Genomic DNA, 57,671 nt, shown 5'->3' with positions numbered 1-57,671 from the left:
ACGAAACACTTTACAGATTTGATAAATTGCACCACTACCACTTGCTAATAAGCGTTTCATCGGGAATTCTGGTGAAGTCTGTAAATATTGAGTATTTAATTTACCGTGAATATGACGTTGTACTTGTACTGATGCTAAATGAACATCAGTCACAGCGGCTTGAGATAAAATCGGTGTTTCAACCTCTAATACATTTCTCTCAGCAAAAAACTGGCGAATTTTTGTGTACATCTCGGCACGTGCTTTTAATGCATCAAGTGAACACGTCGGTTGATAAGCTTTCATATTCTGACTCATGCTTTTGGTCCACCGTGTGCCGCCCATTCACGGCGTAACGGATAATTCTTTCGAAGTACATCAAACGCATTCTGCTCAACTTTGCCGTTCAGAATACATGCTCTTAGCTGCTGATCATCTTCAGCTATGTCATAAATATCTGTGAGATGTTGTTTAAGTGCTTCTTTTAAATCTTGCTGTTGGAAATACTGCTCGACACTCGGTAATTGGCTTTCGAATTTTTTAGTTGCTTGATAATCGAATTTATGACAAAAAGCCTCATAGATCATTTGTGTACCACGTGCTTTGCCTTCTAAACTATAACCAGCAATATGCGGTGTTGCCAAAGCCAACACGTCTAATAAATCTTGTGGAATTTCTGGTTCAAACTCAAATACATCTAATACAACTTGGCGCTTTGTCTTTTCAATATTTGCCATCAATGCAGATTGTTGAATCACCGACCCACGTGCGCTATTAATCACAATCGTTGAATCTTTCATTGCAGCAAAAGTTGCTTCATTGAATAAATGCAGTGTTGGATGATCACCAGTTGACGTTAACGGCACATGAATCGATATGGCATCTGCACGTGCTAATAAGGCATCAAGCGATACATTTTCAATAGCATCAAGCTGAACAAAAGGATCATAACCGATCACTGTCCAACCGAGAAGTTGTGCCATGCTTGCTAATCGTTTACCTACATTTCCCAACCCAACAATCGCTAAAGTAAACGCATTATTTTTATCTAATAATTCAATGTCTAAATGTAATAAGGCAGTAATAACATATTCGGCTACCGCTTGCGCATTACAGCCTGCCGCATTACTCCATGCAATATTTTGTTGTTCTAAAGCTTGAATATCGAGATGGTCTGTACCAATCGTTGCACTGCCCACAAACTGAATTGCAGTCTGATCGATTAAAGCATGATTAACTTTAGTGACAGATCGAACCAAAAGTGCATCCGCATCTTGAACATCGGCATGAGTCAAGGTACGCCCTGCGCGATGCTGTATTTCTGCATATTCCGCAAAGAAATAATCGGTAAAAGCCAAATTTTCATCTGCGATGATCTTCATGCAGCACATCCCATCAATTGATCTAGGCTTATTATCCTTAGCATCAGACAAATTGACAAATCAAATCTGAATGTTGCGGTTAAAATGGCGAGAAACATTACAACTTTGATGTAATCATGCGACTTATTGCCAATCCTCAGTAGGGATTTTACTTTTATAATAGAATGATACTCTCTCTTATAGTTCTGTTATGACGCCTTACTCTCCCTATAAAGGCAAAAATGGTATCAAGCGTATTTTTAATGCAACGGGTTATTCTCTCGCTGGATTTAAAGCCGCATTCAGCCATGAAGCCGCTTTTAGACAAATTTTATTACTCAATCTTGTTTTAATTCCAAGCAGTTTTTTTGTACATGTTTCTGCACTTGAACAAGCACTAATGGTGGCGGTTTGTCTATTGGCAATTATTGTTGAACTATTTAACTCTGCAATTGAAGCTGTTGTCGATCGTATTTCCTTAGAAAAACATCAGCTTTCTAAAAATGCTAAAGATATGGGCAGTGCCGCTCAATTTGTTTCACTTGCAATTATTTTTTCCACATGGATGATTATTTTACTTAAATAACGATTTAAAGAAGAAACAATAAATTTTGTTTCTTCTTTTTTATGCCAAATTTTTAAAAACCAAATCCAATTCCAAGTATTGGCCCTTGCTGTACAGTATCCCATTTAAAACTGCCATTTTTATAATCTTGTGATACATAACGGTATCCAAATCTGAAATTTACTGGAGCTGATAATATTTTTTGGCGATAACCTAAATATGCTTGTGCAATTTGAGTTTGCTCTGTGCCATAAGTATATTGCGCTGCTAAATTCCAAGGTGAATTACTGTTATATCTCATACGAGTACCACCAAAATATTCTAACCAATTTTTTTCTACTGAAATTTGCCTTCCTAATGCGGCTAAATTTCCTTCTAAATCCGTATAATTAAGCCCTAATGTGGGTTCTATAATTAATCCATTTCCTTCAGGAAATTGTTCATAAGCTCTGTAATAGACACCTAAATTACTGAGATTAACTTTAGTTGATACCGCAAGCGGAACCGATAGCACTGCTTTATTTTCTTTAGTTTTCACATACTGAATATCAGAGAAAATACCCCATTTACCTTTATTAATCTCGATATGTCCCATAACCGCCTCATCCAAAGCTTCTAGCGTATCTTTGAATGGTTGGTCTACTGGATAGTTCAAACCTTGATAACCAATAGTTCCATCAATATCCGCGGCAAATCCATAAATGTTTAAAAATACTTTTGTTTCCCCTGCAAATGAATCTTTGATATTTTCAGCATAGGTTTGAAAGCTCAAGCAACTACAGCTCAAAATTAGCCAATATGATTTATACATACATTCCTCCAATAATTTCTGTTCTATTAAATTTCTAATTTTATAAATATCAATAAGTTTATTAATAACCTGTTAATTTGACTTTTACTATTCTACAAACGTAAAAAAATCCCTGCTAATGCAGGGATTTTTTTGATCTAGAAAGAAGATGTAATTACATCATTCCGCCCATACCACCCATACCGCCCATATCTGGACCAGCTGGTTTATCTTCTGGAATGTCAGTAATCATACATTCAGTGGTTAACATTAAACCAGCAACTGAAGCTGCGTGTTCAAGTGCAGAACGCGTTACTTTAGCAGGGTCAAGAATACCCATTTCTAACATGTCGCCATATTCGCCAGTTGCAGCGTTGTAACCAAAGTTACCTTCACCTGCTTTTACAGCATTGATGACAACTGATGGCTCATCACCAGCATTTGAAACGATTTGACGAAGTGGAGCTTCGATCGCACGACGCAAAATGTTAATACCCGCAGTTTGATCTTCGTTAGCACCTTTTAAGTTATCTAACACATTTACTGCGCGTACAAGTGCAACACCACCACCTGCTACAACACCTTCTTCAACTGCTGCGCGAGTTGCATGAAGAGCATCGTCTACACGGTCTTTCTTCTCTTTCATTTCAACTTCAGTTGCTGCACCAATTTTGATGACTGCAACACCGCCCGCTAATTTAGCAACACGTTCTTGAAGTTTTTCTTTGTCATATTCAGACGTTGATTCTTCAATTTGTGCACGGATCTGTTGAACACGTTCAGAGATTTGCTCTGCATTACCAGCACCATCAACAATCACTGTGTTTTCTTTAGAAACTGTGATTTTATGCGCTGTACCTAAATCTTGAAGAGAAGCTTGCTCTAAAGACATACCCACTTCTTCAGAGATTACAGTCGCGCCAGTCAAGATCGCGATGTCTTGAAGCATAGCTTTACGACGATCACCAAAACCAGGTGCTTTAACCGCACATACTTTAATAATACCGCGCATGTTGTTGACAACAAGTGTCGCAAGCGCTTCGCCTTCAACATCTTCAGCGATGATAAGAAGTGGTTTACCAGTTTTAGCAACAGCTTCTAATACTGTAATCAATTCACGAATATTGCTGATTTTTTTATCAACAAGAAGAATGAATGGGTTTTCAAGTTCAGCAGTTAGCGTATCTTGCTTGTTCGCGAAATATGGAGAGATATAACCACGGTCGAACTGCATACCTTCTACAACATCTAATGCGTCTTCAAAGCCAGAACCTTCTTCTACAGTGATAACACCTTCTTTACCTACTTTTTCCATTGCTTGCGCAATTAATTTACCAACAGTTGTATCTGAGTTTGCAGAGATCGAACCGACTTGTTCAATCGCTTTAAAGTCATCAGCAGGTTTAGAATTAGCACGGATATTTTCAACTACAGTTCTAACTGCAATGTCGATACCACGTTTTAAATCCATTGGGTTCATACCTGCAGTTACAGATTTGATCCCTTCATTTAAAATTGCTTGAGCAAGTACAGTTGCAGTTGTAGTACCGTCACCCGCGATGTCATTGGTTTTAGAAGAAACTTCACGTACAAGTTGAGCACCCATGTTTTCAAACTTGTCTTTTAAAGAAATTTCTTTCGCCACTGTTACACCATCTTTAGTGATGTGCGGCGCACCGAAAGAACGGTCGATTACAACGTTACGACCTTTAGGACCTAAAGTTACTTTTACAGCGTCTGCAAGTACGTTTACGCCTGCAATCATTTTTGAGCGAGCTGAATCACCAAATTTTACGTCTTTAGCTGACATGTTTAACTCCGAATCTTTTTAAATACTGTATCTGATAATTTTTGAGTTATGTCTCGATTAGCCTTCTAACACAGCTAAAATATCTGACTCTTTCATGATTAAAAGTTCTTCACCGTTTACTTTAACGGTAGTACCTGAATAAGTACCAAATAATACTTTATCACCTACTTTTACGTCTAAAGCACGAACGCCGTTGTCAGTAATCTGACCATTACCTACTGCGATCACTTCACCTTGCGATGGTTTTTCAGCAGCAGAACCTGGAAGTAAAATACCACCAGCCGTTTTAGTTTCTTCTTCTACGCGACGAATCACAACACGATCATGTAATGGACGAATGTTACTCATATTTAACTCCATCAGACTTAGTCTTTTTTGATTAATTTGCATTGCTAATCAGTAGCAATGAACAAAAAATTTGATATGCCACTTTTGTGGGGTTAAAAAAAAAGGCTTCAAGGGTAAGGAGCAAAAAAATTCTATTTTTTTGCTCCTTTTTTAGACTAAAGAATCAAAGGTCAAACTATTTATCTGTATTCTCAGACTTAACAAATGTTTTTTGGTCTTCATCAAACCAATAATGTTCAATAGAACCATCTTTCAAAATCACATTAAAACTATTTGAAAATCCGAAACGTAATCGGTTAGAGATTGCCGTGCCTGCATGAATATCTAAAATTGGGTGATCAAAGCCTAGCTGAAAAATTTGATTTAAATCATGCACAGCAACTTTATGTAAATGCCCATGTAATAAACCAAACAACCCTGTTTCGCCCCAACGCTCTAAAGCGATTTTAGCAAGCACTGGACAATCTTTATCTCCATGATCATTTGGAAAAGTATAAAAAGGCTGATGAAATACAACTAATTTAGTTTTATTAGACGGCGCTTGTTTTAATTTTTCATAGGTTTCATGAATTTGTTCTAAGGAAATATGCCCGCGAGTATGATATCTCCTGCGAATGCTATTCATGCCAACGACATAAAAATTTTCTGTTTCTAATGTCGTTTCCAAACGTCCAAAGAATGCTTGGTAACGTACAAATGGCGAAAAAAAACGATTCCATACATGATAAAGCGGAATGTCATGATTACCCGGCACAACCAAGTAAGGAATAGATAAAGAGTCTAAAAATTGCCGACATGCATAAAACTGCATAAAACGAGCACGTTGAGTTAAATCCCCACTGATAATAATTGCTTCAGGGCGATGGAGTTTACAAAATGCTTGAATTGCCTGAATGCAATCTTGACGTTCAGTTCCAAAGTGTAAATCAGATAGGTGTAGTAACATGAGGTACCATCACTTTTAAAGCTGATTTTTTAACGGCAAATTTTAATGGTGGCTGCAACTCAATTAACTCACCATCCACAGCAACTGTTAATTTTTTCTTTTTACAATCCACTTGAATCTGTTCTGCACAAAATGAATATACATCAGAAGCCTGATCTATTTTTCCTTGAATTAATTTCCATAGCATTTTCATCAAACTAAGACGATCGCTTTTTGCAACAACCACCCCTGCAAGTTTACCATTGGCCGCACATTCAGCAATTCTAAGCTTCATATCGCAGAGTTGTAGTTGATTGTTGCCGAAAAAAATTAAAGGTGTAGCAACTGGATATTTCTGACCATCAACATTTACAGACAGTTTTAAAGACTTATGTTCACGAAGCAACACATCTAAACCTGACGTATAAGCATGCAATGGGAACCGTCCAAAACGTTGGTTATATAGTTCACGTTTCTTAATGAATAAAGGATATAACCCTAAACTAGCATTATTTAGATAAATATGGTCATTAATGGTCGCCACATGTACATGACGATAAGCACCAGTTGCAATTACTTCAGCCGCTTGAAATATATCAATTGGTATGTCCAAAACACGAGCAACATAATTAAATGTTCCCAAAGGTATAATGCCCATTGGAATATCAGTGTGCATTAATTTTTTAGCGACTGCATTGAGCGTACCATCACCGCCAGCTGCTACAACAACACCTCTAGATTGAGCATCTTGATGTCTAATAAGGACTGTATCCATCATCTCATCAAAACTAACATTTTGATTTAATTCAAAAACCTGAATTTCAAATCCATATTTTGTCCAAAAAGTCATCAGTTTTTCATAAACTTCATCTTGTTGTGCCGCATGAAATCCTGATTTTTGATTATAAATAATAGACAGCGGTTGCAAACCATTCAGCATTAGGATCAACCTAAACAACAATATTCTTGGTATTTTTGTTTACAAAACCAACAAATAAAAGCTTGTTTATGTAAATTTTGGATAATCATTATTCAATTTATCAATAATTATTCTCAAGAAAATATAATTTATCAAACCATTGTTTTTAATTAAGATTTTTAATAAAAATAACACATATAAAAAAAACATATACACTTAAACCACCATCTCAACTAACGTAAAAACAATGACTTAATATCAAATATACATTTTTTCATTAATAATGAATAACATACTATAGTCTTATTTTTTTCACGATTTTATGCTTTAATACAGCCACTTTTTTTACTCCATCTATTTTCATTGTCATCCAATGAATAGAACTGTACGTCGTACACACTTTAAAAAGGCATCACCATGACCCAAGTGAACGCACCAGAATTCGTTCGTCACCCTAAGCTTATTGCATGGGTGGAAGAAATTGCAAAATTAACCAAACCAGCAAAAATCGAATGGTGTGACGGAAGCGAAGAAGAATATCAACGTCTTATGGACTTGATGATCGCTAACGGCACCATGCAAAAACTTAACCAAGAAAAACATCCTGGTTCTTATCTTGCAAATTCTGATCCTTCTGACGTTGCTCGTGTTGAAGACCGTACGTATATCTGCTCGCAAAATGAAGAAGATGCTGGCGCAACAAACAATTGGGTTGCTCCTGCAGAAATGCGCGAAAAATTAAATGGATTATTTGACGGTGCGATGGAAGGCCGTACCATGTATGTGGTTCCCTTCTCGATGGGTCCTTTAGGAAGCCACATTGCTCACATCGGTATCGAGTTAACAGATTCACCTTACGTTGCCGTTAGCATGACTAAAATGGCACGTATGGGTAAAGCAGTTTATGACGTGTTAGGTACAGATGGTGAGTTTATCCCATGCGTACACACTGTTGCTGCTCCGTTAAAAGATGGTCAAAAAGATGTTGCTTGGCCATGTAACAACGAAAAATATATCGTTCACTATCCAGAAACTCGTGAAATCTGGTCTTATGGTTCTGGTTACGGCGGTAATGCTTTACTTGGTAAAAAGTGCCTAGCATTACGTATTGCTTCTGCAATGGGTCGTGAGCAAGGCTGGTTAGCTGAACACATGCTTATTTTAGGCGTGACCAATCCGCAAGGTGAAAAACACTACATCGCAGCTGCATTTCCTTCTGCTTGTGGTAAAACCAACTTTGCAATGTTGATTCCACCAGCTGGCTATGAAGGCTGGAAGATTGAGACTGTAGGTGACGATATTGCTTGGATCAAACCAGGTGAAGATGGTCGCTTATATGCAATCAACCCAGAAGCTGGTTTCTTCGGTGTTGCACCTGGTACAAATACCAAAACCAACCCGAACTGTATCGCAACGATGCATAAAGATGTTATCTATACCAACGTTGCAGTGACTAAAGACGGCGAAGTATGGTGGGAAGGTCTAACTAAAGAAGTTCCAGCTGACTTGATCACTTGGAAAGGCCAACCATACGTCGAAGGCGAAAAAGCAGCGCATCCAAACTCGCGCTTTACTGTTTCTGCGGGTCAATGCCCTTCGATTGATGCCGACTGGGAAAATCCAGCGGGTGTACCAATCTCTGCATTTATCTTCGGCGGTCGTCGTGCAGACACAGTGCCTTTAGTCTCTGAAGCATTTGACTGGGTTGATGGCGTTTATAAAGCTGCAACCATGGGTTCTGAAACAACTGCTGCGGCTGTTGGTCAACAAGGTATCGTTCGTCGCGACCCATTCGCAATGCTTCCATTTGCTGGTTATAACATGGCTGATTACTTCGGTCACTGGTTACAACTAGGTAAAGAGGTTGGTGCGAAAGCTGAAGCTGCTGGTAACAAATTACCAAAAATCTTCAACGTAAACTGGTTCCGTCGTGATGCTGAAGGCAACTTCGTATGGCCTGGTTTTGGTCAAAACATGCGTGTTCTTGAATGGATCATTGATCGTTGTGAAGGCCGTGCTGAAGCGACTGAAACACCAATCGGTTATGTTCCAACTTACGAACAGTTAAATTGGAATGGTATTGATTTCTCTAAAGAGCAATTCAACACTGTTACAGCTCAAGACAAAGATCAATGGATCAAAGAACTTGAAAGCCACACTGAGTTATTCACTAAACTTGGTGCTCGCTTACCTCAAGCACTTAAAGATCGTCAAAATGAATTATTAGCAGCTGTTAAATCTGCTTAATTTCTTTCACATCCCTCTTTAAATAGGGATTCAGAGAGAATAAAAAGGTCGCTTAGGCGGCCTTTTTATTTAGCGGATTCAATAACGATGTGCTGCACATTTATCAGTAGTTACTAGAGCAATTGTGCTGTAAAACTCAACAACTGAACCAGCGAAACACCACAAACCATCAACGTAGTGACATGCTAGAAAATCGAAGATTTTGGTTTCATCACGACTAGAGATATCTTAAACAATACACTTATTCAATCTTATAACTCATATGCTTATAACGGATATGCCGCCTAACTAAATCAAGTAATTTAGGCTAATGAACTGATATTTTATTATCCTTGTTATTTTTATTATTTGTTGATAGTTTTAAGGTCAAATAAATCAATTATTTTTATTTCATTTTAATAAATCAGGTGTCTTATGCAGCAAGTTTTAGCATCTAATGTGTCACTTCTGCCGCATAGGAATAGTTAGGCAACAGGACTCCAGCTTCGTGCACGCAAAACCAAAAGACTATCGACCACCCCAAAGTAGAGATGAACTTGAACGACGATATGCCGCCGGAGAGAGAAAGTTCCCGGATACTGAACTGAGCGACACCGATCTGTCTGGCATCAGGCTAGATGACGCCGACTTTGAGAAGCATTCGTGGTTCTTCAACGCCAACCTTTCGGGTGCAAGCTTACGAGGTACGAGCTTTCGCGAGTGCAACGTCAAATGCGCTGACTTTTCAAATGCCGATCTGAGTGGAGCCAGCTTTGAACTCGCCGCGATCGAATCGATAAAAACAGATGGTGCTGTACTAAAAGAGGTCAAAGTTAAAGGCGCAACGTTTTATGGCTGTGAACTCACCGCAGATGACGAATTGCCGTCATGGAAGTGGTAAATCAAGGCCCGCTTGTTCTCATCCGCTGTTCCTTCTTGCACCAACCTAATTGGTCGTTCAACAGGGACATCATGCTTCGCATCGCCCCCCGTTAACTTGGGCGTTTTCACTATTGGTTGAAAACTATAAATTCGACTTTAGGGATTATGATGAAAGATATAGCAGTGTTGAAAGTTCATTTGTAGATAAAAAAAATGCTGCACAAAAAATCAAGATTTTGATCTTCTGTATGAAATAAATAGAGAGGAGAGAAAGTTTACAGACCCTCAGAAAAACCTAAAATCTCTAGCACAGTTCCTAAATAAGCTTATGCTTGTAAAGCTTGTTGCACGAATAGAAAACATGGTTGTAAATTTATTTTAGTACTTAACTAAAATTCTTCAGCACTCAGAATATAAGAAGGAATACTTTTCCGAGGAAGTTAATTTCTCAGATAGTTTTGAAGCTGCTAGTAAAATTAATGAAATGACAACATTCACATCCTCACTACACCTCCATTACTACTTAACCTGAGTTCATCGAACTCAGGTTATTTAGATAAAGGTTTTTTAAAGACAAGGTTTGATACTGCTATACGATTTTTTCAAGCAGCAACCGTGCTATCTGGTTTATTTGCTAAATACACATCTAAGCTTTCGATTTCGCTTGGCGCAAAATTAAGACCTAGCTTTGAACGTCTCCATAAAATATCTTGGCTGCTCATTACCCACTCAAAGCGGCATAAATATTCTACTTCTTTAGCATACAAACCTTGCCCAAAATACTGACCCAACTGCTCAACCGAAGTTGTCTCACCCAAGATATTCCAAATACGTGAACCATAAGCAGATGCCCAACGTTTTGCCAAAGCCTCAGATGCATCGGTGATTTGGGCACGAATCTCATTCGCCAACTGTTCAGTTGTTACCATGTTTTCACCACCGGGTAATGCCTCTGTTGCTGTCCAACTGCCTTTCATTTCAGGGAAGAACGCTTTTAACTGCTGCATTGCAGATTCTGCCAACTTACGATAAGTCGTTAATTTTCCGCCAAACACAGACAGTAACGGCGCTTGATCGTCAGCATCTTGTGATAACGATAAAGTATAGTCACGGGTAATTGCTGATGGATTATCCGACTCATCATCACACAATGGACGTACACCTGCAAAAGTCCAAACAATATCGCTCTGCGTTAATTGGTTTTTGAAGTGTGCATTACTGACTTCAATCAAATAATCAATCTCTTCCTGCGTAATTTTCACTTGTGCAGGATCACCTTGATATTCGCGATCCGTGGTTCCAATCATGGTGTACTGATCCAAATATGGAATCGCGAATACAATACGACGATCATCATTCTGCATGATAAATGCTTTATCACCTTCGTAAAGCTTCGGCACAATGATATGACTACCTTGAATCAACCGTATGCCATATGGTGATTTAAGCTGTAAATCTTGCTTAATGAATTGCGCAACCCAAGGACCTGCGGCATTGACTAAAGCTTTGGCTTTAATCTGAAATTGACCTTTTTCATTTTCTAGATCAACAATCCAATACTGCCCTTCACGTTGTGCAGATAGGCAACGGGTATGCGTCATAATATCAGCACCTTTTTCACGCGCATGCATTGCATTTAATACAACTAAACGAGAGTCATCCACTGCACAGTCTGAATATTCAAAACCACGCGTAATCGCAGAATTTAACGGACTATCTTCTTTAAAATGAACGTTATTGGAACCTAATAATTTTTCACGTTTGCCCAAATGGTCATAAAAGAATAATCCTGTACGAATCAACCACGCTGGGCGTAAGTGCGGACGATGCGGCATGATAAAACGCATTGGTCGAATAATGTGTGGTGCTTTCGCCAACAATACTTCACGCTCAGCCAATGCTTCACGTACCAAACGAAATTCTTTATGTTCAAGATAGCGCAAACCACCGTGAATCAACTTACTGCTTGCAGAAGATGTATGACTCGCTAAATCATCTTTTTCACACAAGAATACAGATAAACCACGACCTGAAGCATCTGCCGCGATACCTACGCCGTTGATACCACCGCCAATGACAGCAAGGTCATAAATTTTTTCATTTGATTGAGGAGAAGTTTGCATAGAGCACCGCAAATTTTCAATAATGTTCATTATTGAAAATTAAAACATAATAAATGAAAATAAACAATTAAAAAATGATCAATAAAATGCCAAATAATAGGCATTATTAGAAAATTGAAAATATGTTTTTAAACACACTTAACAGAAATAAAGACAAGGAATAGAGCTGATTTAATAGAATTTTTAGAATGATGAGAAATATTTCTTGAGCCAATCAAATTAACTCAAGAAATTTAAAGATTTTTCGAAAATGAATATTTATTTTGCAATAATCAAACCAACATCTAGGTCTCGAATGGTTTTCATAAATTCATCACTGGGTTGCTGATCAGTAAAAATACAATCCACTTGTTTCAACGAACCTAAACGAATCATCGCATTACGACCAAACTTACTACAGTCAGCAGCGAGAAATACTTGTCTAGCACTAGAAATGATTTCTTGAGACACACAAACTTCTTGAAAATCAAAATCTAGCAAGGTGCCATCTTCTTCAATCCCACTAATCCCCATCAAGGCGTAATCAGCTTTAAATTGCTTAAAGAAATCCGCAGTTGCCTGACCAATCACACCACCATCTGGACGAACACGCCCACTGGCAATTAATACTTCAAAGTCTTCTTTAGTACTGAGGATTTTCGCAACATTAAGATTATTGGTAATAATTTTTAAACCAGTATGATTCAGCAATGCATGTGCAATTGCTTCGGTTGTCGTACCAATATTAATAAATAAAGAAGCATGATCAGGAACAGCCGCTGCCACAGCAGCAGCAATTGTTCTTTTTTCTTCCAACATATAGCCAACGCGCATCGTATATTCAGTGTTTTCAACTGTGGAATCATGCGCTGCACCGCCATGATAGCGACGTAATAACCCATCATCAGCAAGCTGATTAATATCACGGCGAATCGTTTGCGGTGTAACATCAAAATATTGAGCAAGTTCTTCAATACTAATATAGCCACGCTCTCTTACCAATTCGAGGGTTTTTTGTTGGCGTAGTATCAAGCTCATGCTCATTTATCCTATGTTATGTTAGACCATACTAATTTGACGTATTTTAACTCAATCTTCGGCCCAATCACGAGTACGTCCGACAGCTTTTAGCCAACCTTTGTAAAGTTTTTCAGTCTCAGACTGACTGCACTCTGGCGTAAAGGTATGTTCAATAGTCATTCGACTTTTCAACTCATTTAAATCAGACCAGAAACCAACCGCTAAGCCAGCAAGAAATGCAGCTCCCATACCTGTGGTTTCCTTCATAGCAGGACGTTCCACTGAAGTACCCAAAATATCAGCTTGAAATTGCATTAAGAAATTATTGGCAGTTACACCGCCGTCAACACGTAAGGTACGTAATTTCTCACCTGAATCTTGCTGCATTGCATCCAAAACATCACGCGTTTGGTAAGCAATCGATTCAAGTGTTGCGCGAATGATATGTTCGATACTTACGCCACGTGTAATGCCGAGAATCGCGCCACGCGCTGTTGGATCCCAATAAGGTGCACCCAATCCCGTAAATGCAGGAACGACATAAACACCATTACTGTCTTTTACTTTCGTTGCATAGTATTCAGAATCATGAGAATCATTGATCGCTTTCAGTTCGTCTCGCAACCATTGCACACAGGAACCGCCATTAAATACAGCCCCTTCTAATGCATAATTGACTTCACCTTTTGCACCGCAAGCAATTGTGGTCAATAATCCATGATCAGATTGAACAATTTTCTCACCTGTATTCATAAGCAAGAAACAGCCTGTTCCATAGGTATTTTTTGCTTGACCTACTTCTACACACATTTGTCCAAAAAGCGCTGCTTGCTGATCCCCTGCAATCCCTGCAATTGGAATACCCACTTCTTGCCCGCTAATAGTATGTGTATGACCGTAAACTTCAGATGAACTTCTCACCTCTGGCAGCATTGCTTTAGGAATGTTTAGAGCCTCAAGCAATTTATCATCCCATTCTAATGTTTCAATGTTAAATAACATGGTACGCGAAGCATTAGTATAATCAGTGACATGGGCTTGACCGTTGGTGAGTTTCCAAATAAGCCATGTATCAATTGTACCGAAAAGCAGTTCCCCACGTTCTGCACGTTCACGACTACCTTCTACACGGTCAAGAATCCACTTAATCTTGGTCGCAGAAAAATACGGATCAATCACCAAGCCTGTTACTTTACGAACATAGTCTTGCCAACCGTCTTGACGAAGTTGATTACAAATTTCATTGCTTTGACGACTCTGCCAAACAATTGCATTGTAAATAGGTTTGCCCGTTTGTTTATCCCAGATTACCGTTGTTTCGCGTTGGTTGGTAATACCAATTGCTGCAATTTGATCACTGGAGATACTTGCTTGCGCCAGAGCTTCAACCCAAACAGCACTTTGAGTCGCCCAGATTTCCATCGGGTCATGCTCGACCCAACCTGGTTGCGGGTAGATTTGCGTAAATTCACGCTGAGCAATAGTGATAACATTCGCATCGTGATCCAACACGATTGCACGTGAACTCGTTGTACCTTGGTCAAATGCAACCACATATTTTTTTTGACTATCTGTAGAGATCATGACACACCTATCCAGACTTGCTTTATCTATAATGCAATAACTTAAACGCCCGTTAAAAAACGGGCTTCAATGTCGCAATAAAGCAATGACTTCTGTATTAAATAAAAAACTTGGCAGATTATATGCAAAATTGTTCGAAAACGAAAATTCTTTCTTATCATTTGAATCTAAAATCGATGAATAGCTGATGTATTAAAGATTCAACACAATAAAAATCGAAATTTATGCGATACTAAAAACAGAAATAATAGGACCATTGATATGAAAAAAACCAATTTATTCGTTATTGTAAGCGGCGCTCTTGTTCTTGCTGCATGTCAAAGTAACCCACATCAATATAATGGTACAACTGGGTACCAAATTGAAAATAAATCGGCTTCTTCTGCAACACTAGCCTATACGCTTGCGGCACGTGGCAATAGTGATATTGATGAAAAAAAATTACAACATGCATGCCAACAGGTTTTAGGTATGCAAAAAAGTTATAAAATTTCAGTTTTAAGTGTAAATGAAATTATGAACCCCACAAAACAAGAGCAATATGGGGTAAAACTTGGCAATAGTCGTGCTACTTTTGGTCTTTCAAACTCGCCAGCATTGAACAACAGTGAAGGTTACGCAACACGAGACGCACTCGAAGCACGCCCAACCACATTAAAAGTAGTGCGTTATACCTGCTCTTAATGATTTAAAATAATTTTTATAAAAAAGGAGGTATACGCATGTTGTATACATCCTTTATTTTATACTTTTAAAACATCGCGAATTGAAGAATCTTTATCAAATACAGACTTTGCAAAAGGACATAATGGGATCACTTTTACCCCACGTTCCCGAACAAAAACAACCAAAGCATCTAATAATTGACGACCAATGCCTTGACCACGATATGCTTCATTTACATCGGTGTGATCAATAATCAACATGGCATCGCCTGCCCATGTATATGCCATTTCACCCGCTAATGAATCATTATCTAAAAGTTTAAAAACACCGTGTTTACCATCATCAACTTGTTGAATGCTCATCTAAAATCCTTAAATTCAAATCATCAATTAAAAGAAATATTTATCTATCAATCACTATTTCAACAACTGTTTTAACATGATCTTCAAAGATGCTTTGTTAAAATTTATATGGATCGAAATGTAATTTCGATCCTTTTCCGACTTAGATAAGATTATTTTGTTCGATAAAAACTGACATTTCTAAATTCTTTGGACTCATCTAAATCAGGCCAAGTAGTTGCACTTCTTTCATCTATTTTCAAATATTGAGGATGACTAAAGTTTTTAACACGACTATCAGCAACCCAAACTTCTGGTGCGAATTTTAGAAACTCATCCAAGAAGAAGCGATTACATTGATCGTAAAGTACATCGGCAGCCAGTAAGACATCGACTTGCTCTGATTTATACAAATCATCTAAATATTCAAGCTCTACATTATTTAATAAAGCATTTTCACGACATGATTCCAAACTAATCTGATCAATGTCACAGCAAATGACTCGTTTTGCACCTGCCATTTTTGCAGCAATTGCAACCACGCCAGAGCCAGCACCAAAATCTAAAACCACTTTACCTTTCACATGATGTGGTTCTGCCAGTAACCATTGTGCCATCGCCAAACCTGATGCCCAACAAAAGATCCAATACGGCGTTTCATTCCAAATACGACGGATGACTTCATCATCTAAACGATCAGTCGGAAAAACAGGCGGAATGAGCCACAATGAAATTGGAGTTTCAGGCAGTTGCTGAGCCAGTAATTCTGTGTTTGGAATAACGTCATGTAGGGCTTTAAGCAATTGTTCAGGTGCTTTCGCAAATTGAAATGTACAACTCATATTTCTTTAATTCTTAAAAAACCCCTCTATTCAGAAGGGCTTAAAGTGGATATTTAACCTAAGGCTTTTTCAGCGGCTTCTACAGTTTGGCGAATTAAAGTCGTAATCGTCATCGGCCCCACACCACCTGGAACGGGAGTATAAGCAGATGCGATTTCTTCAATACCCACTAATTGAATATCACCTACACCACCGCCATCACGTGGATGGAAACCAGCATCAACCACAACAGCACCTAGTTTAATCCAATCTTTCTGAATTAATTCAGCTTTACCAACTGCACCGACAATAATATCGGCTTGCTTCACTAACTCAGAAAGGTTTTGAGTACGTGAGTGGCAAATAGTCACGGTTGCATTGGCTTGCAATAACATCATTGCCATTGGTTTGCCCAAAATAGCTGAGCGACCAACAACTACCGCATGTTTACCTGCGATTTCGATCTTGTTTTCTTTTAAAATCGTCATGATGCCTGCTGGAGTTGCAGAACCGTAAGCAGACTCACCCATTGCCATACGACCAAAACCAAGACAAGTTACACCATCAACATCTTTTTCTAAAGAAATCGCATCAAAACACGCTCTTTCATCAATTTGTTCAGGCACTGGATGTTGCAGCAAAATACCGTGTACATCAGGATTTGCATTTAATTTTTCAATTTCAGCCAATAATTGTTCTGTGGTCGTTTCTTTCGGCAGTTCAACTTTTAATGAATCCATTCCGACACGACGGCAAGCATTACCTTTCATACGTACATAAGTTGCAGATGCACCATCATCACCAACCAAGATTGTTGCTAAAATTGGGGTACGCCCCGATTTTGTTTTTAATGCTTCTACACGTACTAACAAATCAGCTTCGATTTGTGTTGCCAATGCACGACCGTCTAAAACCAATGCCACAGCGCATCTCCAAAGTGGGTATCAATCAATTGGGTAAATAATACATGATAATTTGAGCAATATTCTTTTAGATGTTGTTTTTATGTGCATATTCGCTAGAAACACTATTGTTTTTTTTCTAAAGATTGCTAATATGTGCATCACCAAGAGATGGCGGGGTGGCAGAGTGGTCATGCAGCGGACTGCAACTCCGTGTACGCCGGTTCGATTCCGACCTCCGCCTCCATTGGTAAAGCCCGAGTGGTGAAATCGGTAGACACAGGGGATTTAAAATCCCCCGCCCACAAAGCGTGCCAGTTCGAGTCTGGCCTCGGGCACCATTTTTCAGCTAATGAAATATGGTGCAAATAAAAATCCAGCGTAAGCTGGTTTTTTTATGTCTAAAATTTATAAAATCTCTGTTGCACTTCATTTGAGAATCTAAGAATATAAAAAAGCCAAGTCCTTTGACTTGGCTCCACACCACTTTTGAAACTTAAGCCACTTGCTGCCCTGCTTTCACTGGCAATAAATTTTTATCTAAACTCAATTGATGACCTCGCAATGTATCTATCGCATATTCAGGCTTTTTAATGGAATCGACAAATACCCATTGTGATTGGACTTGAGTTTCATCAAATTGGACAATTAAATATCCTCTTTGATTTAAATTGCAGTAACTCAACTCATCAATCAATGTCGTGAAGGCAAATTCAAACTGTTGTAACTGTGCTAGTGGAATATCTAAATACTTTTCCAAGCCCGGTGAAGATACTGAACTAGTTGCCAACTCAACACCAACAAATGCCCCATCCTTACTGTATAAATTGGATGACCATGCATTATGCGTATCCCCGGCCAACACCACCACTTTTTTCTTTAGCTGTGCCAAAGTTCCATATAAAATTTCACGCTCAGCAAAATAACCATCCCATGCATCCAAATTATAAGGTGCAACCGTTAGGACACGTGCTTTTTCTTGCAACGTTAAAGTTGGATCACCTTGTAATAACCGAAGTTTCAATTTTACTAATTCAGTGATTTGCACGTTCATCTTATTTAAAGTAGCTTCACTTGGATTCCCTGCGGTAATTTCAGCTAAAGCCTGTAACAACTCTGCAGGAACGAACATCTTGGTCATCAAAACTTGTTGACCCAAAACATCCCAAGTTGCATTTGAGCTTTGTATTACACCGATTATATTTTTCTCTTTATCCCCCAGTAACCATTCTCGTTGCGTTTGCCCTAAGATTGATCGAGCAGAATTGAACAGAGCTGCTTGAAATGCAACCGTGTCTAATTGTCCTGTCATTGGATTTATAAATTTTAAATAGTTCAACTGTTCATCACGCGCAATAATACGGGTATCCAACATCATTAAATTGACAAGCCCACCAAAGTTAAATTGTCGATAAATCTTAATATGTTGATTATCGACAGGGCGAATTGGCATCCACTCAAAATAAGCTTGTAAAGCTGCTAATTGTCTTTCTAAAAACTTACCTTCATTCTTTGCGTTTGGTGTTTCTTCTGTATGATTCTCAGCCCCTTCTCGCCACGCATCATTGGCTAACTCATGATCATCCCAAATCACAATAAATGGATGACGATGATGCAATGCCTGCAGATCTTTATCTTTACGATAGAGCGCATAACGCTTGCGATAATCATCTAGTTTGAGAATTTCTGTATTATTATCCGCTTCAAGTTTACGAACCGCTTCATCTTTTGCATAACCATCTGTGCCATACTCATAGATATAGTCACCCAAATGAATCACTACATCTACATTTTGCTTAGCCATCTCACGATACACATGGAAATAACCGACTGGATAATAAGAACATGAACATACCGCAAAACTGACTTTAGAAGTACTGGTTGGTAAGGTCTTAGTTTGCCCGATAGGTGAAATCTTATCGCCAAAAATAAAACGGTAAAAATAGCTTTGATTTGGTTTTAGCCCAGTTGCATCTACCTTTACAGTAAAATCTTGTGCTGCTGCAGTAATTACCTTGTTCGCATTAACAACTTGTTTGAATTGCTGATCTAAAGCAATTTCCCATGTCACTTGCAGACGTGCACTACTGTCATTGGGCGTCAAACGTGTCCACAAGATCACGCGATCCTGTAAAGGATCACCACTGGCAACCCCATGTTCAAAATTCACTTGTAATCTTGCTGTCTCTTGATCTGAACTGTCGTTACATCCTGTAAACCCCGCAGATAAAGATAATGCCCCGAAACCAAATAGACTTTTTTGAATAAGTTCCCGTCGTGAAATTTTTACTGTCATTTGAATAGCTACCTTAATTTTTCACTATAAATAAATGACTTAAATTAATTATCTAAGATGAAGCTTTAATCTCAGTTTGATGAAAGAATCATGAAATTTAAATGACAATGCTTATTTTTCATCAGATAAGCACATGAATTGATTGAAAAGAAAGCAAATAGTCAGTTTAGCTCTTGCCAAGTTTTAAAGTGTCCTCTATTATTGCGCACATGCCCGAGTGGTGAAATCGGTAGACACAGGGGATTTAAAATCCCCCGCCCACAAAGCGTGCCAGTTCGAGTCTGGCCTCGGGCACCATCTTTCAACTAATGAAATATGGTGCAAATAAAAATCCAGCATAAGCTGGTTTTTTTATGTCTGAAATTTAAGAGCAGATCATAAAAAATGCCTTAATCTTTAATTAAGGCATTTGATATTCTTGATTTGAAACAATAAGTTTTATTCTACGCGTATGATTTTACCATTCTCATCGTGATGTACGATACTCAGTTTTTGCTGACGACCTGTTTGAATCTCTTGCTCTGACAATTCAAAATAACGTGCATATTCTGGCAATGTCTTTTCAATGGCATGTTTTTTATGCACACGTTTTGCAGGTAATAATCCCCACAACAATAATGCAATCGCACACATAAATAATGCGACAACTCCACGCTCAATTCCATCACTAAATGCTGCCATCAATCGTTGAGCAATATGTGTTTTTTGTAACTCAATCAGCACCCAAACCAAAATAAATGGACGCCATAATAATAACCACCCCGCCCACATCATTGCTGTTGTTGTCGTAGAAAAATAACGTTTATGCCATGGGAGCTGGCGACGTAAATCTATAATCAAACTATTAGCTTTCATTTCTCTTACTCAGCAAAATGAATCTTAGCGATTCATCGGATTCCACGATCTGGACTAATCCAACGTGCGCGTTTTTCATCAGCGCGCAATAGCACTTTTGGAAAGGCGACGATTGTAGCAGTAATCGTAATCAACCAGAACACAAAGGGATACCATATCATCCAATAGTAGTTTTTCCCTAAGTTCGGTTCATAACGACTATCCATCCATTTGCTTAAAGCAAACTGAATTAAACAGGTCGCACCTAACAAAATTCCACTACCATATGGTAAAAATGGAGAGCTAACTATTGCGAATGTCGGTATGGTAAATAAGAAATGTAATAACCATATCACAGCCATAATCAACATGAGATACGACCAAACCAAGGTCAAACAAAGCTCAAACATCAAAGGCCATAAATAGTTAAGCTTCGGCTTAAAGAATACATCTATATTTTTAATTAAAACCTGCGCTCCCCCCATTGCCCATCGCAAACGTTGTTTCCATAAACCATTTAAGGTTTCTGGCATCAAAATCCAAACAAGCGCATTTGGCTCAAAATGCACATCCCAACCTGCACGTTGTAACTTCCAAGTAATGTCAATATCTTCGGTCAACATATTCGGTGACCAATAACCTACTTGATGAACTGCACTTTTACGAAATGCAGTAATTACCCCTGATACCGTGAATAAACGACCAAAAGTACGTTGAGCACGTTTGATCATACCAACAATAGAAGAAAACTCCCCTACTTGGATACGTCCCAATAAAGTCGAACGTGTACGAATACGCGGATTACCTGTCACAGCAGCCACCGTAGAATCCTCTAAGAAATGACGAATCATCCATTTTGCGGCATGTGGATCAAGCAACGCATCACCATCAATTCCGATTAGAAATTCTGCATCTGTCATCAGGCTACCAGCTTGCAAACCCATAGCTTTGCCTTGATTCTGCGCCAAATGCACTACACGCAATTTTTCATATTGCATTACCAAACGATCGAGCACTTCAGCAGTGTTGTCAGAACTACCATCATTAATCGCAATCACTTCAAAATTTGGGTAATCCAATTTAAGAGCATGGCTGATCGTTTCTTCTGCATTGTCCCCTTCATTAAAACAAGGCACCAATACCGCAACTTTAGGGTATTCAGTCAAACCCACTGGTTGTTGATAAGGAGGTTCCTTTCGCTCTTTCCAGTAAAAGATAATTGCTCCAACCATCCATAAGTACGACATAAATAATGGATAATAGAAAACAAATTTAATCGCAAAAGCCCATATCGAATTTATCAAACTGATCATAGTCATTCTTCTATGGCACTAATTGAGATGATTTTAATGCAAATGCCTTACGCATGGTTTCAACATCTGGATGAGCTTTGATTGGATCATCTGGATAGTAAGCAATATGCATTGCGCCCTGCTGATACAAAGACTTGATCGTAGATGCCATTTCTTCAGATGGAACTTTTTGATCATTTCTCCAATTGGTTGCTTGCAACTCCATGACTGTCTTTTTAATACCATTCGGATACTGTTTTATCCGATTCATAATATTTGTATAAAACTGATCTGGACGATCAACCTGCTCCATATATGGCATTGCCATAATTGCAGTAAAGTCGTATCGATTAAGAGATTGTTCCAACGATTGTGCATACCAGTTTTCGGCATAGGCATTTAAAGCCACTTGCGCATACAGATTTCGTGCAGTCATCAAATAAGGTTGATATTGACGCACCTCACCAGCCAGTTCCATTGCAAAATCATCTAAGTAATTAGTTTTATAAGCTGTCCATTTTTGCAAATAAGCATCATTATTTCTAATCTGTGCAAGATCAGTGGGTAAACCTTGCTTCGCATAAGCAGCTAGTGCTTGAGGACTTGCATCTTCGTAGTCAGATAAAGTCACATCATCATGGAACAATAGACCATCAAACGGTGTAGATTTGGCTAGATCTTGGTAGATTTCTTTAATCGTCTGTCGTGCTTCAGGTGAAAATGGGCTGAGACGGATGTAGCCCATATTTAAATGTTCACCTGCTTTTGCTTGTTGGGTTTGTACCAAGTCTTTTGCAGTCGGATCATTTTTAGGTAATTCCCAAGCCAACATCGGCATCCATGCATAAAGTCGTTGTACTGAAGTGCGAGTTTGTATCTGCCAAGCCACTCGATTAAATAAATCTGCACGCATTGGAATATGCCGATTTGGAAAATACACCATATCAGCCGACCCATTGGCATCAGGATCAGAAAAGGCTTGTAAATAAACAGTATTAATACCCATACCATTAATACGGTCTAAAAGATTACCTAAATTACGCTCTTCTTGTTGAGGATCAGGATCATAAATATAGTCTAAATCGACATGCATGATTTTTTGCGGCCGATTATTATCATTCAAATTTAATTCACGATTTTTAATCTCTTGTGCTAAAGCATTGGTTGACATATTACCTTGAATCAAAATACGACTCATATTTTGCAACGATTGCTTGGCATGGTCGGCACCATCATCAAGCGTAATGGTAATTGGCATACCAAATTGCTTGGATGCCTGCACCAACTGCATATTGTAGCGACCATAAGGCCAAACCATTACGCGTGGCGAACGCAAACCATGTGCTTTGAGCAGGTCATTATTATGTTTTAAATCTTGATAAATTCTTGTTTGATAATCTGTATCAGATTCATAAGTTTTGGTTTTAGGATCATAAATTCGAGTAATTGCAGCAGGCTCAGAATTACCTTGCGGATTGGCGTTCACGCCTTGATGTAAATGATAACTATGGCTTGCGATTTCAACTAAGCCACTACTTTGCATTTCCTTAAGTTCATTCCAACTTAAAATTTTATTTCGTGCAATTTCTTCTCCACCAAAATCTACTTTTTGATTCTCTTTCGGCTCTAACCAAGACCCGACTACAGCTAAAACAACTGGAATCTTTTTCGCACGAATAATTGGATATGCATTTTGATAAAATGATTGATAACCGTCATCAACCGTTAATAAAACAGGATTATTGGGTAATTTATATTTGCCTTGATGCGCTTTTAATAATTGATCTACATTAATAAAGTGATAACCATTCTTTTTTAACCAATCAATATGCTCACTAAATTGTTGCGAGGTGACAGCATAACTTGGGATGAGAGCATCTTTCCGATCAATGATTTCATGATATCCAATAACAGTTAACGTTGAAGCATCAATCTTGGGACTTGCTGCAAACGTTGCCATAGATGTCGCTACAGCGAATACAAGACCCAATAATTTTTTTATGGTCGGAGACACTAAACGTGATGACATGGAGATATCTTCTCAATATTTGAAAAATGTTGAAGACAAACTATCTATATTGATCTTTAAATTACAGAAATATAAAAGTTGATCAGTCCAACAGGATGTGCGGATTGTAGTTATAATTTTAGAAGCTGAAAACAAGCTTAAAAGTTTATTTTATGAAATATATATCAATATAAAATGAGCTTAAAACCATACAAAAAGCCCGATAAAATTATTATCGGGCCGCTATTTATTAAATAGATTAGTATTCAATAAGCTGGAAGTTAGGATGCTCAGCTAACTGTTGTAAATAATAACGCTCTTTTTGGTAGAAATATTTATACAAACGGTTTACCCATTCACCACGACGGAAAGTTTGAATTTTCTTATTCACACCATCGTATTCCAATAAAACAATATTTCCTTCTTCTGGTGACAATAGTGTAATGCGATAATCATGATGAGCATGCTGATGTGTAGGGCTAAGTTCTCTAACAATCTCAACCTTGTTATCCCCATCCATCCAATAATGCTTATCGATTAAGGCTTTTTCATTAACCCAGAAGCCTGTTTCTGTACCATCATACGTATCGATCAGGAAGAAATTATGTAACTCTTTTAATAACTCTGATGCGGTGATATCCAAATAATCATTCATACCTACCTCTACTCACTTAAATTTTTATTACCTGTTCAATATAAACAAACATTTTTTATAATTTACTTAACCATATTAGTGAGTTATATCAACGATATATGGTGTGTTAAAAAGCAATTTTCCCAAAAGTTAAATTCACATCACATTTTTTTCTAAAAAGTTGATTAAGAATACATTGCTCTTTTCATCAAAGATATACAGAACTTTCTATAGAATCAATGATTTTCGGAAGAATGCGCAAAAAAACAGATAAAAATAAAATCATTAAAATTCAATAATTTAAATCACTATAGAAAATATTGTTTGTATTGTTTTTGTACTGCCATTTTAGGGTTGCGATTTAATTAATAAAATCAATTAAATCGCTTATTATATAAATACTTAAACTGTTCATTCATCACGTGTTTTGACATCAAAAAGTTCGATCTCAAAAGTTAAATTGGCATTGGCTGGAATAATTTTTCCCATTTTGCGAGAACCATAAGCCAAATGTGCTGGTACAACCAATTTACGTTTGCCACCCACACGCATTCCCATGATGCCTTGATCCCAACCTTTAATGACTCGCCCAGTACCAATTACTGTTTCAAAATAATTGCCACGATCAATAGAAGAATCAAATTTAGTTCCGTCTTCTAACCAACCTGTATAGTGAGTCGTAATTAAAGCACCACGAACTGCTTCTTTACCCTCGCCCACTTTTAAATCAATAATTTCGAGTTCTGTACTCATATTTTCCTCTCTAATCTCTCTGCAAGATTTGATTATTGCAATTGTGTCCACTGAATGTCGATTTGACCTTTGTCACTTAACAAAGTCCATTCACCATCCATGATATTCAACTGTAATTGCATCGTGCGCTCACATAACTGTTCAAGCGCTTGAGTGGTTTGCGTGCTTAATTGCCAAACTTCAACGTTATTTAAAGTTTTAATTTTGGTATTTTTCTGCCACCAATCGACTGATTGAGAGCCATAAGTTACTACAGCTACTTTTTTGCAACGCGCACTTGCTTTTTTAACTTTATCTTCAGATGGACAACCAACTTCAATCCAGTTTTCCAAAAGACCTGTCAGATCTTTTTGCCATAAAGCTGGTTCATCCGTTTCAAATAAATCTTTAGTAAACTCTAAATGCTCATGAGCAAATCGTGCGTAAGCCAAAATGCGCACCATTAATCGTTCAATCGTTTCAGATGGATGTTGCGCCAAAGTCAATTGATAGTCTGCATAGATGTGTTCATCCATATTGGCAATATTTAAGTCTGCCTTATATATTGTTGCTTTTAACGCCATAAATCATGTCCTCAAATTTGGCGCTAAGCATACTCTATTTTACTATGCAGAATACGATGAATATTGCTCTTAGTTATGCAGTTTCATTGATTTTAGTTGCTAATAATTGTGCCTCAAATGTCGACCAGTCCTGCTGTGTTTGTACTATCACTTCAACGCGATTATCAATACTTTCTTCTGAAGACTTATAGTTAAACTGCTGAGGATTAAAATTAAAAGTTTTCCAACCTTGATCAGTATTGAATATCCCTTTAATTCGAACCCAATCTTTTTGCGAGCATAAAACATCTAACAAATCATAAAAGTTAAATTGCCATCGTTTTGGCAACTTCCAACCAGCCACAGTGTATCCTTGCGCAGTTTCAACATAATGATAGGGTAACTGTTTTATTTCAGCCTGCTGTTCAGCCATAGATTGTGTTTTTTGCAATTTTAGTAACGGTTGAATTTTTCGATTTAAAGGTTGTTGAATCACATCCAACTGCTCGATATGAACTAATCCATTTTCGGCTTCAATCCAAAACTGGACATACGCCTGATATTCTTCTTTTAAAGCGAAGAAAGCCTGATGATCAGCTTCAGTCATACAATCTATATGTGACAAAACCACAATTTGTGCAGCTTTAAGCTGATCTGTATATAAATTCTGCTGAACCCACGACTGATCATGTAAACGACTACCATCAATTACAATCACTAAAGCACGCATGCTCAAACTGCTTTGCCAATGAACTTCTGTTAATTGCTCAAGTAACTGAGTGGGATGACCTAAACCTGTTGGTTCAATAAATAAACGATCTGGTTTACTTTCAGTTAATAACCTTGAAAGCGCAATTTGCATCGGCAACTGGCTACTACAACAGAGACAACCACCTAATAACTCTTTAACGGCATAACCTTGTTGTTGCGTAATCAGTTGCTGATCTACTCCAATTTGCCCAAACTCATTCATTAAAACAGCCCAAACTTCATGCTCAGGTTTTTGCGTTAATAAATGTTGTAATAAAGTGGTTTTACCCGCACCTAAAAATCCTGAAATAATATGTGTGGGTACGGCTTGTTGAGCGAGGAGTTTCACTTCATTCTCATCATGAATTTTTCCTCATTTTATCGAGAATTCTTATAAAACAGGAAGAATTTTTAGCTCCACCCTAAAAACAAAAAGTATCACCATTTTATAAAAAAAAGATAAATACATCACAACATTAATCCATACTATTTATCAACTATTAATTTTTTATAGTTTTATTCAATAATAAAGAATTTTCTAATCTAATATTTGTGTTCTAAACACGTAAAGGAGATGCTCATTTTTTATTCAAAAAAACATATTTGCATACATTTAAAGTGGTATAAATATCCGTGGATATTACAAGGAAGCAACATTTTGCTGATTTTTATTTCATATTGTTAAGCTTGGCGTAAAAGATTGTTAAGGATATTGCTGTAAAAAAGTTTGGCACTTAGCATGAACCTCATGCCAAGACTTGGGATTTCGCAAAAGCGTCTGATCAAATATTTAGGCTGTAATCTTTTAAATTTAAATATGGATGCCAAACATATGAAACTTATCAAAACTCTATTAGCGACGACTCTTACTTTAGCTGCTGCAACAACTTTCGCTGCTTCAGGCCATGAAAAAACTCAACCAACTGAAGAGAAAGTCATTGTATCAACTCAAGAACAACCTGAAACTCAGGGTGCTGTAACGGATGCAACAGCAAGTGAAGCTGCTCCAGCATCAACACCAGCAACCAACTAAGCTGATCTTAGGGTTCCTCCAGAACTTTTAGAGCATCATTTGTAATGATTTAAAACGACTCATTTCAAATGTAAAAGATCGAACCATGCTGCGGTTCGATCTTTTTTAGAATAATCCTTATGACTACTAGCCCATCAAATTGTGGTTTTCTTAAAAATACTACATGAAGGTTGATGGACTTCTTGTAAACGCATTTCTTTACGCTGTTCAGCTGCTTCAAAACGACAACGTTTCCAATCTGTATCTAAATTTAACTTTGGGACTTCTTTCGGTTGACGCTGTTCATCGACAGCCACCATCGTAAAATAACAAGTGTTGGTATGGCGAATGGTTCGTTTCTGAATATTCTGTGCTTCGACACGAATACCCACTTCCATAGAAGTACGACCAACATGATTTACACTTGCTAAGAATGTAACAAGCTCACCTACATAGATCGGCTCTTTGAAATTCACTTTATCTACAGATAAAGTCACAACATAGCTACCCGAATAACGACTAGCACAAGCATAAGCAACTTGGTCTAGCAGCTTGAGAATTGCTCCACCGTGAACATTACCTGAAAAATTTGCCATATCAGGTGTCATTAAAACAGACATCGTCAGCTCTGCTTGATCATCTGTTACTTGGTTCAACTGATCTAATTGATACATGGATACAACTCATAGAAATGTAGCCAAAACATTATCGTTCATTCCCAACCATAAAAATACGTGTAAATGCATAAAACATCATCACCCATTTTTATGATTTGCCGATAATGATTTCAAATTGATTACAATTATGACATTTGTTGCTATTTGCTCTAAAAATCCAAGTAAATATTTATAATAAAAATATCTACATTTCTTCAAATTATAAAAAATTATTGACCAATATTTGCTGAAGCAATCAAGCCAACCACGCCATTCACAATCATATCAATTGCAATTGTACCGATCAGTAATGCCGATAATCGCCCGACGATATCAAAATAACGATCAATATACTTAGCATGTTTATAACGTAGGTGATCATGACCATATTTCATTAGAATCAAAATACTACAGGTTAATATAAGTGTAACTCCAATAACGGCAACAGCCCCAGTAAATGGCACACTGACACCTGTTACCACTGCTGCACTAATTGTTCCTGGTCCAATCATAAATGGCATGGCAATTGTTCCAGCTAAATGTTCTGGTGCACCACGCATTTCACCAATGGTTTCAGCACCCTGAAATACATAACGGTAACCAATCACCAAAAAGATTAAGCCGCCAAAAATTTGGAATGATTCAAAACGGACATTTAAGTAGCGACTAAAAATATTTTCTCCACCCCATGCAAAGAGAATGAAGACACCGAATGCAATGAGACAGCCTTGAATTAATGCTTTATTAAATATCTTTGCATCTGTATTACGGATCATTCCAACCATATATACACTCATTAGGAATGGATTCAATAATGAGAAAAACAATGCAAATGCATGAATATAAGGAGAAAACATAGATGTCTCTTTTAAAAAAAATTTAAATGGCGATGAAATGGACTCAAAAATTCTTGCGAATCCACATGAAATTTTTTCAGCAGAACATAACTTTGTGAATATTGTCGGTGTGACTTGGCTGAGCATGAAGCTTATTGATTGCAAATAAAGTATGATTCATAAGCATCACCTAAAATAATAAAAATCATATGATTGCTAATATTCTCACATATGCGTCTTTTTTTGTTTTTGTAGTCGTTGTATCTCGGTAGTATTGAAAATGTAAATTTCAAGTTATTGAAGCCTACTTTATTTTTTTAAGACATGGCATATAAAACTTTGCAATGATTAAGAAAGGCTTTTTTAATTGAAAACCAAGAAATACTTGATGGGTATTTCTTGGCTCAAGAACGCTTTAAATTTCAAACGAAACTTAAGCAGATTGCTTAGGATGTACCATATTTTTTACTGCAAGGATATCCGCTAATACTTGCTCAGAAATCAAGTTTTCAGCTTTAACTAAAGCAAGTACACCCTGACCTGTTTCATTGGCTAATTTAGCAATACGTGTGGTCGTTTCATAACCTAAATACGGGTTTAATGCGGTAATAATACCAATCGAGTTTTCAACTTGAGACTGACAAAGTTCAGCATTGGCACGAATTGTATCAATACACTTAAGCTGGAACATTTGCATCGCTTTACCTAACAACTCAATCGACTCAAATAATTTAAATGCAATTAAAGGTTCCATTGCATTCAACTGTAATTGTCCTGCTTCAGCTGCTAGAGTCACCGCTAGATCATTTGCAATCACTTGATAGCAAATTAAATTCATTGCTTCAGGAATCACAGGATTCACTTTTCCAGGCATAATTGAACTACCTGGTTGGCGTGGCTCTAAATAAATTTCACCTAATCCTGCACGTGGACCACTTGATAATAAACGTAGATCATTTGCAATTTTTGAAAGCTTCGTGGCCGTACGTTTTAAGAAACTAGATAGCAAAACAAAATCACCCATATCAGAGGTTGCTTCGATTAAATCAGGTGCGCTGCTGATCTTGCGTTGCGTGATTTCAGAAAGTGACTCAATCGCATATTCGCGATACTTCACTTCGGTATTAATCCCTGTCCCAATCGCAGTACCACCCAAATTTACTACGCTTAAAGCATCTGGCATGATTTGATTCAGTTTATTCAAATCACTTTGCAAAGTAGCAGCAAAAGCACCAAACTCTTGACCCAATGTCATCGGCACAGCATCTTGTAATTGAGTACGTCCCATTTTCAAAATATCAGAAAACTCTTCAGACTTGGCTTTAAAGCTTCCAATTAAGTTTGTGAACGGCGTATTCAGTTGTTCAATAGCAGAAATCAGTCCCACTTTAATGGCTGTCGGATATACATCATTGGTGGATTGAGACATATTGACATCATTGTTTGGATGTAAATATTGATATTCACCTTTGCTATGACCTAAATATTCTAAGCCAATATTTGCAACAACTTCATTGATATTCATATTCGTTGAAGTGCCTGCACCACCTTGAATCATATCAACCATAAATTGTTCATGATATTTATTATTCAAAATTTCCTGACAAGCATATTGAATTGCATTGTTTTTATTTTCATCAATTTTATTTAATTTAAAATTAGAATAGGCGCAAGCAGATTTAACTTTTGCTAGCGCTTTAACAAAATGAGGAAACTGGCTTAATTTACTTTGGCTTAAATTAAAATTCTCAATTGCTCTTAATGTTTGCACGCCATAATAGCAACTTTCAGGAATTTCTTTAAAACCCAATAAATCTTTTTCAGTGCGTGTATTAATCTTAATATTCATTTAAATATGCTCTATGTATCTATAATTTTATATTAGAGGACAGTCCGCTTTTTTTCTAATGTAAAAAAATATTACTACATGCATTTTTTGCATAATAGATTATAATAGTGTATGAGCATGCATTTAGGACGAGCTATGACCTTGGAAATTCGATGGATTGAAGATTTACTTGCATTAGAGCAAGAAAAATCAATCTCCCAAGCAGCAGAGATGCGCCATGTTACACAGTCTGCATTCTCTCGTAGAATTCAAAATATTGAAAATGCATTAGGCTTCCAAATCCTAAAACGGCATAGCAAAAACATAGACTTTACTGAAGCGGGTCAAATTCTTTTAGCTTCGGCAAAAAACATACAAAATCAACTTGATACAACTATAAATTATTTAGAAAAAAGTATTAAAAACAATGAGCTTACTGTTAAGTTTGCTGTATCTCATTCTCTAATTACACAGTTTTTCCCACGTTTTATTCATGATTTATCTAATACTTTAGAAGATCTAAAATTAGAAATCATTGCAGCAAATTTAAAACAAGGCATGCGTTTACTTACAGATGGCTCATGTGATTTTTTAATTTGCTACTGTGATGACAGCACCCTTCAACAGCTTGATCGTAGTCTTTTTATGTTCCATAAAATCGTCAAAATGGAAATTTTACCTGTGACTGCTGTGATGAATAATGTTCCCAAATATTCATTTGAACAACTTTTCCCACTATTATCTTATAGCAAGCAAGCTTATTTAAGGAAATGTGTCGATGAAGTAATTGAAAATAAGTTAAATTATCGAACTTTATATGAAACAGATAATGCAGGTGATCTAAAAGAATTAGTACTTCAAGGTTTAGGAATAGCTTGGTTACCCAAACTACTTGTGGAAAAAGAAATATTAGAAAACAAACTTAAAATTGTTGATCAAGAAAAATATAGTACATTCCAAGACGTATACATAATAAGAAGAGAAATCGTTCTATCAAAACGGATCAATTATATTTGGGATTTACTAACCTCTAAAAAACTGTAAATAAAAACCGATTTCCTAAAATAAAAATAACTACTGTACACGATAAAGTGATTATTTGATGATTCATCTGGATGCTAAGCCAAAAGAATAATCAAATAATCACCTGCGATATTAAATAATCTTAAATTAATAAGCTCATTTAAAAATAATTATGTGTTGTCTGCTAAACGCGTGACGGGAATAACTGTATCAACTGTTTGCTCTTCAGGTTCTTCGGCTTCATGCTGATTACCTTCAGTTTTCGCAATCACAGCTGTCGCAATACTGTTACCAATTACATTCGTTGCAGTACGACCCATATCTAAAAACTGATCAATCGCAAGGATTAATAGAATTCCCGCTTCAGGCAACTTAAACATTGCAAGCGTTGAAGCAATCACAACAATTGAAGCACGTGAAACACCTGCAATTCCTTTACTGGTGATCATCAGCGTCAATAAAATCAGAACCTGTTGCGTGAAACTCAAATCAATACCGTATGCTTGTGCAATAAATAACACTGCAAAAGCCATATACATCATTGAACCATCTAAATTAAATGAATAACCAAGAGGAAGAACGAAACTGGTAATACGTTTTGGAACACCAAATTTGTTTAATGCTTCCATTGTTTTAGGGTATGCCGACTCACTACTTGCTGTAGCAAATGCAAGCATAGTTGGTTCACGCACCGTTTTAATTAATCTAAAAATATCTTTTTTCAAGAAGATATAACCGAATGAAATTAAAATCATCCATAAGATCAATAGACCAATATAGAACTGTCCAATGAAGATACTATAATCAAGGATAAGTTTAGGACCCTGAACAGTAATTGCGGAAGCAATCGCAGCAAATACAGCAATCGGAGCAGATGCCATCACATAGTCTGTGATACGGAACATTACACGGCATAGCTCATCAATAATTTTTCCAATAACCGTTGCACCAGTTTGATGTTGAACATAAGCCAATGCTGAACCAAAAAATATTGAAAATACTAAAATTTGAAGAATTTCATTATTTGCCATCGCCTCTGCGAAACTGCGTGGGAAAATATGAGTGATAAACGTTTGTAAACTTAGACTAGAAGCACTCACACCAACATCAACAGCTTCTTTTGGAATGACTAAATTCATACCAGCACCCGGTTGGAAATAGTTTGCCAAACCCATACCGAGTAAAAGTGAAATAAACGATGCGCCAATGAACCAACTCATGGCTTTGAGCGTAATCGATCCTAAAGAGGATGATTTACCCATTGAAATTAAACCTGAAACAATTGTAGCGAACACCAAAGGTGCAATGATCATCTTGATAAGTCTAAGAAACACATCTGTGACGATCTTTAAATAAGCTGCAATATCTGTTGCTTGAGCTGTACTCACGGTACTATGACATGCCCAACCAACTAATATTCCCGATATCATTGCAATCAGAATATACTTGAGCAACTTTTTTTGGTTCATAATAATTATTCCTTCCCTACTTCGCTCTACGCCGAAGCGATTAGCTTACAAATTCCATGCCATACAAACTGCATCAGCTCAGCTCGACTTTTTAAAAGTACAAAAACCGCTGATTCGTCAATGAGCAGAAGCAAGTGTTACTTTTTTTGTTTAAAAACGATAATGCAAAAATTAAATATTTCATGCAAATAATGCATAAATTTTCAATCATTGAACTTTATAATCAACCATGATGCGAATTAAAAAATATCTGAAAAACAAGGTAAAAATTTGAGTTAAACAACATTTTATTGATTAAAAACATGTAAAGTAATTTACTATTCATTAAATTTTTTAATAAATAAAATTTCTAATTTAAGTGAAATTACGATCAATTTTTAGCCTAAAACCTATAGAAAAATGAAGCCTTAAAATTTTATTTAGGTATAAAAATTTTAAAATTGCGAAACCAATTTGATTTTTTCTTGAGCGTAAATTGCTATAGCCACACTTTTATTTATGATTCATTTTTTAATTTTTTAAAATATATATTTTGACAATATATCTATAATCTCAGTCCATGAAGCGATTCATTGACAAGTTTCAATCCTAGAACTGAGATATAGATGATTTTAACTGGAATTTTTGGAAGCTTAAAATTTCGCACGTAAACTGGTTATTCCTATTCCTAAAATTCCTCTGATTACACCCTTGCTCACATTTAACCAATCAAAGTAATCACGCCATAAAATGATTTTTTCATTTTCAACTTTGAATGTGCCACAAACCCAAAAACCAACATGAAATGGTCCAATATTCAAAATATCTGTACGCTCAGTAAGGACAACATTTCCTTTCGTAACTACTTGATGATTTTTAACTTGTAATTTTCTGGTACTACTGAGCCCAAGCTTAATCAAGCTAGCTACCTTTTTTCTGCCTTTAAATGTCGGTAAAGAAACATTGGTATAAATAATGTCAGGATGGAGTAGTTCACTAATCGTGACATGATCTTGTTCAACTAAAGCAGTTAAAAATCGTTCTACAATTTCTTCAGATCTCGCTTCAATATTATTGACATCAATATTTGATGTTATTTTCATTTTATGTATTTCCTTAAGATTTAAATTTTGAGATCCAAACGCTGCTGCCAAAGTTTTTCTAAGGCTTTGGTATCATGATCAAATGGATGAAAATCAAGTCGATAATAATCTAGAAAGTCTTTAACGGTTTGTAATGTTAATAATCCTCGATGACCGACTCCTTCTTTAATGAATTGTGTTATTCCTTTTAGTGAAAGCACTCGATCCGCTTTGAGTAGTCTTCGCATATTATTTGATATTAAGAAAATTAATAGACTTCCTGCGATAGTCATGTAAAAAATACGTGATAAATATCCCCCGCCTGAAGCGACGTAAGCATCAAAAAATACTGCTTTATGTTCGTTTTCTTCCACTGCATGCCATAGCCATAGCTCAGCAACTGGTCCAATTAAACGATGATTCCAATCATCATTACGCAACAACTCTGCGCCTAAGGTTGCAGTGATATGTTCAATCGCACAACCAATCGACATGATGTGCATACTGGGTAATACTTTTTGCATTACGCCATACAAAGCTTTAATTTCGTTTTGTAATTTATCTATATTGATCTCCTGCTCATCCGCGTAACGATTGAATGCCAAATGCTCTTTGGCATGCATCGCTTCCTGTCCAATAAAAGCACTTATTTCGGCTTGAAGTACAGGATCATCAATTTTGTCACGAATATTTCTCAAAGCCTCAATTAACATCAATTCTCCCTGAGGAAAAATGGCGGACATTGCATTCATCAAATGCGTGAAATAAGCATCATCACCAAACCAATAGCGCTTTGAACTGGTGAAATCAAAACTCAAGCGTCTGACAGGAAAGGAAGCTTTCAAACGATGTGCTGTGGATGATGGCTTAGATTTAATGGCTTGGGAAGTAGTCATAATTTTTTCAATTTACAAAAGAACCAATTGGTACTTTTGTAAATTGCTTTGTATTACCAGTCAATCATTATTTTTTATCCAACTGAAATTTAAATATTTATTTCTATAATGAGTTGTTTGAATAAAACAATCTTGAGCAATAAACTTGTTAATGTTAGCTTTAGGAAGTTTAAAAGTTTTAAGAAGATCTAGTGTGGAAAAACTCTCTGGCGCTTACGATACTCAAGCAGCAGGTTTACCCAGAGGCCGTACCAGCCTGTTAACTGAAGAAACACGTGACAAGCAACGTCGACGCTTGGTTAAAGCAGCAATTAGTGCATTCGCAGAAAAGGGTTTTACGGCTACAACTATCACTGACATTGTCAAAAGAGCACGGGTCTCTAAACAAGCGTTTTATGAAATATTTGAAAATAAAGAAGATTGTTTTCTTGCTGCCGATGATTTAGGTCGAAAAGCTTTGTATGAGCAAGTGCTTACAGGCATTCAAGCTGAGAGTTTGCATGACGATCACTGGATTAGATCTTCTGTACATGCCTATTTACAATTGTGTGTTAGTGAACAGGAGTTTACTAAGGCTTGGGCTATCGAGTTCCCAAATGCTGGTCGTCGTTGCTTAGAACAACACAATATATTTTTCGCGGAATTAGGAAAAACACTTAAATCAATTCATAAGGTGATCAAGATCAAACAACCTGAGCAATGGGTAGCTGTTCCTGATTTATTTTATGACGCAGCAATTGGTGGAGCTTACGGAATTATTTTTCGCTATATTTGTCAAAATAGATTTGATGAATTATTAGATCTCGAGGATGATCTTGTGCATTTCATTCAATTTTCGATTGGGCATAAAAAATAGAATCTATAGTTTTTAATTTGATCCAAATAAATAAGCCCTTGTAAAAACAAGGGCTTATTTAAATATTTGGCGGAAGCGGTGTCCGTATAACAAGTGTCTCACACCGTCCAACCCACTCTTATAAAAATATACTTTTCAATATCTTAAAATATTATCAGTCTAACCACGTCTTGTCTAATCCAACCATTTCTAGTATTTTAAGAGGGGTAGGTTGTGGGGTAAATGATGTCATGCCAAAGAAGGCTAAAGAGCTATCTGCTCTCAGTGTAGCAAAAATCAAAGAGACTGGCCGACATTCTGTAGGGGGTGTAGATGGCCTCTGTTTAAATGTCGAAGGCAATTCACGCGTTTGGATTTTGCGTGCGGTGGTTGGTAAACGTCTTAATAAAGATGGAAAGTTAAAACCTCATCGCCGTGATATCGGCATTGGTCCCTACCCTGAAGTTTCTTTAGCTGAAGCTCGTTCCAAAGCCACTGAACTAAGGTTACAAATTCGAAGTGGTATTGATCCAATTTCTCATAAGCAGGAACAACTTGAAAAGCTCCGCATCCAGCAGTTAAGGAATAAAACTTTCCGTGAATGTGCCACAGTTGTGATTGCCAATAAAACCCGTGAACTTAAAAATGAAAAGCATATTGGGCAATGGTCATCAACATTGGAAACATACATTTACCCAACGCTAGGTGATCTCACTATTAGCAGCATTACCAAAGTTGATATTGCTGAAGTACTTAAGCCTATCTGGATTGAGAAAAACGAAACCGCTAAACGTATCCGTGGTCGTATAGAAACCATTTTTGATTATTCCAAGGCTATAGGATATTTTGAGGGTGACAACCCTGCTGAATGGAAAGGTAATCTTGAACCTATTTTAGGCAACTTAAAACAGGAATCACGCCCCCATCCTTCTCTACCTTATGAACAAGTAGCTGAGTTTGTTCAGCATCTTCGACAGAAAGATGGCATTTCTCCAAAAGCTTTAGAATTTGCAATTTTAACAGCATGTCGTTCTGGTGAGATTTTTGGTGCAACATGGCAAGAAATTGATTTTGAATCCAAAGTCTGGATTATTCCGAAAGAACGAATGAAGGCAGATAAGGAACATCGTGTTCCTTTATCGACACCAGCAATTGAATTATTAAAATCTATTCAGTCGGATACACAATCACAAGGCTACATTTTCCCAGCTCCGCGTGGTGGTGGCATGCTTTCTGATATGTCCTTAACTGCTTTGATTAAGCGTATGCATGAGCAAAAGGTTAAAGAAAATGGCTTAGGCTATATTGACCCTAAACAGAATCGAGTAGTTACTACACATGGGTTTCGGTCAACATTCCGTGACTGGTCAGCCGATAAAACGGATTATCCTCGTGAGGTATGCGAGCATGTACTTGCTCACAAACTACCAGATGAGGTAGAAGCTGCTTATTTACGTGGAGCTTATCTAGAAAAACGTAAAGGTCTAATGGCTGATTGGGCTGATTTTTGTAATTCATGTAAATTAACTGTATAAAATTTATGCTTCTGCCTTTTAAGGCAGAAGCATTGATATATTTTATCATTTTGCTAAAAAAGCATATAAATATATGGAGCTTGCACAAAATAATTTACAGGCTCTTACTTAATCCATGTTAAATACCTTTTTTATTTATCGTATTCAGGATAAATGAAAATTAAGTACTTACACAAAATTTAGAACAGTCCCTAATTTACAGGCTCTATCAAATGCCTGATTTGTATAATTATAGCTCAACATACAAGGCGATCTTTACTCCCTTTATATGCCTTTGCTCATCTAATTGACATGTCAAATTCTCATCATAAAAAATGCAGATTCAACCTTTCAGCTTCTTCTTTATCACCATACCACCATACGGGTATATCTCTGACTTTAGCTGACATTTCCTCATCAACACCATAAAATTCATTTGGGAAAGCGCTTCCATCTTCAAATCTTTTTAATGTGATATTATTAATAAACAAATCATAAGCCTGCTGATGGCAATGAGGACAAGCAGGTAAAGATTTTAGAAAGCGTCTATTATGATCATGGTAAGACTCTTGATTATTCGGAGCCTCCTTAAATAAAATAGGATCACTGCGCCCTGTTATCCACACAATGGTATGACAATTGCCACATTGTGAGCCTAAAGGTTCAGCCCTTTCATATTCATTAATTCTATATTGCAAACCATGTTGTTGATATCCTTTTAAATAGTAAGGAATCACCGCTATCTCGCTTGCTGCAACCTGATGCAATTCTCTCATTGAATGACTCCTTTATTTCTTTTCAATTAAAATCGGCTTATCTAATACTGGCTTGATTTTTGCCGGATCGTAACGTCCACCAAACAATACCACTGCACGGTTATTACTTGAACCTGTATTTCGACTACTATTATAAATAATACCTGTATACCCCTTACCATAAGCTTGATTTGCAATATTGTTTGTATAGGCATATATCGAAGCCTTTTGAGCTTCATTCGCGTCATCAATTTTTTGAGTTAACTTCTTCTGATCGATGCCCATTTGTTTTAATATCTTTGGATCTGTTAAATCCAACATATTTTTTACTTCGACCTGACCAACGAATAACGATTTCCCGCCAATAGCTTGTCTCACTTCAAAATATGAGGTGGCAATATTTTCCCCAAAATACACATCACCACCAGTTCCACCAAACTCCTTTCTATAAACAGGATCAGAAAACCTATATGTTGCTTTATCATAAGAGCCTAATGCTGGATGCTTTGGATCATATATTTTCACACCATCCCAATTGACGGGAACACCTTTCCCTGAAATTATCACAGGGTCTTTTAGAACTTTGTAGCTGACTTTCGCTGCTACCTTTTCTGTTAATATTACCCCACCTTTAACAACACCAACACCTGTACCCAATATACTTACAACATCGCCTACAAGTTTACCCGTTTCCAGACCTGCATTATATGAACCAGAAGGACCAGCCTTCTGATATTCTGCCTCGGCTTTGTTAATCTTGTTTGTTAAATCGTCTTTTATTGCATTGCTAATTTTACCCAGGGCATTTTCACTACTAATCACATCTTTGAGTGCTTTATACGTTTGAATTGGACTAAGCGCCATTTTGACCAATCCCACTACCGACTCAGCTACAGATACAGGAATACCAGCCGCAAAACCTGCCGCATAACTCACATCTTGTCCTTCGTCAATCGCTCCCCATTTCAACCTTACGCTAGCACAAGTCACAACATTACAATTCTTAAGTTCCTGACTTCTTAACTTTTCTTGTGCATGGCTTAGATAGTTATTACTCACTGCTGTATCGGCAGCATTCGCAGCAGCAGTCACATCGTAGCCTGTATAAGCCGCCACAACCCCTGTGGCGAGCTTACTAACATTCAGGATTCTTTCCTTTTCTGCTGCCGTATATTCAACGCCATTCGCTGGTTTAAACATATTCTCAGCTATGACTTCTCCTAGGGCAGCGCCAAGTGCCCGTGATTGACATTGATTGTCAACTACGCCTGTCGCACAACTTGCTGCCGCATGCGCAGCTATCGCAACAACCTTGCTAACAAACGCATTATCACTCATCCCTAATGTATCCCCAATTGTTCCTGCCAATGGAGCTTGTAATGAGTTCGCTAATCCAGCTAAGAGAGCTTTTTCTAAACCTTCACTCAAGTTTCTGCCATTAATCGCAGAATCAATCAATGTGCTACCTACTCCTTTTATCATGCCATTTGCCATTCTATTGGCAAGCTCATTCACCGCAACATCACCACTAATTTTTAAATTAGTCGCTACTCCTTGCAGTAAACCAGCCGTGGCCACACTTGCTACAAGATTTCTTACTGAATCCTTACTTCCTAACTCTTTAAGCGTTTTACCAACATCTCCACCATTATTGGCCAGTCCGACTGAAGATTGTACTGCCAATGTTGTTAAGGCTGCATTTACTGCCGTGCCTAATGCCGTATAAGTTGTTATCGCAGCAGCACCTGTCCCTACCGTTGTAGAAAGAACAACCCCACCAAAAGTTGTCACTGCTCCACCCGTGGCACCAAAAGTAAAGGTTGTTCCTGCCGCTGTTATTGTGCCGCTTCCTGCTACACTTGTAGTAGTCCCTAAAGCAGCTGCTCCAGCACCCGCAGTTACTGCGGCAATGACAATCGCTAAAATTGCAGCCCCAGCAGCTGTCAATCCTTGTGATTTATAATTCCAATTTTCATTAGTTAAAAGGACTTGCTCCCAATTCACTTTTTGATCTTTATTATCAACGAGTGATTTGAGATATTCATTACCCGGTTGTTTAGCTAACTTTTCAATCTCACCAATCAGCTCTTTTTGTGTCGCTGTTCTCTTCGCTACTGGAACCTGAACTGTTAAACTTCCTACAAACTTAGGTGCGGTAGGTCCATTGAAGCTTGGTAATTTGGCAGTTTCAGTGATTGATCCCTTGTCTTGCATGGATCGCCAAACAACACTGTTGCTTTCTTTCTTTAGTGTTTCCTCTACGAGTTTCGATGCAGCCTGCAATGAAATTGTCTCACCAGCCTTGATCTCCGCACCTTCTAAATAATTAAACTCAGTGCCTTTTAAAATAATACTACCATCTGCTTTAGCACCAATATAACTTGCTTCTAAAACAGCAGGTAACTCTGATTTGATATTTCGCGTGCTGGTATATTTAGATTTATTTAGTTTAATGCCTGCCCATGAACTACTTTTACTAATATCAAGAGTATCTTTTGAAACATTATCCGCAGTTAAAAGGTTAATATCGCCACCAGCTAAAATCGTAACCTTACCGCCATTTGCAGTTAACTGACTTGAATACATGTCGATACTGGTACGATGTGACCCAGTTTGTTTATCATCAACCTTTTTCGCCTCTTCACTTTTAATGTTAATATTTTTGGCATCAATATCAACAGAAACCCCACCAACACGTTCAGCAGTTGTTACAGTTGTCGTCGTTTTCTTTTTTCCGTACCATTTACGTTTGGTTTCTGTTTTCTTGCTCTTGTCATAACTATTCTCAACAGCTACATCAAAAATAATATTTTTATAGGCTTCAATATCGACATTGCCGTTATTTGATGTAATACCTACGCCTTGCAAAATTAAATTATCTGTCGCACTTTTACCTACGGCTTTAATTTTAACGCCTTTATCACCGTTGATCGTGGTCGCATTTACAGGACTACGCCAATTATAATTATCATTAGCCACCTGACCAATTTCATAAGAATCTTGGGTTGCATCAATGATGATACTTCCTTTAATTTTTCCTTGCTTGACACTGTTTAGCTTATCACTTTTATATTCACCCTGAATTTGATGCTCTTGATTCGCTAATGTTCCTGCCGCCTCAATCAAAACCGAACCTTTCTTGGAATCTATCTCTGCTCCACTAATACTGAGACCTTGTTTAGAGACTAGATTAATATTACCTGCGGCACTCATAACCTTCGAGCCTTTATGCTCATAACCATTTGATCTACTATTATAAAAATTGATCTCATTTCTTAAATTCTGAGTATCCGCTTCAGAATAAATAGCTACAAAGTTATCATATAGGCCTGCTGGCCAAGGTCTCCACATACCAAGGCTATCTGGTGTCGGCTCCCAAACGGTATTATTAAAAGGAAAATATTTCTTCTCCCCCTCCCAAATATAGGACTTAGGCTCTAAAGCAGGATATTTAACAAGAAAGTCTGTATAAGCTTTATCAAACTTAATCTTTTTATCTATTACTGCTTCTTGACTTAAAGCAAAAGGATAAGCTTCATTATATAGATTGATTAATACTTCATAATCTTTAGAAATATCTGGGGTCTTCAGTTTCTCAATTTGATTTAAAATATTCTGATTTTTAGATTTTATTCTAACTACACTTTCACTGTTCGCTGTCTGATTTAAAAGAGTATTCTTCACCCCATCTATGATCAAATCACCGCCAGTCGATACAATCGAGATATCTTTAGCAGCATTTAATTGTGAGCCTTGTAACTCAACCTTATTTCCTTGTAAATTAATTCCTCCATTGACGGTATTTAAAGATACAACTTGTTCTGATCCATTCCCAGATTGTCCCCCGTAGCCCTTAAGTATTAAGCTCCCTTTTTTTGAAACTAGATCGATGTTTCCAATTGCAGTCAACTTATCTTTTAGTGGATCAATAATAAGATCATCGCCTACCTGCACACTCAGATTTCCATTTAATCCATTGAGCTTTTTATCATTTTTAAGTAAATCACTTCCAGTTGCTTTATAGTTCATCCCTGTTAAATTAAGAATACCTCCCCCCGCTTCCATTAAAACGGCACCACCTGTGATATTTACATTTTGTATAACTTGATTCCCTGTAGCAGTGACTGAAGTTACTCCTTTAGACGTTAAATTGGTTACTTTATTCGGGATCCACACCGTAGCTGGTGTATATTCTGCATTAATATAAACTGTACGCCCTGAATTCAGTGCTAAATGTTGATCCGATGTCGCTGTCACACCCTGTAAAGTCAGTAGGTCTTTTGCATAAAGTTCAGTGTTCCCTTTTGAGGTCAAAAAACTGTCTTTAATCGTTGTCATTCCGACTTGATTGTTGATAGTCAAATTCCCTTGTGTTGTTTTTAAACTAGTATTATCAACATCCACTCCGCCTTTTTTATTCTTTATATTAATATTTTTGCCTAACAAAAAACTTGGAATCGTAACATCATAAGGATCATCTCCACTTACATATACATCTGTATTGCTAGATACGCTGACCCCATTCTCACCTATTATTTCTATATCACCCTGACCAGAAATTATATTCGTTGCTCTAATTCTAACTGAACCTTCACCGATAGAACCAATAACCACACCTTTAGCACCATTGATATCTGTATTATCAATAGTTGTTACTTGATCAGTTGGGAAACGGGATTCAACCGTTTGATTTGACCCAACTATCACACTCTTATTGGCATAGAGTGCTATTTTCCCTGCTGTAGATTTTGCCTTAACACTAGTCACACTCAAATTCCCAGCCAATGCTGAAACTTGAATATCCCCTTGTGCTGTTAATGCCTTATCCAAGCTGAGGTCACTGACTTTAGAGACAACATTGATGTTCTTTTGCGAGTTTAGTGTTGTACCTAAATTGATCTTATTGGCTTGGAGCGTGATGTCCTCTTTATTCGAAATTGTACTACCAATTAAATCAATTTGATTCGCTGCATCTAACTGAACTTTTCCTGTAATCTGTGGTAAAGCAACACCGGCATTGTCCCATTTAAAGTTCTGTCCACTATAGGCATTGATATTCTTTACCCGACTTGCAGTGTTCTCTACAGCCAGTCCTAAATTCTTTAAGTTAATATCTCCTGAACTATAAAGATTTAAGTCTTTTCCTGCATATATTGTACCAGCCTGAATATCAATTAAACCTTGGGTATTTGATGTATCTACTTGTAAATTAATTGAGCCCAATGAGGCTTGAAGAGCAGTGCCTGTTAATGCAAGTTTACCTTTACCTGAAACATTCAAATTCTGAGCGGCAATTAGCTTTGCCCCTTGTGCAGCAACGATATCTTTCAATGACTGGATATAAGCTGAACCACGATTGCTTGTAATACCAGCATTTGTAGCTAAGTTTATATTAGCTGCATCAACATATACATCACCTCCTACTGAATCATTAAAAATTCGACTATTCGCTGCTAAATTTAAATTACCTTTGACATTAATCAATAGCGGAGATGAAGTAACACCTCCTAGGTTGACCATAATTTCTTTGGCATTCACATTCAGGTTATTGCCTGAATCAATACTGATCATGCTATTACTATTGATACTTCCAGATGAGTTGATGTCTCCTGCAACGCCCGTACCCATAGTCCTAATATTGACTAAGCCTTCCGTTTTGCTGGTGGAACTGATCGTCCCTTTATGTTCAATTTTTCCATTACTATTCAGCACGACATTATTTAGCGCTTGAATGACCCCTGCATTATTGACCCCAACCCCTGCTTCATTGGCATACAGATAAATACTATTTGCATAGAGCCCGCCCAACTGTGCGACATCAATTGCAACTGTGGGTTTCGTGCCTGTTCCTGTCGTTGTAGTAAATGCTCCCATATCAGCAGCAATGGTATTTGCCCCTGTAACAGCAGTAATGGTCGTGGCATTGACTGGTGCATTAATGGCAATGGAGCGGCCCAATAACTCTAATGCAACGGGATTATTGGCATTGCCGCCTAGCCCACGATTATTTGCATCAGGATTAATCGTGATTGCACCTTGTTTAACTGTATGGTCTTTAATCGAGCCATCACTGTTATAACCCAGTACTCCTGTGGAGAGCGTGACTTGATTAGCATTGATGAAACCACCACCATTTACAGTAATACCTGTTGGGTTGGCAATTACCACGTTTGCTCTTGATCCCAAGACTTCAAGGTTACCCTGTAATAAACTTGGATTGGTTGAGACCACCTCATTCACAATTGTGGTCGCAGCTCCTTTTGCCAGATTGGGGTTCGCTGCAATGGATGTTTTAGTAATCTGACTGGTTGCTGCACCACGTGAGTTATTCAGGATCACGCCATTTTGATTCACATCAAACTGGGTATAGCTATTACGTGACACCCCTGATGCTGAGGGTGCAGTAATCCAAACATTGGCTGCATTGCCTTCTTTGAGCACGGTCGCTTTATGCGCAGCTGCTGCATTATTATTCACCACCACATTGGCATAAATCGGACTCACCGCCATCAAGGCTGAAAGCGCCAGTACCAATTGTTTTAATGTTCGTTGCCCAGTTACAGCAATACTTGTCTCATTAACGTCATTATTACTGTGGATTGACGCTTTAATCCGTGGGGAGGTATCGCCCTGATGGGATTTTGCCAATTCAGATACAGCGACATAAGTCCCGAGTTTGGCATTAAATTTAGTGCGGTAAAATTGCTTATTCATCTTTATACCTATATTTCTATGAATAGATTTGCTTAATAGTTAAATGAGAGATTAAATCCAGTGATAACGTCTTTCTGAATATGTTGAGGTGCAACCAACCCACGCCCCACAAAAAACTCGCTATTGATATGTTTGAATTGAGTTCTTAATCCCACTACGCTGCCTAATAGATAGCGGTCAGAGTAATATTGAGTACCTTCCCCAGTCACCAGTCCTTGATCTATACCTGCGTAGAATGAGAAATTAGGAATGGGATTGAGCCAATGCAGGGTTTGTTGTAAATAATGTCCATTATTTCCATTCATACTTTGCTCAGGTCGATAGCCACGAATGCTATAGCGTCCACCCATATTGAAACTTTCCTGAATCACAACGTTCTGCGGACTCCACTGTCCTTGCCAGTTCAGTTGATACATAAAGTTATTTTTTTCAGTCTGCCAAGGTACTGCATATTGAACAGCTGCATTCCAGATTCCTGCTCTAGAATCGCCCTCACCAGTAAAGTCTTCAGCAGCCTCATTTTTTCCAAAAATGTCAGCACCTTTGCGATAACTGAATTGTGTATGTATCGTTTGTTGGCCTAACCTGTATTGATATTTACCGCCTAATTCCCAACCTGAAAGACGTTTGCGTTGAGGGCCAACCTCAAGATCATCAATGAAGCTGGAGACTGATTTTCGGTACAGTTGTACATAGCCTGAAAGCCGGTAGGATTTACTGCGGCCGAGTTCACGCTGTATTTGAAAATTAAAATCTTTATTAATGGTTTGATAATCGATCCATTTATCAAAGCCTTCTAGCTCTTGAATGTTGGTATACTGACTGGCGTTGAGATTAAACAACCAATTCTTATAGGGAATCTCGTAGGAAACAAAGTAATTATTAAAATCGGTATGATCTGTATTCCAATCATTGATCGACTGGGTATAGTAAATAAATAAGTTATCCGCAGCGTTCAATGGATTTTCTAAAGCATAGCTGGCATAGCCTTGGTATTTTCCTGAACTTTTACTGCCTGCATCATTCAATCCAGCAGTGATAAAGCTCCGCTCCGCAATCTCCCATACAATCTCAACATCGCTATAACCTGCATCTTCAGCACTTTTTTGGCTGGGTAAGATATCGAAACTGGTCTGCATCCCTTGTAGACGAGCAAAGGTTTCTAGAATTTGTTCCAGTTGACGGATATTAAGAATATCGCCTGCTTGCAGGGGTAAGGAATAATTTAGTTTTTTAGCTTTATTATTTTTAAGTCGGATTTCCCCAATTAATCCGGGGATTAAAGTTAAACGTAAATGTCCTGTGGCAAGATCCTGTTCGGGTACGATGACTTGAGTTGACACATAACCCAATTGCACCAGTCGCTCATTGATATAATTCACAAGACCTGAAAGCCCTTTTTCGCCAATACAGCGCCCTAAAACTTTATTGTCTGAATACTTAAGCTCTTTGAAGATGCGATTAAAATCTGAAGTTTTTATACTGGGATGTGTCGTTGACACATCAATATCTAAAGAAGATATCCCAAAACAAATCGGTTCTTTTTGTAACCAAGGATAGCTTGAATCAACTCTCTTTTGTTGTAATTGGATAAATGGTGCAGCAGATTGCGTTAACTGGTCGATCTGCTGTTTCTGTGACAGATAATCTCTGCTCTGTTGTTGACTAATCTGATCTTCGGCATAACTAAAACCTGAATATAAAATTAAAGGAATGATTAAATAATTATTACGCATTTATTACACTTTTATTACACAAGTTATACATTAAATTCATTATGCCTTATAATATAAAAATCATTTAAACATTCAACAAATTTTACAAAAACAATGTAATTCTTTTAATAAATGATAATTTTTAGTAACTTTTGGACAATTTAAATCATCTCATCTAATTGAAATTTAATAATTTGATTTAAACTCACCAACCTTCAAAAAATTAATGAATATAAAGCATATTTTTATACATATCAGGGGGCTTGCAATTTGAAAAATATTTATGATTAATATCACTCGATTATTTAATAACATTTTAGGGATAGCCGTGTCAGACCAATTTGATATTGTATCAATTACTAAAAAGGCCACTGTGCATTTCAAAGGTGCATCCATCAGCCATATGCTAAAATTCAAGGATGGCAGTAAAAAGACATTAGGCGTAATCCTCCCCTCAGCACATCCCCTAATCTTTAAAACTCATCTTGCTGAACGTATAGAAATTACCTCAGGCCAATGTAAAGTCCAAATTGGTAATATGCCTGAACTTAAAGTCTATAGCTCAGGATAATCCTTCGAAATTCCCGCCAATAGTCAGTTCAGCATTATTTCTCATGAAGTGGTTGATTATGTTTGTCATTTAGATTGAAAAAAGAAAAAATAAGGAACGAAATAAAAAAAACCTGCGATAAAACGCAGGCTTTTCCGAAAATTTGTAAATTCTTTTTTTGCGCTGAGACTTACCATTTTCATATCCAGCCCAAGTATCTGAGAATACTGAGCAAGACGATTACAAAATATCATCAACAGTTGATGTACTCAACATGCTTCTTAGTGAATGTATTAATTCAATGATTGAACAGACTGTTGCAACCCTTTCTGAATATCCTGAATATGGCTTAGGTCATGGTTTTTTTGCTGCTGTGGTTTGGATTCATCAGAGTAGAACTCTTCAACGATATCTAGACCCTCCTCACCTCCTACCTCAAAACTAGCATTGCCATAACCCTGTCGTGCAACATGATCTAAAGCCTCCTGATAAAAACCTGCGGCTTTGCTTTGTTCATCAATTTGTTTAGCTGAAGTAATTGCATCCTGCAAATTGACGCCATCACGTAAAGTTAAATCCACGTAATAAATTGGAGTGCGGTAACTCTGTGTTGTGCTCTTGCCTCTTAACGTCAGTTGCAATGGCAGACATGAAAGTAAATCACCAGATGCTGCATGATAATAACGAAGTCGTGCTGCTAAAGTTCGGATACTGTTAAAGCCTGTGGTTCTAAAAATGAATGTACCCAACTCATCTGATTCATCTAGATTGACGTAAAGTCTGCCGTAAGACTTACACAAACCACCTTGGGCCAAAGGACATAAATCAGGTGACGGACATGGATGTTGTTCAATCCCGTTTTGTCCAAGTCGCTGACAAGTTTCACCATTACCTGAACAGATTAATCGTCCTGTTTGTCGATCAAATAAGCTGTACTCTGCCCGTAGGTTCAGCTCAGGATCATTGAAAATCATTCGTACTGGGATGATTCTGAGTTTTTGATTTTGTGCTTTGGCACGTAGCTGTTCATCTAATGGGTGTTTCACCCATCCGTCTTTTCCTTGAATTTGGCTTGTAATGGTAAATTGGTCATCTCGTTCAGGGAGCAGCTTTCCATTCTTTTCAATGACTTTACCAATGCTGATTCGCCCCAGTACGGGTGGTGTGATTGCTAGACCTTTAATCATGGTGGTTTCCTCTTTTCTATAAAATTGAATTGGCATAAAAAATCTCATACGCTCGGGCATGGGATGTTTAGGTGGAGTATTCTGTTTTGCTTAGGCTAATTGCCTTTCAATCATCATCTGTATAGATGTTAAAACACCGTGAACCCTGTTTGCTTTGTGGAAATTGGTTTAAGTATTCTGGATGTAATTTCAGTAAAGCCTTACTGTCTAAGCTGATCGAGTCCTTGGACTTTTTCCAAGTGACGGAACCTATTTTAAAGGTCGCCCGTTCAGTCCGTTGCATCTTGGCTTGGAGTTGATGTTTGAGTAGGTCAAATTGCTCCTGATGCTTTTCAATTTGATGACGTGCTTGAATCAATTGTTCAAATTGTTGATTGGCTTGCGTATCTTCGGATAAATCCGTAGTACTGAGTGGTACATGTTCTGGATAAAGTAGTTGTAGGGTTTTAGCTGCCGATTCGCTGGCGTCTGCATCAGGTGGTGTGTCTTTTTCCACACACTCCCAGAAGTAACGCTCTGCATGGATGATATGTTGTATGACTGATTCAGAGCGGATCACCTTAAAAATTCGAGTTTCATGACCACAGATCAACACACAGATATGTGCTGCATGTTTGCCTGTCACAGCCAGTTGATGTTGCACTTGGCACAGCACGTATAAAGGCACACCATCCCGCCATAACTTTGAGCCATATTCCCCTACGGTTTTACATTCTAAAAGCTGTACTTCGTCACTGCCCACCACGGAATAATCCAGATTGGCGAGCATAAACTGCTTGTCTTCATCAGGGTGTTGTAATACTGCATTGACACGACGTACCTTATTGTTGGTGTGCATGCTGTAGTATTCAGCCACCAAGGGTTCAAGCTGTTTGCCCCAGTACAACGGTGCATAACCTGCACTTTCATCCTCAATGTTCTGTTGCATCCGATCGGTTTTGATCATCCACAGCTCTAGCATCGACATATAGGGATTAAGCCCACATGCCGTTGCTGCATCACTACTACCAATGCCTTGTTTACGGACTTCCAACCATTGTTGGTAATTCATTTTCTTAGTATTAGCAAGGCGTTTGGCGGCGGGTGCTTTAGTCTTTCGGAGTGGCTTGTTAAATGGGTTAAGTTTGCTTCGGGTTCCCACTTCAACCTGCTGAGTGGATGAGCTCAGGTTTGGTGAATAGGATTGTAAGGGTTGATGGTTGAGGGTGTTTTCTATCTGGGTATTTATATTCATCGGGCTGTCCTCAGTTTTTATAAAAGATATGGAAATGGGTAAAACAGGAATTTTCGGCATAAGAAAGCCGCATCCGAAGATGCAGCTTTAGAAAATAAATTTGAATAAAGTTTGCTTAGGCTAATTAATTTAGGCAATCATTCTTAAAGCCTGTTCCAGCCCCCGTTGTTTGATAGATGCTCCTGCTCCAAACCAAGCAGAGTCCAAACGGTAATCCTGACTCATGGCCCGACGTTCATGATCCACAAATTCAGTGATGCTGCACAGCAAACCATAGGCAGTGTCTTTGGCTGAGCTTAGTTCTGCCCCACGCCCATGTCCATTAAACATGGTCATCACTTTAGACATAGCACGCCCATTCGGTTCAGTTTTATTGTCTGCTTTAGATGGAACTGTCTGACTTGGCATAGCCACATTACGGTAGAACTGAATAATGCTGTCATCCTGTTCAGCCATACTCAGATTGGTATTATTAAATACGGCATCAAAGTAAGCTGCCGCTTCCTGTTGCGTGACCTTATGTTGGCTCAGTTGTTTCATTTCATACATGTGCTCATCCCATGCACGTACTGAAATACCTAGTTGTTGTTTGACCCGATCCGCATCAAATCGAGTACTATGTGGAACCTTAACGACACCTGTATTGTTTTGTTGCCCTTTGAGAGCAATCGCCAAAGTGTTGTTACACACCACTCGAATACTAGTGAATTGAGCCGTGGTTGCTAATGTGCCATCACAAGAGGTGGCTAAAAGAATATAGCCATTGCTGACATCTTTTCCTTTTAAAGCTGCGGTCTGTCCTGTTTTAGCTAAGGCCCAGAATTTCTTACCGCCTTTCAGTACACCTGCGGTTTCTAGCTCAAAACCTGATTGTTCGGTTAAGTCTCGGTAAAATTCCATTATCTCCATCGGTTGTACTTCCTGAAAACGTTGACTGACTACGGATAAGGGTGCATGAGTATCGGAACGGTATAAAACGCGTTGTTCTTCAAAGGGCATAATGATGTTTTGCCCGCGATGGTTTTGTGCCATATAACTGACGTCTGATGATTCAATCTGCCAATCCATCCCTGCCTGCTGTGCCCAAACTTCGAGTGGTTGGTTATGGGTCAATTGGTTTCCTAAGCCATGCCAAGGGGTTTGACCGACATAAGCCATTTGTTCAAGTTGATGTGCCATGATGTTTTCCTTATCTGTTTGAATGATAAAAATATGGTTGTTGTGAGCTGTTGTATTCGCCTTGTTCAAAAGCCATGGCAAAATGATGATTACATTCCAAACATTGATAGAGCGTTTGTGGTTTCGGGCTTTGCTTTAGCATGGGTTCTGGTGCATGTTCATGAACATGATTGAGAAAACAGACTGCACAGCCGATTACACCGCCAATCAAACTGCCAATGACATAAACAATAGGACGTTGCCCTTTCATCATTCGTGCGCTTGAAGCGCCCATCACCGCATAGTTAACGACATGCTGCATCAGGTTCTGCATCGGTGGTTTGCTAAATGATTTCTGCTGGGAAGTTCCTGTATTAAGAATAGGTTGGGGAATTATTTCTGTTTCATCACTGCCACACATTGGACAATTGATTCTGATCATTGTAAGCACCATAAATTTGAGATATAAAAAAGCCATGCCCTTTGAGGGGCATGGCTTTTTGATTTAGTTTTGTATGTTTAAGTTAGATTTAGCTTTTTAAGAGATCGTCTTAGTTAAAGCTATAACTTGCAGTTCCCTGTGTGGTTTCTATATCAACCTGTACCACATTTTCAAAGCTACAACCTTGCAGTCTGAGTCTAGACACTTGGCCCATTTGGAAATGCAGTGGGAAATTAAATCTTCGGTCATGTCCAATATATTGGCACTGCCCATTGTTAACAGTGACATTGGTGACATCTATTTGGTTAGGTGAATTCGAGCGAATCGTGATAATAGCAGGTGGTTGGTAAGCTATACCTCCCATTTCATTTAATTCCACTGAGAATGTATCTGGCTCAAGTCCCGTGCCACATCCTTGTAGAGCAAATACCGACAATGATATTAATGCAGTCCATCTCACTGTTTTGATTAAGTTGTTCATCGTTCATTAATCCTAAATTCTGTATTCAGATGTTGAGTTGATAGGTTATTTTTCTCTGCCCTTGTTCAGCAGAGAACACCTCTTACATCTAGGTAATATGTATTTGATATTCCTTTGTTCTTAAAAAAACAGAAAAGCATGTTTGGTCATACTCATCCTTCACCCAAATACTTGAACTCTTCAGGTTCTTTAGGAATTTCTTTTTTGGGATATTTCTGCATTAAGCTTTCTGGAGACTGATATTGCTCTAGACCAAATTTAAATTGCCATACAGGAGAATGAGAGACATCCTTAAAGGGCATTGTTTTCAAATGTTCATATGCATCAGTAACAAACTGTCGTTGCAACTCAATTGCCGATTTTTGTTTAAAACTAATCGGTTTAAATACAGGTGACACATACATCACTTCTTCAACATTACTGCTATGTCGATCTGGATTCCCTACCTTTTTAAAGTAGAAAAAAATGCCATCAAGTTTGAGTTGATTATTTTTAAAATTAAAGACAAAACCTAATCTAAGCTGGTTAAAGTTTGCCGCAATTTGTTTGGCTAAATCAGGTTGCACCTTGATGACTAGATCAAACTCCATAACGTCAACTACTAGATGAATATGCATCTGTTCCTGATCTGCATCGTACTCATAAGAAGCATCTGAAACTGCAAAATAAATATCACCCACACTACGGTTTAAGGCCTGTTCCAATAACTTCAGATCATAGTCAACTGCCGTCGTTTCAGCATTTTGATTTGCCTGTTTCACCCGTTCTTCATAGGCTTGGCTCTTTTCAAATTCCTGCTTCGGTTCAATCTTTGGTGTTTTTAAGTAGCGAATATAGTTGATTGCCAAGTTATTGCTATATTTAAAGTATTCATCACTGGTTAAATCAATGAACAGATCATTATCTCTAGAACTATGTTCCCGATTACCAATCACAATAATCTGATCTGATCCCAAATGTAGCTGAGGATGAATAAGTTCATAGTTGTCAACGAATGCAGAGAGTCTAAACTTTTCTGTCTCCCACATTGTCGGATAACGAATTCGGTATTGTGCTTGAATATCCGAGAGCTCAAATTCTTGCAAATTTTGGTCAGGACTAATTTGATCTTTAGGAACAATTACAGTTGGCATTTCAGCAACAGGTTCAGCCTCGACCATTGTTTCAATGGTTTGGGCGTCAACAGCAGGATCACTTTCTGGTTTGTCTGTACTCGAACAGGCATTCAGTCCAATGAATAAAATACATAAGGACAGATGCTTTAATTTTGTTGTCATCGTGCATCATTCTCTTTTATTGTTCATAAGCACACCTCTCAGCAATAGCGAAGCTAGGCTCATGGTGGTTTGATGTTTAACTTGGAGTTCTGCATTCTCTGCTAACGCGACAATTCCGTAGCGTGATATCTACTTTTTAGTCTTTAAAAGATTCAGATAAGCAGGCCAATAAAGGAATAAGCACCTTCATTGAGCGTTCCCCAATCGCATGATTTTTAAAATGTTGTTTTATCTGGCGACCAAACAACCATAAACTGTACTGGGGTAAAAAAGAGAATGAGAATTTAAGAATGTAGTACGCATGGCGGACTCCTTTGGGTGTAAAGAAGTTTCACCACATTACTGCTAAATAATGGTGGCGAAACGAAAAGGGGTTAGCAGACTGATACCCAAAAAGATCAGCACATCCGAAGATGTCCCCCTCCCGTTCCGCCGCAGAGGGGGGCACGTAGGGATGCCCACAAAAAAGAAAGAGACTTTTTCGTGTGCTTTGGGTAAAACGGTCTGCTAAAACCGACTGGCAATGTAGGCCAGCATGCAAAGGATAATCGGCAAGGTTTAGAGTGTCAATCTTCTATAGAAAAATGAATCCACTCAACCACTGGAAGGAGTAAAAAACTATATTCTATAGGCTTAAATACTTGTTAAAATTTAGGTTCTCATTAAGGGTGAAAGTTTCACTTTAAGTCTTTCAAAAGATGAATTTTAAAAGCTAACTTTGTACATCATTCATAGGCCCTACTTTTTACAAAGCTCATGATGAAGACTAGGTTTAAAGTTCAACTATTTTTTCACTCCACTTACCCTTCTAGAAATTGCACTCACCACGGTAAAAAGCGTTAAAAAAATTATTGCATTTAAAATAAAACTACATTTATCTTAAAGAATACTTATGTCTAATTCATATTTTAGAGATGCAGAATGCCAGACCAGTTGAAAATTGATAATCAAATTAAACTCATGAATGTCTTAGAGGATTTCGTAATAAAAAATATTAAATATCCTTTAGGTGACCAAACAGATCAAATTCAGTATTACAAATCACTCGGTGTAGATTTAGGACCTAATCGCTTGGAATACAGTGATAAAGTCTCTGAGCTAGACAAACAAAATATATAGCTTATCACTCTGTAGGGCGATATAAAGAAACTGAGCAACAAAAAACCTATAGAAATAGCGCCGTACACAAAATACGGCTCTCCAATGACCCTAGTGATACTATTGAAATTCCGCTTATCGATCGACTTCCTCGGTATTACGATGACATTCTCACCGATATAAAAAATTTTAATTCTTACATCAAGTCTCAGGAAACCATTAATTTAAAACAAGTAGAAAAATTACGTAAGAAGGCTTTTCATACCTATGCCTTTCATAATGACTGTCAGAGTTTAGAAGTTGTACCTACAGAGATTAATAAAATTTTCGAAAAAATTCACAATGGGCATAAACAACGACCAACAATGGGTATCATTGAGCAGAGCTTTATTACATATGCTAAAAAAGTCCTACTTGATGAAAAGGAAGTTAATAAAATACGCTTTATAAATAAGGACATAATTATTCAGCAATTAGAGACTGAATCTATTCCTTTTGTACAAGAAGCCTCAATTCAACAGCATAAAGTTGATATTAAATTATTGCTCTTACAGCTAATCCGTATGAATCATACTAAAGACAGCCTACTTATCCCTGCTGATCCGGATGGTTTATCAGAAGCAATCTATATCTTTAATGAACATGAATATTTTAAAAAAAAGAGAAGAAAATACAAAAAACTGATTTCTAGCTATCGTGGAAAAATCAAGGAAATAAAAGGCATTAGAGAAACAGACTCCCAACGTCTACTGAGAAAAAAATATACGGGGGATAGTGAAACTTGGCTAAAACAGCACAAAGTTTGTGGGCAGTCTCTCTATCAAATGATTAAAGATATAGTCAAAAAAAATAAAGAATGTCCAAAATAAAAATAGCAATTCACGATTTTCTAGGCTGATCTATTGATAAAAGATAGATCAGCACTCTTCAATACACTATTTATCATCGATTCCCCTTCTACAGCTTGACCAACTTTCTGTTCTCCAAAAAAACTATGGAAATAGCATGTCCGTGCAAATAGGGTATTTTTAAATATCATCATTTTTTAAAGTAGTGAAACCATCCAACCTCATCCAAAAGGACAAATTATGGTTTCGGCAACTGCTTCATTGTCATTCAAAATGATTTCTCGCTCAGATTTAGAAGACCTGACAGGTTTATCTCGATCTACCATCTATGACCGTATCAACCCTAAATCTAAACGCTATGACTCAAACTTTCCCAAACCCATAAAGTTTGGTCACTTAACCAGATGGAGGCTCAGTGAGGTTCAGGCTTGGATTGAATCCAAAATTGAAGCTCGTGACCTCCTGCAAAAGACGGCTTAACCATGTATATCGCCATCATCAGCACATTCCCGTAAATACGATATGAATTTGTGCATAGCTCGTCTATTTGTTGTGAAGTTGAATTTAGGTATTAAATCATTTAAATACATACTCTTATAAATATTAATATACATTAAGTATCAATATCTTAATGGATATTCCTATTAAGTATTTATGTAAAAGACACGTCTTAATGATCTTATAAGTTGTGTCACCTACTTAAATATAATCATCTGTCGTGACTCTGACTGCACCAAGCTAAGTCAGGTCACCGTTAACTCACCAGATGTCAGAATAGTATTTAAACGAGACTCTCTGAGACACAAACCTAATCATTTCACCATAAAGCCTAGACACTGCTTGATCCAGTGTCTACAGACAGCTATTGCCCAAATTTCTTGAAAACTTATTCATCGAGAGATTTATGAACCAACTTCCTTTACTTGACCATTCAGCAGGTACGTTCACATTAGAAGAACAGCTTGCATTAACCCAATCTGATCTTAGTTCAGCGATTATAACGAACCAAGATGAGCCCCCTTATCTACTACGACATCAGTCCGATTATGAAGCAGACATTTGTTTGAATATTCTGAACGTGGTTGCGAAATGTGAAAATGCTCAATTGCCTATAGCGCACATAGCCAATTCACACTTCTATCAATCTACTCAACACTATCGGATTGATTTCGCTTCAGGATGGGATGTGTTAGTGAAGAAAGTATTACCTGCTTTCTATCATCAATTCACTGATCAATACTTTTATAGCGAAGAAATCAAAGCTTGGATGTTTGTACGCGACCAATTCTCAGTGAGTAAACTTGAGTTTCTAGCACATTTATCATCACTCGATCCTACAAATCAGGAAAATGTTCAAAAATACATTGATTTACTTAACCTATTCATTGAGCGCCTGTCTCAGCACACCCAAAGTGCCCCTTATAAGAAAAAAATCAGAGATCGGAATTCTACTAAAAAAGAAAATAAGAAAGCCTGTGTTGAGCTCCTTAATCACCTTATTGCGAAGTTTGCCAAGCTGTTGGTCATCAGGATGGACTTTTCACTAAAGCGCGACCTTAAAACGATCCTGAAGCATGCCTCAGTAATGGGTATGCCTTATTCGCGTAATGATTTGAACCATCTAAAAGAATGTATGCATAAATTTAAGAATAACTGGCGCAATAACACGCTCTTAAATGATATTGAAGGCTATATCTTCCAATACGAATACTCTGCTGCAACAGGGTTCCATATACACAGTTATTTATTCTTTGATGGCAATAAACATCAGGAAGATATCAGCATTGCTCAATATATCTCTGATTACTGGAAGAAGATCACCCGCAGTCAAGGAAGCACTTATATCTGCAACATGAATAAAGACCAATATAAATACTGCGGCATTGGATTAATTCATTATTCAGATACGGAAAAGCAATCCTTCTTAATCAAAACCTTTGATTACATCTGCAAGGCTGATCAGTTCTTTATTTTTTCTGCGCTAAAGAACTTTAAAAGATTTCAACGCAGTGCATTACCTGAACCTAAAGCTAAGTCAGGCCGTTCTCGCATCTTAATCTCAACAGAATCTCAATAATTTATTCAGGAACAATGATATGACTACGCTCAGCGCTTTAGAAAAAGTTGAAGGCAACAACCACCTCAATCTTGTTACCCATGCCTATCCTTTCCTAGCAGCCTACACACCTGTTTTTCCACTACCATTATTTAAGTACGGTGAACTGATCCAGAGTATCAAAAATAAGAAAGGTTTTAGGATGTTTACCCATAACCCAACAGCATTTCCTCACCACAATATCCCAAATTTGTACTTTACAAATCTAGGGAGTCTGGTCTTTCAGATCGTACTAGACAATACTCAAAATCCCTATACAACAGGACGATTTCAAAATGCGTTGATTCATCCAGAAATCTATTTACTCAGCCAACTTATGCTAAGACATGGCATAGTCAATATTCCATTAATGGAATATCAACGAATAGAACATGTTTGTGAAATTTGTTTTGCCGATTTCAAAGTAAATATCCAAACCAAAGCTTTTATGACACAAACTAAGGCATGGGACACTAAGTATCGTTATTGCAATAATTCTTACGATCAATTCTTAAAGTTTATTTGCGCTGAAACAAATAAGTTTGAGATCCATTCCTTGGTAGTACAACGTAAACGAAGGAATAGTCTGGTCAACATTTCTAATACAACTGATTTTCTTGATATGTCTGCTTATGAC

At 37.6% G+C, this 57,671-nt stretch carries 49 protein-coding genes, 3 tRNA genes and 1 pseudogene (2 of these 53 running past the window's edge); 17 read left to right on the top strand and 36 right to left on the bottom strand.

Annotation, left to right across the window (positions count from 1 at the left end):
- A protein-coding gene (epmA, locus tag NGC85_RS04810; RefSeq protein ID WP_254805018.1) for an EF-P lysine aminoacylase EpmA crosses the window boundary here: on the bottom strand, positions 1-297 show its start. 687 nt of this gene lie to the left of the window's left edge; 297 of the gene's 984 nt are visible here — the first part of the coding sequence; the start codon lies at positions 295-297; its stop codon lies beyond the left edge, outside the window.
- A complete protein-coding gene (locus NGC85_RS04805) occupies positions 294-1,361 on the bottom strand; it encodes a 4-phosphoerythronate dehydrogenase (protein ID WP_254805017.1) in 1,068 nt (355 codons plus the stop codon). The genes epmA and NGC85_RS04805 overlap by 4 nt, the downstream gene beginning before the upstream one ends.
- 190 nt (positions 1,362-1,551) lie before the next feature.
- Here NGC85_RS04805 and NGC85_RS04800 point away from each other — a divergent pair, with 190 nt between their 5' ends.
- Complete coding sequence (locus NGC85_RS04800) at positions 1,552-1,926, top strand: diacylglycerol kinase (protein ID WP_254805016.1); 375 nt, start codon at positions 1,552-1,554, stop codon at positions 1,924-1,926.
- A 52-nt stretch (positions 1,927-1,978) separates the two neighbouring features.
- Here the strand turns inward: NGC85_RS04800 and NGC85_RS04795 are convergent, their stop codons facing one another.
- From NGC85_RS04795 to NGC85_RS04775, 5 genes are all read right to left on the bottom strand, one after another.
- A complete protein-coding gene (locus NGC85_RS04795; RefSeq protein WP_254805015.1) occupies positions 1,979-2,716 on the bottom strand; it encodes a hypothetical protein in 738 nt (245 codons plus the stop codon).
- Between the two features lie 154 nt (positions 2,717-2,870).
- Positions 2,871-4,505: a chaperonin GroEL gene (gene groL, locus NGC85_RS04790; protein ID WP_005055181.1), complete on the bottom strand. Its 1,635-nt coding sequence runs from the start codon at positions 4,503-4,505 to the stop codon at positions 2,871-2,873.
- Between the two features lie 57 nt (positions 4,506-4,562).
- The gene (groES, locus tag NGC85_RS04785; RefSeq protein ID WP_005055182.1) at positions 4,563-4,853 is read right to left on the bottom strand and encodes a co-chaperone GroES; all 291 of its coding nucleotides are present in this window, start codon (positions 4,851-4,853) and stop codon (positions 4,563-4,565) included.
- Positions 4,854-5,028: 175 nt separating this feature from the next.
- The gene (locus NGC85_RS04780) at positions 5,029-5,799 is read right to left on the bottom strand and encodes a metallophosphoesterase (RefSeq protein WP_254805014.1); all 771 of its coding nucleotides are present in this window, start codon (positions 5,797-5,799) and stop codon (positions 5,029-5,031) included.
- Complete coding sequence (locus tag NGC85_RS04775; protein ID WP_254805013.1) at positions 5,780-6,718, bottom strand: diacylglycerol kinase family protein; 939 nt, start codon at positions 6,716-6,718, stop codon at positions 5,780-5,782. The genes NGC85_RS04780 and NGC85_RS04775 overlap by 20 nt, the downstream gene beginning before the upstream one ends.
- A 396-nt stretch (positions 6,719-7,114) precedes the next feature.
- Here NGC85_RS04775 and NGC85_RS04770 point away from each other — a divergent pair, with 396 nt between their 5' ends.
- Together NGC85_RS04770 and NGC85_RS04765 are read left to right on the top strand one after the other, a co-directional pair.
- Positions 7,115-8,944 carry a phosphoenolpyruvate carboxykinase (GTP) gene (locus NGC85_RS04770; RefSeq protein WP_254805012.1) on the top strand — a complete coding sequence of 610 codons (1,830 nt, stop codon included), beginning with the start codon at positions 7,115-7,117 and terminating at the stop codon, positions 8,942-8,944.
- Positions 8,945-9,431: 487 nt separating this feature from the next.
- The gene (locus tag NGC85_RS04765; RefSeq protein WP_254805011.1) at positions 9,432-9,824 is read left to right on the top strand and encodes a pentapeptide repeat-containing protein; all 393 of its coding nucleotides are present in this window, start codon (positions 9,432-9,434) and stop codon (positions 9,822-9,824) included.
- A gap of 583 nt (positions 9,825-10,407) precedes the next feature.
- Here the strand turns inward: NGC85_RS04765 and glpD are convergent.
- From glpD to glpK, 3 genes are all read right to left on the bottom strand, one after another.
- Positions 10,408-11,928 (bottom strand): glycerol-3-phosphate dehydrogenase, encoded by a 1,521-nt coding sequence (glpD, locus tag NGC85_RS04760; RefSeq protein ID WP_254805010.1) that lies wholly within the window; start codon positions 11,926-11,928, stop codon positions 10,408-10,410.
- 258 nt (positions 11,929-12,186) lie between these two features.
- Positions 12,187-12,945 carry a DeoR family transcriptional regulator gene (locus NGC85_RS04755; RefSeq protein ID WP_254805009.1) on the bottom strand — a complete coding sequence of 253 codons (759 nt, stop codon included), beginning with the start codon at positions 12,943-12,945 and terminating at the stop codon, positions 12,187-12,189.
- A 51-nt stretch (positions 12,946-12,996) separates the two neighbouring features.
- The gene (glpK, locus tag NGC85_RS04750) at positions 12,997-14,511 is read right to left on the bottom strand and encodes a glycerol kinase GlpK (RefSeq protein WP_254805008.1); all 1,515 of its coding nucleotides are present in this window, start codon (positions 14,509-14,511) and stop codon (positions 12,997-12,999) included.
- A 261-nt stretch (positions 14,512-14,772) separates the two neighbouring features.
- Here glpK and NGC85_RS04745 point away from each other — a divergent pair, with 261 nt between their 5' ends.
- The gene (locus tag NGC85_RS04745) at positions 14,773-15,195 is read left to right on the top strand and encodes a hypothetical protein (protein ID WP_005055195.1); all 423 of its coding nucleotides are present in this window, start codon (positions 14,773-14,775) and stop codon (positions 15,193-15,195) included.
- Between the two features lie 59 nt (positions 15,196-15,254).
- Here NGC85_RS04745 and NGC85_RS04740 read toward each other — a convergent pair whose 3' ends face one another.
- The 3 genes from NGC85_RS04740 to folD all read right to left on the bottom strand — a co-directional run bounded on the left by NGC85_RS04740 (position 15,255) and on the right by folD (position 17,262).
- Positions 15,255-15,539, bottom strand: coding sequence for a GNAT family N-acetyltransferase (locus tag NGC85_RS04740; RefSeq protein ID WP_005055196.1), 285 nt, complete (start codon positions 15,537-15,539; stop codon positions 15,255-15,257).
- Between the two features lie 152 nt (positions 15,540-15,691).
- Positions 15,692-16,360 (bottom strand): methyltransferase, encoded by a 669-nt coding sequence (locus tag NGC85_RS04735; protein WP_005055197.1) that lies wholly within the window; start codon positions 16,358-16,360, stop codon positions 15,692-15,694.
- Positions 16,361-16,413: 53 nt separating this feature from the next.
- Positions 16,414-17,262: a bifunctional methylenetetrahydrofolate dehydrogenase/methenyltetrahydrofolate cyclohydrolase FolD gene (folD, locus tag NGC85_RS04730; RefSeq protein ID WP_005055198.1), complete on the bottom strand. Its 849-nt coding sequence runs from the start codon at positions 17,260-17,262 to the stop codon at positions 16,414-16,416.
- A 152-nt stretch (positions 17,263-17,414) separates the two neighbouring features.
- On the opposite strand from folD, the gene NGC85_RS04725 reads away from it, so the two are divergent.
- Both NGC85_RS04725 and NGC85_RS04720 read left to right on the top strand, forming a co-directional pair.
- Positions 17,415-17,488: transfer RNA gene (locus NGC85_RS04725), tRNA-Cys, on the top strand.
- Between the two features lie 8 nt (positions 17,489-17,496).
- A tRNA-Leu gene (locus tag NGC85_RS04720) sits at positions 17,497-17,582 on the top strand.
- A gap of 155 nt (positions 17,583-17,737) precedes the next feature.
- Here the strand turns inward: NGC85_RS04720 and NGC85_RS04715 are convergent.
- Positions 17,738-19,537: an alkaline phosphatase gene (locus NGC85_RS04715; protein WP_254805007.1), complete on the bottom strand. Its 1,800-nt coding sequence runs from the start codon at positions 19,535-19,537 to the stop codon at positions 17,738-17,740.
- Between the two features lie 211 nt (positions 19,538-19,748).
- Here NGC85_RS04715 and NGC85_RS04710 point away from each other — a divergent pair.
- Positions 19,749-19,834 (top strand) — tRNA-Leu (locus tag NGC85_RS04710).
- 141 nt (positions 19,835-19,975) lie between these two features.
- On the opposite strand, the gene pgaD is transcribed toward NGC85_RS04710, so the two are convergent.
- The 7 genes from pgaD to NGC85_RS04675 form a co-directional block, all read right to left on the bottom strand.
- Complete coding sequence (pgaD, locus tag NGC85_RS04705) at positions 19,976-20,392, bottom strand: poly-beta-1,6-N-acetyl-D-glucosamine biosynthesis protein PgaD (RefSeq protein WP_254805006.1); 417 nt, start codon at positions 20,390-20,392, stop codon at positions 19,976-19,978.
- Positions 20,393-20,424: 32 nt separating this feature from the next.
- The gene (pgaC, locus tag NGC85_RS04700) at positions 20,425-21,681 is read right to left on the bottom strand and encodes a poly-beta-1,6-N-acetyl-D-glucosamine synthase (RefSeq protein ID WP_254805549.1); all 1,257 of its coding nucleotides are present in this window, start codon (positions 21,679-21,681) and stop codon (positions 20,425-20,427) included.
- Positions 21,682-21,694: 13 nt separating this feature from the next.
- Positions 21,695-23,692: a poly-beta-1,6-N-acetyl-D-glucosamine N-deacetylase PgaB gene (pgaB, locus tag NGC85_RS04695; protein ID WP_254805005.1), complete on the bottom strand. Its 1,998-nt coding sequence runs from the start codon at positions 23,690-23,692 to the stop codon at positions 21,695-21,697.
- A 238-nt stretch (positions 23,693-23,930) separates the two neighbouring features.
- A complete protein-coding gene (locus NGC85_RS04690; protein WP_005055208.1) occupies positions 23,931-24,326 on the bottom strand; it encodes a hypothetical protein in 396 nt (131 codons plus the stop codon).
- A gap of 390 nt (positions 24,327-24,716) precedes the next feature.
- On the bottom strand, positions 24,717-25,058 hold the full coding sequence (locus NGC85_RS04685) for an FKBP-type peptidyl-prolyl cis-trans isomerase (protein ID WP_005055210.1): 342 nt from the start codon (positions 25,056-25,058) through the stop codon (positions 24,717-24,719).
- Between the two features lie 32 nt (positions 25,059-25,090).
- On the bottom strand, positions 25,091-25,621 hold the full coding sequence (locus NGC85_RS04680; protein WP_005062938.1) for a YaeQ family protein: 531 nt from the start codon (positions 25,619-25,621) through the stop codon (positions 25,091-25,093).
- A gap of 73 nt (positions 25,622-25,694) precedes the next feature.
- The gene (locus tag NGC85_RS04675) at positions 25,695-26,699 is read right to left on the bottom strand and encodes a GTP-binding protein (RefSeq protein WP_254805004.1); all 1,005 of its coding nucleotides are present in this window, start codon (positions 26,697-26,699) and stop codon (positions 25,695-25,697) included.
- Between the two features lie 483 nt (positions 26,700-27,182).
- Here NGC85_RS04675 and NGC85_RS04670 point away from each other — a divergent pair, with 483 nt between their 5' ends.
- Entirely contained in the window at positions 27,183-27,383 is a 201-nt protein-coding gene (locus NGC85_RS04670) for a hypothetical protein (protein WP_034711238.1), read from the top strand.
- Between the two features lie 134 nt (positions 27,384-27,517).
- On the opposite strand, the gene NGC85_RS04665 is transcribed toward NGC85_RS04670, so the two are convergent.
- From NGC85_RS04665 to NGC85_RS04655, 3 genes are all read right to left on the bottom strand, one after another.
- Positions 27,518-28,036 (bottom strand): acyl-CoA thioesterase, encoded by a 519-nt coding sequence (locus tag NGC85_RS04665; RefSeq protein WP_005055217.1) that lies wholly within the window; start codon positions 28,034-28,036, stop codon positions 27,518-27,520.
- 212 nt (positions 28,037-28,248) lie between these two features.
- Positions 28,249-28,875: a MarC family protein gene (locus NGC85_RS04660; RefSeq protein WP_254805003.1), complete on the bottom strand. Its 627-nt coding sequence runs from the start codon at positions 28,873-28,875 to the stop codon at positions 28,249-28,251.
- 412 nt (positions 28,876-29,287) lie between these two features.
- Positions 29,288-30,703, bottom strand: a complete 1,416-nt coding sequence (locus NGC85_RS04655) for an aspartate ammonia-lyase (RefSeq protein ID WP_005055222.1) — start codon at positions 30,701-30,703, stop codon at positions 29,288-29,290.
- A 135-nt stretch (positions 30,704-30,838) separates the two neighbouring features.
- Here NGC85_RS04655 and NGC85_RS04650 point away from each other — a divergent pair, with 135 nt between their 5' ends.
- Entirely contained in the window at positions 30,839-31,726 is an 888-nt protein-coding gene (locus NGC85_RS04650) for a LysR family transcriptional regulator (RefSeq protein ID WP_254805002.1), read from the top strand.
- Positions 31,727-31,875: 149 nt separating this feature from the next.
- On the opposite strand, the gene NGC85_RS04645 is transcribed toward NGC85_RS04650, so the two are convergent.
- The 3 genes from NGC85_RS04645 to NGC85_RS04635 all read right to left on the bottom strand — a co-directional run bounded on the left by NGC85_RS04645 (position 31,876) and on the right by NGC85_RS04635 (position 35,131).
- Entirely contained in the window at positions 31,876-33,174 is a 1,299-nt protein-coding gene (locus NGC85_RS04645; protein WP_005062946.1) for a dicarboxylate/amino acid:cation symporter, read from the bottom strand.
- 632 nt (positions 33,175-33,806) lie between these two features.
- Positions 33,807-34,256 (bottom strand): limonene-1,2-epoxide hydrolase family protein, encoded by a 450-nt coding sequence (locus NGC85_RS04640; protein WP_254805001.1) that lies wholly within the window; start codon positions 34,254-34,256, stop codon positions 33,807-33,809.
- 20 nt (positions 34,257-34,276) lie between these two features.
- Entirely contained in the window at positions 34,277-35,131 is an 855-nt protein-coding gene (locus NGC85_RS04635; protein ID WP_254805000.1) for a metal-dependent hydrolase, read from the bottom strand.
- Positions 35,132-35,324: 193 nt separating this feature from the next.
- On the opposite strand from NGC85_RS04635, the gene NGC85_RS04630 reads away from it, so the two are divergent.
- Positions 35,325-35,987 (top strand): TetR/AcrR family transcriptional regulator, encoded by a 663-nt coding sequence (locus NGC85_RS04630; protein ID WP_254804999.1) that lies wholly within the window; start codon positions 35,325-35,327, stop codon positions 35,985-35,987.
- A gap of 230 nt (positions 35,988-36,217) precedes the next feature.
- The gene (locus NGC85_RS04625) at positions 36,218-37,501 is read left to right on the top strand and encodes a site-specific integrase (RefSeq protein ID WP_254804998.1); all 1,284 of its coding nucleotides are present in this window, start codon (positions 36,218-36,220) and stop codon (positions 37,499-37,501) included.
- Positions 37,502-37,806: 305 nt separating this feature from the next.
- Here NGC85_RS04625 and NGC85_RS04620 read toward each other — a convergent pair whose 3' ends face one another.
- From NGC85_RS04620 to NGC85_RS04610, 3 genes are read right to left on the bottom strand one after another with little or no spacing between them, the layout of a single operon-like run.
- Positions 37,807-38,256: a hypothetical protein gene (locus NGC85_RS04620; RefSeq protein WP_254804997.1), complete on the bottom strand. Its 450-nt coding sequence runs from the start codon at positions 38,254-38,256 to the stop codon at positions 37,807-37,809.
- Between the two features lie 12 nt (positions 38,257-38,268).
- Positions 38,269-44,949 (bottom strand): DUF637 domain-containing protein, encoded by a 6,681-nt coding sequence (locus tag NGC85_RS04615; protein WP_254804996.1) that lies wholly within the window; start codon positions 44,947-44,949, stop codon positions 38,269-38,271.
- 32 nt (positions 44,950-44,981) lie between these two features.
- Complete coding sequence (locus NGC85_RS04610) at positions 44,982-46,685, bottom strand: ShlB/FhaC/HecB family hemolysin secretion/activation protein (protein WP_254804995.1); 1,704 nt, start codon at positions 46,683-46,685, stop codon at positions 44,982-44,984.
- A 307-nt stretch (positions 46,686-46,992) separates the two neighbouring features.
- Here NGC85_RS04610 and NGC85_RS04605 point away from each other — a divergent pair.
- A pseudogene (locus NGC85_RS04605) lies at positions 46,993-47,313 on the top strand (pyrimidine/purine nucleoside phosphorylase).
- A gap of 194 nt (positions 47,314-47,507) precedes the next feature.
- Here NGC85_RS04605 and NGC85_RS04600 read toward each other — a convergent pair.
- The 6 genes from NGC85_RS04600 to NGC85_RS04575 form a co-directional block, all read right to left on the bottom strand.
- Positions 47,508-48,401, bottom strand: coding sequence for a hydrolase or metal-binding protein (locus NGC85_RS04600; RefSeq protein ID WP_254805548.1), 894 nt, complete (start codon positions 48,399-48,401; stop codon positions 47,508-47,510).
- Positions 48,402-48,507: 106 nt separating this feature from the next.
- A complete protein-coding gene (locus NGC85_RS04595; protein ID WP_254804994.1) occupies positions 48,508-49,635 on the bottom strand; it encodes a YqaJ viral recombinase family protein in 1,128 nt (375 codons plus the stop codon).
- A 129-nt stretch (positions 49,636-49,764) separates the two neighbouring features.
- Positions 49,765-50,814, bottom strand: a complete 1,050-nt coding sequence (locus tag NGC85_RS04590) for a DUF932 domain-containing protein (RefSeq protein ID WP_254804993.1) — start codon at positions 50,812-50,814, stop codon at positions 49,765-49,767.
- Positions 50,815-50,824: 10 nt separating this feature from the next.
- Complete coding sequence (locus NGC85_RS04585; protein ID WP_254804992.1) at positions 50,825-51,235, bottom strand: hypothetical protein; 411 nt, start codon at positions 51,233-51,235, stop codon at positions 50,825-50,827.
- 109 nt (positions 51,236-51,344) lie between these two features.
- Positions 51,345-51,716, bottom strand: coding sequence for a hypothetical protein (locus NGC85_RS04580; RefSeq protein WP_254804991.1), 372 nt, complete (start codon positions 51,714-51,716; stop codon positions 51,345-51,347).
- A 152-nt stretch (positions 51,717-51,868) separates the two neighbouring features.
- Complete coding sequence (locus NGC85_RS04575) at positions 51,869-52,993, bottom strand: hypothetical protein (RefSeq protein ID WP_254804990.1); 1,125 nt, start codon at positions 52,991-52,993, stop codon at positions 51,869-51,871.
- Between the two features lie 921 nt (positions 52,994-53,914).
- On the opposite strand from NGC85_RS04575, the gene NGC85_RS04570 reads away from it, so the two are divergent.
- The 5 genes from NGC85_RS04570 to NGC85_RS04550 all read left to right on the top strand — a co-directional run.
- Complete coding sequence (locus NGC85_RS04570; protein WP_254804989.1) at positions 53,915-54,112, top strand: hypothetical protein; 198 nt, start codon at positions 53,915-53,917, stop codon at positions 54,110-54,112.
- A 344-nt stretch (positions 54,113-54,456) separates the two neighbouring features.
- A complete protein-coding gene (locus NGC85_RS04565; protein WP_254804988.1) occupies positions 54,457-54,960 on the top strand; it encodes a hypothetical protein in 504 nt (167 codons plus the stop codon).
- A gap of 219 nt (positions 54,961-55,179) precedes the next feature.
- Complete coding sequence (locus NGC85_RS04560) at positions 55,180-55,419, top strand: AlpA family transcriptional regulator (protein ID WP_254804987.1); 240 nt, start codon at positions 55,180-55,182, stop codon at positions 55,417-55,419.
- A gap of 424 nt (positions 55,420-55,843) precedes the next feature.
- Positions 55,844-57,016 carry an inovirus-type Gp2 protein gene (locus tag NGC85_RS04555; RefSeq protein WP_254804986.1) on the top strand — a complete coding sequence of 391 codons (1,173 nt, stop codon included), beginning with the start codon at positions 55,844-55,846 and terminating at the stop codon, positions 57,014-57,016.
- Positions 57,017-57,035: 19 nt separating this feature from the next.
- Positions 57,036-57,671, top strand: the 5' portion of a protein-coding gene (locus NGC85_RS04550; protein ID WP_254804985.1) for a hypothetical protein. 438 nt of this gene lie beyond the right edge of the window; only the first 636 of its 1,074 coding nucleotides appear in the window; the start codon lies at positions 57,036-57,038; the stop codon falls past the right edge of the window.

Source organism: Acinetobacter sp. Z1 (assembly GCF_024296945.1).
Taxonomy (GTDB): Bacteria; Pseudomonadota; Gammaproteobacteria; order Pseudomonadales; family Moraxellaceae; genus Acinetobacter; species Acinetobacter beijerinckii.
The sequence above is the reverse complement of the archived record's forward strand: the minus strand, read 5'-3'. Positions and strand labels throughout refer to the sequence as shown.

Coding starts and splice junctions, on each gene's coding strand:
- NGC85_RS04805 (WP_254805017.1), bottom strand. CDS start 1,361: ATGAAGATCATCGCAGATGAAAATTTGGCTTTTACCGATTATTTCTTT.
- NGC85_RS04800 (WP_254805016.1), top strand. CDS start 1,552: ATGACGCCTTACTCTCCCTATAAAGGCAAAAATGGTATCAAGCGTATT.
- NGC85_RS04795 (WP_254805015.1), bottom strand. CDS start 2,716: ATGTATAAATCATATTGGCTAATTTTGAGCTGTAGTTGCTTGAGCTTT.
- groL (WP_005055181.1), bottom strand. CDS start 4,505: ATGTCAGCTAAAGACGTAAAATTTGGTGATTCAGCTCGCTCAAAAATG.
- groES (WP_005055182.1), bottom strand. CDS start 4,853: ATGAGTAACATTCGTCCATTACATGATCGTGTTGTGATTCGTCGCGTA.
- NGC85_RS04780 (WP_254805014.1), bottom strand. CDS start 5,799: ATGTTACTACACCTATCTGATTTACACTTTGGAACTGAACGTCAAGAT.
- NGC85_RS04775 (WP_254805013.1), bottom strand. CDS start 6,718: ATGCTGAATGGTTTGCAACCGCTGTCTATTATTTATAATCAAAAATCA.
- NGC85_RS04770 (WP_254805012.1), top strand. CDS start 7,115: ATGACCCAAGTGAACGCACCAGAATTCGTTCGTCACCCTAAGCTTATT.
- glpD (WP_254805010.1), bottom strand. CDS start 11,928: ATGCAAACTTCTCCTCAATCAAATGAAAAAATTTATGACCTTGCTGTC.
- NGC85_RS04755 (WP_254805009.1), bottom strand. CDS start 12,945: ATGAGCTTGATACTACGCCAACAAAAAACCCTCGAATTGGTAAGAGAG.
- glpK (WP_254805008.1), bottom strand. CDS start 14,511: ATGATCTCTACAGATAGTCAAAAAAAATATGTGGTTGCATTTGACCAA.
- NGC85_RS04745 (WP_005055195.1), top strand. CDS start 14,773: ATGAAAAAAACCAATTTATTCGTTATTGTAAGCGGCGCTCTTGTTCTT.
- NGC85_RS04740 (WP_005055196.1), bottom strand. CDS start 15,539: ATGAGCATTCAACAAGTTGATGATGGTAAACACGGTGTTTTTAAACTT.
- NGC85_RS04735 (WP_005055197.1), bottom strand. CDS start 16,360: ATGAGTTGTACATTTCAATTTGCGAAAGCACCTGAACAATTGCTTAAA.
- NGC85_RS04715 (WP_254805007.1), bottom strand. CDS start 19,537: ATGACAGTAAAAATTTCACGACGGGAACTTATTCAAAAAAGTCTATTT.
- pgaD (WP_254805006.1), bottom strand. CDS start 20,392: ATGAAAGCTAATAGTTTGATTATAGATTTACGTCGCCAGCTCCCATGG.
- pgaB (WP_254805005.1), bottom strand. CDS start 23,692: ATGTCATCACGTTTAGTGTCTCCGACCATAAAAAAATTATTGGGTCTT.
- NGC85_RS04690 (WP_005055208.1), bottom strand. CDS start 24,326: ATGAATGATTATTTGGATATCACCGCATCAGAGTTATTAAAAGAGTTA.
- NGC85_RS04685 (WP_005055210.1), bottom strand. CDS start 25,058: ATGAGTACAGAACTCGAAATTATTGATTTAAAAGTGGGCGAGGGTAAA.
- NGC85_RS04680 (WP_005062938.1), bottom strand. CDS start 25,621: ATGGCGTTAAAAGCAACAATATATAAGGCAGACTTAAATATTGCCAAT.
- NGC85_RS04670 (WP_034711238.1), top strand. CDS start 27,183: ATGAAACTTATCAAAACTCTATTAGCGACGACTCTTACTTTAGCTGCT.
- NGC85_RS04665 (WP_005055217.1), bottom strand. CDS start 28,036: ATGTATCAATTAGATCAGTTGAACCAAGTAACAGATGATCAAGCAGAG.
- NGC85_RS04660 (WP_254805003.1), bottom strand. CDS start 28,875: ATGTTTTCTCCTTATATTCATGCATTTGCATTGTTTTTCTCATTATTG.
- NGC85_RS04655 (WP_005055222.1), bottom strand. CDS start 30,703: ATGAATATTAAGATTAATACACGCACTGAAAAAGATTTATTGGGTTTT.
- NGC85_RS04650 (WP_254805002.1), top strand. CDS start 30,839: ATGACCTTGGAAATTCGATGGATTGAAGATTTACTTGCATTAGAGCAA.
- NGC85_RS04645 (WP_005062946.1), bottom strand. CDS start 33,174: ATGAACCAAAAAAAGTTGCTCAAGTATATTCTGATTGCAATGATATCG.
- NGC85_RS04640 (WP_254805001.1), bottom strand. CDS start 34,256: ATGAAAATAACATCAAATATTGATGTCAATAATATTGAAGCGAGATCT.
- NGC85_RS04635 (WP_254805000.1), bottom strand. CDS start 35,131: ATGACTACTTCCCAAGCCATTAAATCTAAGCCATCATCCACAGCACAT.
- NGC85_RS04625 (WP_254804998.1), top strand. CDS start 36,218: ATGCCAAAGAAGGCTAAAGAGCTATCTGCTCTCAGTGTAGCAAAAATC.
- NGC85_RS04620 (WP_254804997.1), bottom strand. CDS start 38,256: ATGAGAGAATTGCATCAGGTTGCAGCAAGCGAGATAGCGGTGATTCCT.
- NGC85_RS04615 (WP_254804996.1), bottom strand. CDS start 44,949: ATGAATAAGCAATTTTACCGCACTAAATTTAATGCCAAACTCGGGACT.
- NGC85_RS04610 (WP_254804995.1), bottom strand. CDS start 46,685: ATGCGTAATAATTATTTAATCATTCCTTTAATTTTATATTCAGGTTTT.
- NGC85_RS04600 (WP_254805548.1), bottom strand. CDS start 48,401: ATGATTAAAGGTCTAGCAATCACACCACCCGTACTGGGGCGAATCAGC.
- NGC85_RS04595 (WP_254804994.1), bottom strand. CDS start 49,635: ATGAATATAAATACCCAGATAGAAAACACCCTCAACCATCAACCCTTA.
- NGC85_RS04590 (WP_254804993.1), bottom strand. CDS start 50,814: ATGGCACATCAACTTGAACAAATGGCTTATGTCGGTCAAACCCCTTGG.
- NGC85_RS04585 (WP_254804992.1), bottom strand. CDS start 51,235: ATGATCAGAATCAATTGTCCAATGTGTGGCAGTGATGAAACAGAAATA.
- NGC85_RS04580 (WP_254804991.1), bottom strand. CDS start 51,716: ATGAACAACTTAATCAAAACAGTGAGATGGACTGCATTAATATCATTG.
- NGC85_RS04575 (WP_254804990.1), bottom strand. CDS start 52,993: ATGACAACAAAATTAAAGCATCTGTCCTTATGTATTTTATTCATTGGA.
- NGC85_RS04570 (WP_254804989.1), top strand. CDS start 53,915: ATGCCAGACCAGTTGAAAATTGATAATCAAATTAAACTCATGAATGTC.
- NGC85_RS04565 (WP_254804988.1), top strand. CDS start 54,457: ATGGGTATCATTGAGCAGAGCTTTATTACATATGCTAAAAAAGTCCTA.
- NGC85_RS04560 (WP_254804987.1), top strand. CDS start 55,180: ATGGTTTCGGCAACTGCTTCATTGTCATTCAAAATGATTTCTCGCTCA.
- NGC85_RS04555 (WP_254804986.1), top strand. CDS start 55,844: ATGAACCAACTTCCTTTACTTGACCATTCAGCAGGTACGTTCACATTA.